The 56,650-nt window shown below is 68.5% G+C and carries 56 protein-coding genes, 1 tRNA gene and 1 pseudogene (1 of these 58 cut by a window edge); 29 read left to right on the forward strand and 29 right to left on the reverse strand.

The annotated features are described in order from the left end of the window. From ABZV58_RS00005 to ABZV58_RS00020, 4 genes and pseudogenes are all read left to right on the forward strand, one after another. Window positions 1–234, forward strand: a pseudogene (locus ABZV58_RS00005) (acetyl-coenzyme A synthetase); the annotation flags it as partial. Window positions 235–478: 244 nt separating this feature from the next. Next, entirely contained in the window at window positions 479–1,699 is a 1,221-nt protein-coding gene (gene nhaA / locus ABZV58_RS00010) for a Na+/H+ antiporter NhaA (protein ID WP_354997972.1), read from the forward strand. Window positions 1,700–1,812: 113 nt separating this feature from the next. Then, a complete protein-coding gene (locus tag ABZV58_RS00015; protein WP_354997973.1) occupies window positions 1,813–2,319 on the forward strand; it encodes a phage holin family protein in 507 nt (168 codons plus the stop codon). Window positions 2,320–2,371: 52 nt separating this feature from the next. Then, complete coding sequence (locus ABZV58_RS00020; protein ID WP_354997974.1) at window positions 2,372–3,307, forward strand: alpha/beta hydrolase; 936 nt, start codon at window positions 2,372–2,374, stop codon at window positions 3,305–3,307. A 300-nt stretch (window positions 3,308–3,607) separates the two neighbouring features. Here ABZV58_RS00020 and ABZV58_RS00025 read toward each other — a convergent pair whose 3' ends face one another. The 4 genes from ABZV58_RS00025 to nth form a co-directional block, all read right to left on the reverse strand. Then, the gene (locus ABZV58_RS00025; RefSeq protein ID WP_354997975.1) at window positions 3,608–4,801 is read right to left on the reverse strand and encodes a MarP family serine protease; all 1,194 of its coding nucleotides are present in this window, start codon (window positions 4,799–4,801) and stop codon (window positions 3,608–3,610) included. Next, window positions 4,798–5,517, reverse strand: coding sequence for a CoA pyrophosphatase (locus ABZV58_RS00030; RefSeq protein ID WP_354997976.1), 720 nt, complete (start codon window positions 5,515–5,517; stop codon window positions 4,798–4,800). The genes ABZV58_RS00025 and ABZV58_RS00030 overlap by 4 nt, the downstream gene beginning before the upstream one ends. Before the next feature lie 133 nt (window positions 5,518–5,650). Then, the gene (locus tag ABZV58_RS00035; protein ID WP_354998975.1) at window positions 5,651–6,265 is read right to left on the reverse strand and encodes a TlpA disulfide reductase family protein; all 615 of its coding nucleotides are present in this window, start codon (window positions 6,263–6,265) and stop codon (window positions 5,651–5,653) included. Between the two features lie 65 nt (window positions 6,266–6,330). Next, window positions 6,331–7,011, reverse strand: a complete 681-nt coding sequence (nth, locus tag ABZV58_RS00040; protein WP_354997977.1) for an endonuclease III — start codon at window positions 7,009–7,011, stop codon at window positions 6,331–6,333. A 259-nt stretch (window positions 7,012–7,270) separates the two neighbouring features. Between nth and ABZV58_RS00045 the strand changes: the two genes are divergently transcribed. Beyond that, a complete protein-coding gene (locus ABZV58_RS00045; RefSeq protein ID WP_084483326.1) occupies window positions 7,271–7,498 on the forward strand; it encodes a hypothetical protein in 228 nt (75 codons plus the stop codon). Between the two features lie 136 nt (window positions 7,499–7,634). Further along, window positions 7,635–8,309 carry a Crp/Fnr family transcriptional regulator gene (locus ABZV58_RS00050; RefSeq protein ID WP_011206875.1) on the forward strand — a complete coding sequence of 225 codons (675 nt, stop codon included), beginning with the start codon at window positions 7,635–7,637 and terminating at the stop codon, window positions 8,307–8,309. A gap of 216 nt (window positions 8,310–8,525) precedes the next feature. Here ABZV58_RS00050 and ABZV58_RS00055 read toward each other — a convergent pair whose 3' ends face one another. From ABZV58_RS00055 to ABZV58_RS00065, 3 genes are read right to left on the reverse strand one after another with little or no spacing between them, the layout of a single operon-like run. Further along, window positions 8,526–9,314 (reverse strand): MBL fold metallo-hydrolase, encoded by a 789-nt coding sequence (locus tag ABZV58_RS00055; RefSeq protein ID WP_354997978.1) that lies wholly within the window; start codon window positions 9,312–9,314, stop codon window positions 8,526–8,528. 42 nt (window positions 9,315–9,356) lie between these two features. Further along, window positions 9,357–9,830, reverse strand: coding sequence for a RidA family protein (locus ABZV58_RS00060; protein ID WP_068063110.1), 474 nt, complete (start codon window positions 9,828–9,830; stop codon window positions 9,357–9,359). Between the two features lie 3 nt (window positions 9,831–9,833). Continuing rightward, window positions 9,834–9,998, reverse strand: a complete 165-nt coding sequence (locus ABZV58_RS00065) for a DUF4177 domain-containing protein (protein ID WP_085999251.1) — start codon at window positions 9,996–9,998, stop codon at window positions 9,834–9,836. 199 nt (window positions 9,999–10,197) lie between these two features. On the opposite strand from ABZV58_RS00065, the gene ABZV58_RS00070 reads away from it, so the two are divergent. Next, complete coding sequence (locus ABZV58_RS00070) at window positions 10,198–11,217, forward strand: ArsA-related P-loop ATPase (protein WP_354998976.1); 1,020 nt, start codon at window positions 10,198–10,200, stop codon at window positions 11,215–11,217. After that, entirely contained in the window at window positions 11,214–12,326 is a 1,113-nt protein-coding gene (locus tag ABZV58_RS00075) for an ArsA family ATPase (RefSeq protein WP_354997979.1), read from the forward strand. Before ABZV58_RS00070 ends, ABZV58_RS00075 begins: the two co-directional genes overlap by 4 nt. Window positions 12,327–12,413: 87 nt before the next feature. Here ABZV58_RS00075 and ABZV58_RS00080 read toward each other — a convergent pair whose 3' ends face one another. Then, on the reverse strand, window positions 12,414–12,737 hold the full coding sequence (locus tag ABZV58_RS00080; RefSeq protein ID WP_011206869.1) for a WhiB family transcriptional regulator: 324 nt from the start codon (window positions 12,735–12,737) through the stop codon (window positions 12,414–12,416). Between the two features lie 377 nt (window positions 12,738–13,114). On the opposite strand from ABZV58_RS00080, the gene ABZV58_RS00085 reads away from it, so the two are divergent. After that, on the forward strand, window positions 13,115–15,469 hold the full coding sequence (locus tag ABZV58_RS00085; RefSeq protein ID WP_354997980.1) for a penicillin-binding protein: 2,355 nt from the start codon (window positions 13,115–13,117) through the stop codon (window positions 15,467–15,469). Window positions 15,470–15,536: 67 nt separating this feature from the next. Here ABZV58_RS00085 and ABZV58_RS00090 read toward each other — a convergent pair whose 3' ends face one another. Then, window positions 15,537–16,001: a GatB/YqeY domain-containing protein gene (locus ABZV58_RS00090; RefSeq protein WP_354997981.1), complete on the reverse strand. Its 465-nt coding sequence runs from the start codon at window positions 15,999–16,001 to the stop codon at window positions 15,537–15,539. 177 nt (window positions 16,002–16,178) lie between these two features. Between ABZV58_RS00090 and ABZV58_RS00095 the strand changes: the two genes are divergently transcribed. The 3 genes from ABZV58_RS00095 to ABZV58_RS00105 all read left to right on the forward strand — a co-directional run bounded on the left by ABZV58_RS00095 (window position 16,179) and on the right by ABZV58_RS00105 (window position 19,250). Next, window positions 16,179–17,141: a metallophosphoesterase gene (locus tag ABZV58_RS00095; protein WP_354997982.1), complete on the forward strand. Its 963-nt coding sequence runs from the start codon at window positions 16,179–16,181 to the stop codon at window positions 17,139–17,141. Window positions 17,142–18,144: 1,003 nt separating this feature from the next. Further along, the gene (locus ABZV58_RS00100; protein ID WP_354997983.1) at window positions 18,145–19,116 is read left to right on the forward strand and encodes a hypothetical protein; all 972 of its coding nucleotides are present in this window, start codon (window positions 18,145–18,147) and stop codon (window positions 19,114–19,116) included. A gap of 60 nt (window positions 19,117–19,176) precedes the next feature. Continuing rightward, window positions 19,177–19,250: transfer RNA gene (locus tag ABZV58_RS00105), tRNA-Pro, on the forward strand. 89 nt (window positions 19,251–19,339) lie between these two features. Here the strand turns inward: ABZV58_RS00105 and ABZV58_RS00110 are convergent. Beyond that, window positions 19,340–20,740 carry an FAD-dependent oxidoreductase gene (locus ABZV58_RS00110; protein ID WP_354997984.1) on the reverse strand — a complete coding sequence of 467 codons (1,401 nt, stop codon included), beginning with the start codon at window positions 20,738–20,740 and terminating at the stop codon, window positions 19,340–19,342. A gap of 61 nt (window positions 20,741–20,801) precedes the next feature. Between ABZV58_RS00110 and ABZV58_RS00115 the strand changes: the two genes are divergently transcribed. From ABZV58_RS00115 to ABZV58_RS00140, 6 genes are all read left to right on the forward strand, one after another. After that, complete coding sequence (locus tag ABZV58_RS00115) at window positions 20,802–21,386, forward strand: TetR/AcrR family transcriptional regulator (protein ID WP_354997985.1); 585 nt, start codon at window positions 20,802–20,804, stop codon at window positions 21,384–21,386. Window positions 21,387–21,803: 417 nt separating this feature from the next. After that, window positions 21,804–22,046, forward strand: coding sequence for a hypothetical protein (locus ABZV58_RS00120; protein ID WP_354997986.1), 243 nt, complete (start codon window positions 21,804–21,806; stop codon window positions 22,044–22,046). Window positions 22,047–22,656: 610 nt separating this feature from the next. Then, window positions 22,657–23,364, forward strand: a complete 708-nt coding sequence (locus ABZV58_RS00125; RefSeq protein WP_354997987.1) for a GntR family transcriptional regulator — start codon at window positions 22,657–22,659, stop codon at window positions 23,362–23,364. 10 nt (window positions 23,365–23,374) lie between these two features. Then, on the forward strand, window positions 23,375–26,977 hold the full coding sequence (uca, locus tag ABZV58_RS00130; RefSeq protein WP_354997988.1) for an urea carboxylase: 3,603 nt from the start codon (window positions 23,375–23,377) through the stop codon (window positions 26,975–26,977). Next, on the forward strand, window positions 26,974–28,701 hold the full coding sequence (atzF, locus tag ABZV58_RS00135; RefSeq protein ID WP_354997989.1) for an allophanate hydrolase: 1,728 nt from the start codon (window positions 26,974–26,976) through the stop codon (window positions 28,699–28,701). The genes uca and atzF overlap by 4 nt, the downstream gene beginning before the upstream one ends. Window positions 28,702–28,848: 147 nt before the next feature. Further along, window positions 28,849–30,093 (forward strand): FAD-dependent monooxygenase, encoded by a 1,245-nt coding sequence (locus ABZV58_RS00140; protein WP_354997990.1) that lies wholly within the window; start codon window positions 28,849–28,851, stop codon window positions 30,091–30,093. A gap of 91 nt (window positions 30,094–30,184) precedes the next feature. Here the strand turns inward: ABZV58_RS00140 and ABZV58_RS00145 are convergent, their stop codons facing one another. From ABZV58_RS00145 to ABZV58_RS00160, 4 genes are all read right to left on the reverse strand, one after another. After that, window positions 30,185–30,793 carry an arsenate reductase ArsC gene (locus tag ABZV58_RS00145; RefSeq protein ID WP_354998977.1) on the reverse strand — a complete coding sequence of 203 codons (609 nt, stop codon included), beginning with the start codon at window positions 30,791–30,793 and terminating at the stop codon, window positions 30,185–30,187. 422 nt (window positions 30,794–31,215) lie between these two features. After that, on the reverse strand, window positions 31,216–31,707 hold the full coding sequence (locus ABZV58_RS00150; RefSeq protein WP_354997991.1) for a hypothetical protein: 492 nt from the start codon (window positions 31,705–31,707) through the stop codon (window positions 31,216–31,218). A gap of 412 nt (window positions 31,708–32,119) precedes the next feature. Next, window positions 32,120–32,338, reverse strand: coding sequence for a hypothetical protein (locus ABZV58_RS00155; RefSeq protein WP_354997992.1), 219 nt, complete (start codon window positions 32,336–32,338; stop codon window positions 32,120–32,122). A 37-nt stretch (window positions 32,339–32,375) separates the two neighbouring features. Further along, window positions 32,376–32,855: a DNA-directed RNA polymerase subunit beta gene (locus ABZV58_RS00160; RefSeq protein WP_354997993.1), complete on the reverse strand. Its 480-nt coding sequence runs from the start codon at window positions 32,853–32,855 to the stop codon at window positions 32,376–32,378. A gap of 271 nt (window positions 32,856–33,126) precedes the next feature. Here ABZV58_RS00160 and ABZV58_RS00165 point away from each other — a divergent pair, with 271 nt between their 5' ends. Together ABZV58_RS00165 and ABZV58_RS00170 are read left to right on the forward strand one after the other, a co-directional pair. Continuing rightward, window positions 33,127–34,017, forward strand: coding sequence for a helix-turn-helix transcriptional regulator (locus tag ABZV58_RS00165; protein WP_354997994.1), 891 nt, complete (start codon window positions 33,127–33,129; stop codon window positions 34,015–34,017). Next, window positions 34,007–34,210, forward strand: a complete 204-nt coding sequence (locus tag ABZV58_RS00170) for a DUF397 domain-containing protein (protein ID WP_354997995.1) — start codon at window positions 34,007–34,009, stop codon at window positions 34,208–34,210. The genes ABZV58_RS00165 and ABZV58_RS00170 overlap by 11 nt, the downstream gene beginning before the upstream one ends. 149 nt (window positions 34,211–34,359) lie before the next feature. Here the strand turns inward: ABZV58_RS00170 and ABZV58_RS00175 are convergent, their stop codons facing one another. Beyond that, window positions 34,360–35,913, reverse strand: a complete 1,554-nt coding sequence (locus ABZV58_RS00175) for an MFS transporter (protein ID WP_354997996.1) — start codon at window positions 35,911–35,913, stop codon at window positions 34,360–34,362. Window positions 35,914–36,068: 155 nt separating this feature from the next. Between ABZV58_RS00175 and ABZV58_RS00180 the strand changes: the two genes are divergently transcribed. After that, window positions 36,069–36,806, forward strand: a complete 738-nt coding sequence (locus ABZV58_RS00180; RefSeq protein WP_354997997.1) for a TetR/AcrR family transcriptional regulator — start codon at window positions 36,069–36,071, stop codon at window positions 36,804–36,806. A gap of 75 nt (window positions 36,807–36,881) precedes the next feature. On the opposite strand, the gene ABZV58_RS00185 is transcribed toward ABZV58_RS00180, so the two are convergent. From ABZV58_RS00185 to ABZV58_RS00210, 6 genes are all read right to left on the reverse strand, one after another. Further along, window positions 36,882–38,372: a catalase gene (locus ABZV58_RS00185; protein WP_354997998.1), complete on the reverse strand. Its 1,491-nt coding sequence runs from the start codon at window positions 38,370–38,372 to the stop codon at window positions 36,882–36,884. A 71-nt stretch (window positions 38,373–38,443) separates the two neighbouring features. Beyond that, window positions 38,444–38,893, reverse strand: coding sequence for a Fur family transcriptional regulator (locus ABZV58_RS00190; protein ID WP_354997999.1), 450 nt, complete (start codon window positions 38,891–38,893; stop codon window positions 38,444–38,446). Window positions 38,894–38,959: 66 nt separating this feature from the next. Beyond that, a complete protein-coding gene (locus ABZV58_RS00195; RefSeq protein WP_354998000.1) occupies window positions 38,960–40,189 on the reverse strand; it encodes an FAD-dependent oxidoreductase in 1,230 nt (409 codons plus the stop codon). Continuing rightward, complete coding sequence (locus ABZV58_RS00200; protein ID WP_097247683.1) at window positions 40,186–40,371, reverse strand: rubredoxin; 186 nt, start codon at window positions 40,369–40,371, stop codon at window positions 40,186–40,188. Before ABZV58_RS00200 ends, ABZV58_RS00195 begins: the two co-directional genes overlap by 4 nt. Continuing rightward, window positions 40,368–40,553 (reverse strand): rubredoxin, encoded by a 186-nt coding sequence (locus tag ABZV58_RS00205; RefSeq protein WP_354998001.1) that lies wholly within the window; start codon window positions 40,551–40,553, stop codon window positions 40,368–40,370. The genes ABZV58_RS00200 and ABZV58_RS00205 overlap by 4 nt, the downstream gene beginning before the upstream one ends. Then, entirely contained in the window at window positions 40,553–41,770 is a 1,218-nt protein-coding gene (locus ABZV58_RS00210; protein WP_354998002.1) for an alkane 1-monooxygenase, read from the reverse strand. Before ABZV58_RS00210 ends, ABZV58_RS00205 begins: the two co-directional genes overlap by 1 nt. 171 nt (window positions 41,771–41,941) lie before the next feature. On the opposite strand from ABZV58_RS00210, the gene ABZV58_RS00215 reads away from it, so the two are divergent. Continuing rightward, a complete protein-coding gene (locus ABZV58_RS00215) occupies window positions 41,942–42,559 on the forward strand; it encodes a TetR family transcriptional regulator (RefSeq protein ID WP_354998003.1) in 618 nt (205 codons plus the stop codon). 19 nt (window positions 42,560–42,578) lie between these two features. Here the strand turns inward: ABZV58_RS00215 and ABZV58_RS00220 are convergent, their stop codons facing one another. Further along, window positions 42,579–43,667, reverse strand: a complete 1,089-nt coding sequence (locus ABZV58_RS00220) for a tetratricopeptide repeat protein (protein WP_354998004.1) — start codon at window positions 43,665–43,667, stop codon at window positions 42,579–42,581. 13 nt (window positions 43,668–43,680) lie between these two features. After that, window positions 43,681–45,057 (reverse strand): ATP-binding protein, encoded by a 1,377-nt coding sequence (locus tag ABZV58_RS00225; protein ID WP_354998005.1) that lies wholly within the window; start codon window positions 45,055–45,057, stop codon window positions 43,681–43,683. Window positions 45,058–45,472: 415 nt separating this feature from the next. On the opposite strand from ABZV58_RS00225, the gene ABZV58_RS00230 reads away from it, so the two are divergent. Next, a complete protein-coding gene (locus ABZV58_RS00230) occupies window positions 45,473–46,711 on the forward strand; it encodes an APC family permease (RefSeq protein ID WP_354998006.1) in 1,239 nt (412 codons plus the stop codon). 76 nt (window positions 46,712–46,787) lie between these two features. Beyond that, complete coding sequence (locus tag ABZV58_RS00235) at window positions 46,788–48,146, forward strand: serine hydrolase (protein WP_354998007.1); 1,359 nt, start codon at window positions 46,788–46,790, stop codon at window positions 48,144–48,146. Window positions 48,147–48,187: 41 nt separating this feature from the next. Here the strand turns inward: ABZV58_RS00235 and ABZV58_RS00240 are convergent, their stop codons facing one another. The 3 genes from ABZV58_RS00240 to ABZV58_RS00250 form a co-directional block, all read right to left on the reverse strand. Continuing rightward, on the reverse strand, window positions 48,188–48,799 hold the full coding sequence (locus ABZV58_RS00240; protein WP_354998008.1) for a hypothetical protein: 612 nt from the start codon (window positions 48,797–48,799) through the stop codon (window positions 48,188–48,190). Between the two features lie 117 nt (window positions 48,800–48,916). Then, a complete protein-coding gene (locus tag ABZV58_RS00245; RefSeq protein ID WP_354998009.1) occupies window positions 48,917–49,951 on the reverse strand; it encodes an aspartate-semialdehyde dehydrogenase in 1,035 nt (344 codons plus the stop codon). Window positions 49,952–50,029: 78 nt separating this feature from the next. Then, a complete protein-coding gene (locus ABZV58_RS00250) occupies window positions 50,030–51,295 on the reverse strand; it encodes an aspartate kinase (RefSeq protein ID WP_354998010.1) in 1,266 nt (421 codons plus the stop codon). Window positions 51,296–51,460: 165 nt separating this feature from the next. Between ABZV58_RS00250 and ABZV58_RS00255 the strand changes: the two genes are divergently transcribed. Beyond that, window positions 51,461–51,871, forward strand: a complete 411-nt coding sequence (locus ABZV58_RS00255) for a YjbQ family protein (protein ID WP_354998011.1) — start codon at window positions 51,461–51,463, stop codon at window positions 51,869–51,871. A gap of 3 nt (window positions 51,872–51,874) precedes the next feature. Here ABZV58_RS00255 and ABZV58_RS00260 read toward each other — a convergent pair whose 3' ends face one another. Further along, a complete protein-coding gene (locus tag ABZV58_RS00260) occupies window positions 51,875–52,450 on the reverse strand; it encodes a dihydrofolate reductase family protein (protein ID WP_354998012.1) in 576 nt (191 codons plus the stop codon). Window positions 52,451–52,488: 38 nt separating this feature from the next. After that, the gene (locus ABZV58_RS00265) at window positions 52,489–53,055 is read right to left on the reverse strand and encodes a dihydrofolate reductase family protein (RefSeq protein ID WP_354998013.1); all 567 of its coding nucleotides are present in this window, start codon (window positions 53,053–53,055) and stop codon (window positions 52,489–52,491) included. 72 nt (window positions 53,056–53,127) lie between these two features. On the opposite strand from ABZV58_RS00265, the gene ABZV58_RS00270 reads away from it, so the two are divergent. From ABZV58_RS00270 to ABZV58_RS00285, 4 genes are all read left to right on the forward strand, one after another. Continuing rightward, on the forward strand, window positions 53,128–53,700 hold the full coding sequence (locus ABZV58_RS00270) for a TetR family transcriptional regulator (protein WP_354998014.1): 573 nt from the start codon (window positions 53,128–53,130) through the stop codon (window positions 53,698–53,700). Between the two features lie 59 nt (window positions 53,701–53,759). Beyond that, the gene (locus ABZV58_RS00275) at window positions 53,760–53,945 is read left to right on the forward strand and encodes a DUF1918 domain-containing protein (RefSeq protein WP_354998015.1); all 186 of its coding nucleotides are present in this window, start codon (window positions 53,760–53,762) and stop codon (window positions 53,943–53,945) included. 257 nt (window positions 53,946–54,202) lie between these two features. Next, window positions 54,203–54,658, forward strand: coding sequence for an SRPBCC family protein (locus ABZV58_RS00280; protein ID WP_354998016.1), 456 nt, complete (start codon window positions 54,203–54,205; stop codon window positions 54,656–54,658). Window positions 54,659–54,865: 207 nt separating this feature from the next. Then, window positions 54,866–56,080 (forward strand): low temperature requirement protein A, encoded by a 1,215-nt coding sequence (locus ABZV58_RS00285; RefSeq protein ID WP_354998017.1) that lies wholly within the window; start codon window positions 54,866–54,868, stop codon window positions 56,078–56,080. A 132-nt stretch (window positions 56,081–56,212) separates the two neighbouring features. On the opposite strand, the gene ABZV58_RS00290 is transcribed toward ABZV58_RS00285, so the two are convergent. Continuing rightward, window positions 56,213–56,650, reverse strand: the 3' portion of a protein-coding gene (locus tag ABZV58_RS00290) for an ion transporter (RefSeq protein ID WP_354998018.1). The gene runs 411 nt beyond the window's last position; the window shows 438 of its 849 coding nt (coding positions 412–849); its start codon lies beyond the right edge, outside the window; it ends in the stop codon at window positions 56,213–56,215.

Here is a 56,650-nt window from a genome sequence, read left to right on the forward strand (position 1 = left end):
GCCAAAGACACCGGCCAAGCACTCGTCGACGAACTCAAAGCCGAAGTCGCCCGCGAGATCAGCCCCATCGCCAAACCACGCGAAATCCACGTCGTGCCCGAACTCCCCAAAACCCGCAGCGGCAAGATCATGCGCCGCCTGCTGCGCGACGTCGCCGAAGGCCGCGAACTCGGCGACACCTCCACCCTCGTCGACCCCAACGTCTTCGAGGCGATCCGCGCCAGCCGCGCCTGAGCTTCCTCGCAGACGGTTCGCGCGCTTCGCAGCGGGTGTATCCCCTGCGAAGCGTGGGCGGCTCTGCGAAGTGCACACCGGGAGGGCGCAGGATACGGCCGGTGGCTGATCTTGTCACCGGGCGTACCCGTTAGAATTGCGTCAGGTGTGCCGGGAAGTCTGGTCGGCGTGCGGGCAGGTGGTGTGAGCCGGAACAGCTCGATCGCGGGTCCGTGGTTTTACACGCCCGGACGAAAGGTTTTCCGTGATCAACCAGGTGCGCTCCGAGCTGGCTCGCTATCTGCGAACCGAAACCGTCGGTGGCGCCCTGCTTCTCGTCGCGGCGGCGATCGCGTTGCTCTGGGTGAACTCCCCGTGGGGCGACAGCTACGTCACGATGACCCAGACGGTGCTGCCGATCGAGCGGCTGCACCTGGAACTCACGCTTGCCGATTGGGCCAAGGACGGTCTGCTCGCCGTATTCTTCTTCGTCGCGGGGCTCGAGCTCAAACGCGAGCTCGTGGTCGGTGAACTGGCCGATCGCAAACGCGCCGCGTTACCCATCATCGCCGCGGTCGGCGGCGTGGTCACGCCCGCGCTGATCGCGGCGATCGTCGGATCCGGGGTCGAAGGCATGGACCGCGGCTGGGCCATCCCGGTCGCCACCGACATCGCCTTCGCGCTGGCCGTGCTCGCCATGACCGGTTCGCGCATTCCGGCGGGCGCGCGGGTGTTCCTGCTCAGTCTGGCCGTGGTGGACGATCTGCTGGCCATCATTCTGATCGCGGTGCTGTTCACCACCGCGCTCTCGCTGCTGTGGCTGCTCGCCGCCGCGGCCTGCTTCGCGGCGTGGGCGCTTGCCCAGCACCGGCGGATCACCTCGCCGGTGGTGTACGTGCCGCTGGCGCTGGTCTCCTGGTACGCGCTGCACGAGGCGGGCATCCATCCGACGCTGGCGGGTGTCGCGCTCGGCCTGCTGACCAGGGTGCGCACGGACCCCGACGAAGACGAGGCGCCCGCGACCAGGTGGGAGCATCGGTTCCAGCCGGTCTCGGCCGGGCTGTGCGTGCCGCTGTTCGCGTTGTTCGCTTCCGGAGTCCCGTTGAACGGCAAGGTCTTCGGCGAGCTGTTCACCGACCGGCTCGCGCTCGCCATCATTCTCGGGCTGCTGCTCGGCAAGTCCATCGGCATCTTCGGGATCAGCTGGGTGGCAATCCGGTTCGGCATCGCGAAGAAGCCGGCCAATCTCGAATACCGTGACATGTTCGCCCTGTCGGTCCTCGGCGCGATCGGCTTCACGGTTAGCCTTCTCGTGGCGGAACTCGCGCTGTCCGACGTCGGCGACGGCTCGGCCGTCGAACTGGCGAAGGCCGCGGTGCTGGTGACCTCCATGGCGGCATCGCTCGCCGGTTCGGCGCTACTGTTGCGGCGTGGGCGTGTCCACCAGGCGCGGCGCGCGGCTCGTGCGCTAGAACCGGAAGAGTGAACGCGAGCGCGAGCACGCCGCAGCAGGAACACCACGCGAGCGACGGGCCGACAGGCGGTAGCCTGCGTGACGGAGCTGAAAGCAGTGCCGGGACAGGGAGAAGGGTCGACCAAGTGAGTTTCACCCAGGGCGGTAACGGGAACGACGCGCAGAGCGGGCGCACGGTCACCTCCATTCCGCTGACCGATGCCAACCCGATCGGCTCCGCCAGCTTCGGCACCCTGGTCCGCGACGCGGCCGAGCAGATGTCGACCCTGGTGCGCGCCGAGGTCGAGCTGGCCAAGGCCGAGGTCACGGGCGAGATCAAGAAGGGCCTGCAGGGCAGCGTCTACTTCATCCTCGCGCTGACCGTGCTGCTGTTCAGCACCTTCTTCTTTTTCTTCTTCCTCGGCGAGCTGCTCGACGTGTGGCTGGCCAGGTGGGCCGCGTTCCTGATCGTGTTCCTGCTGATGGTCGTCGCGACCGCGGCGCTCGCGTTCCTCGGCTATCGGCGGGTGAAGAAGCTGCGCGCGCCGGAGAAGACGATCGATTCGCTGAAGCAGGCGCGCTCCGTGCTGCCGAGCGGATTCGGCGCCGCCGCGCACGACGAGCACCTGGCGCTGGAAAAGCGCACCAACTGACCGTGCGGGTCGTCGTCGCGGCGCCGCGCGCCGACCACTAGGCTCGGTCGGCGTGTCGTCGAACTTCCTTCCGGATCCGTCCAGCGTCCGTTACGACGGTCCGTGGACCCACCGGGACGTTCATGCCAACGGCATTCGATTTCACGTCGTGGAGGCCGCGCCCGAGCGCACCGACGCACCGCTGGTGGTGCTGCTGCACGGGTTCGCCGATTTCTGGTGGTCCTGGCGGCACCAGCTGACCGGGCTCACCGAGCTGGGTTTCCGCGCGGTCGCGGTGGACCTGCGCGGCTACGGCGACAGCGACAAACCCCCGCGCGGCTACGACGGCTGGACCCTCGCCGGTGACATCGCCGGACTCATCCGCGCGCTCGGGCACACCGAGGCCGCGCTGGTCGGCCATGCGGAAGGCGGGTTGGTCTGCTGGGCCACCGCGGTTCTGCATCCCAGGCTGGTGCGCGCCATCGCGCTGGTGAGTTCGCCGCACCCTGGCGCGCTGAAGAGCGCCGTGCTGCGCGATCGGCGGCAGCGCAGGACGTGGCTGCCGAACTTCCTGCGCTACCAGCTGCCCCGCTATCCGGAACACCGGCTGACCACCCGCGACGGGTTCGAGGTGGAGCGCCTGCTGCGGCAGCGCGTCACCGGATCCTGGTCGGGGACCGCCGAATTCGTGGACGCGGCCCGGCGCATGCGCTCGGCCATCCAGATCCCGGGCGCCGCGCACTGCGCGCTGGAATATCAGCGCTGGGCCTTCCGCAGTCAGTGGCGCCCCGACGGCCGCCGCTTCATGGCCACTGTCCGCGTCCCCATCGGCATCCCGGTGCTCGCCATGCGCGGCGAATCCGACAACTACTTGCTGCGCTCCACCTTCCACCGCGGCCTGCGCTGGTCACCGCACCGCCGCATGGTCACCGTGCCGAACGCCGCCCACTTCGCGCACCAAGAGAACCCGGACGTGGTCACCGCGGAACTGGCCAAGTTCCTCGGCTGAGGGTCAACACACCGACCCGACCCGTGTGGCAGCCGACCATGCGCTTCGAAGCCGACGCGCGGATGTTTCGCGCGACAGCCGAGACCAGTCACACAGCGGCGCCCGTAGGCGACCGACGTGAGTGCCGCACCTGCCGCTGGCCGAGTTGCCGCGCGGATGTCGGCACGCTGCGCCCGCACCCGGGCGCTCTCCTCGAACCATGCGGCGGCACTGACGCGGGAGGGCGGCTGATATCGCTCGTTCGACGCGGCACGGCCGCCGACCGGTACGCGGTCGACGGCCGTTGCGCGGGAACCGCACTCAGCTGAGTACGCAGGCTCCCGTGTCGACGGGAAGGTTCGCGCCGGTGGCCGCGTCGAGGTCGGAGCGGACCTCGTCGAGGGTCAGCACGTAGCCCGTGTCGTCGTCGGTGACCGCGGCGCCGAAGACGACGCCGAGCACCTGGCCTTCGGTGTCCACCAGCGGGCCGCCGGAGTTGCCCGCTCGCACCAGGCCGCGGACGGTGTAGACCTCGCGCTCGACGGTGCCGTTGCGGTAGATCGTCGGGCCGGTGAGGTCGAGCGTCTCGCGGACGCGGGCCGCGCTGGCCGTGTACGGTCCGCCGCCCGGGTAGCCCAGCACGATCGCGCTGTCGCCGGAGCGCGCGGGCGCCGGGGCCTGCGGCACGACCGGTGAGGTCAGGCCGGGCACCGAGAGCACCGCGATGTCCTTGGACGGGTCGAACAGCACGACGTGAGCGTCCAGCGGTCCGCGCGGGGTGTCCACCGCGACGCTGGTGGTGCCCGCGACGACGTGCGCGTTGGTCATCACCCGCTCCGGCGCGATGACGAAGCCCGAACCCTCCAGCGCGCGCTGGCAGCTCGGCGCGACGCCGCGAATGCGCAACACGCTCTGTTGCAGCGAGGCCGCGACGGGGCTGGCGAGCACGCTCGGATCCGGCGGCTCGACCGCGGCGATGGGCGCGCGACCGAACGGACCGATCACGTCCGGCAGGCCGGAAGTGTTGAGCAGCTTGGAGAATTCGTTGGGGACCTTGCGCAGCCAGTTCGGCGCGACCTGGTTGACGTCGGCGAGCACCCGGGAACCGTTGATCGCGGTGGCGATCGCGGGCTGCGACGAGGTGGCCAGCGGCAGCGCCAGCAGCCACGCGGTGACCAGCACCGCCACCGCCTGCAGCATCGCGCCGACGACGCTGTCCACGCTGCGGGTGAACGGATGTCGCATCCCGCTGCGCGCGGCGCGCCCCAGCACCATGCCCGCGACCTCGCCGACGATCACCAACAGCACGATGAGCAGCACACCGGTGAGCACCCTGGTCCGCCCCTCGTCGACGTGCACCAGGATGTGCGGCGCGATGAGGATGCCCGCGACGGCGCCGAGCACGACGCCGAGGAAGGCCAGCGCCGAGGCCACGGCGCCCTGCCGCCAGCCGGACGCGGCCGCGGCCAGGGCGAGCAGCACCACGATGATGTCGAGCCAGGCCGAGGAGCTCATAAGGTCATCCCCACTGCGGCGAGCGCCGATTCGAGGTCGCGCACATCGTCGCGGTCCCATTCCAGTTCCCAGCCCGCGGACTGGAAGATGCCCGCGAGTATCCCGCCGGTCAGTCCCCAGACCAGCATGCCGTCGACCTGGAAGGCCGGGCTCTGGTAGCCGAGGCTGCCGCGGACGAGGAAGCGATTGGCCGGGTCGAGCATTTCGGAGAGCGGCACCCGCACCACCCGCTCGGTCTCGCTCTGGTTCACCACCCGCACCTCACCGGGCGTGCGCCAGTAGGCCACGACCGGTGTCACGTCGAACCGCGACGGCGGCACGAAGAGTTTCGGCAGCACCGCTAGCGGCTGCACGTGCTCGCGCAGGACGCCGGTCTCCTCGCACGCCTCGCGCAACGCGGTGTCGATCGGTCCCTCGTCTTCGGGATCGACAGCGCCACCGGGGAAGGCGACCTGTCCCCGGTGCTGGCGCAGGGTCGACGCGCGCTGGGTCAGCAGCACATCGGCGTCGGCGGGCAACCCGCCGGGAGCGGTGGGATCGTCCTCGGTCGAACCGCTGAACAGCACGAGCACGGCGGCTTGGCGCGCCTCGCCGGTGATCGTCATGGCTCGGCGCAGGGCGCGCGCGATCCGCAACGTGTCACTCGCGTCGGCGTGCGCGGGCTCGACGGCCCGGCGCAGCCAGTGCGGAATGTCGGTCGGCAGCGGAATCGTCATGCCGCTCCCCCGGTGAACCTGCGCACCACCACCTCCACAACCGTTCTGTCCGCCCGCAACAGACGCTGCGAGATGTCTTGCGGTGTAGACCTTCTCACGGCATCGCAAACCTTTTGTTCGACCACGCGCGCCGTCACGCTCGCACTCCGAGCGCCGCTGCCACCGTATCGGCAATGTCGTCGACGCCGGTAAACGTTCGCACGACAACCTGTGCAAGGGAACCATCCGGGCGAACCAGCAGCGAAATCGGCAGCACGGCAGGGGCGCCCGCGGCGGCGCGCACCTTCGCGGCGCCGTCGAGCACACCGGGCAGACGCACGTCCAATCCCGTGAGGCGCAACAGCGCCTTGGCCTCTTCGGGATCGCTGTGCACGGTGAGCACGGTCAGTGCCGAACCCACCCGCTCCGCGTACTGGCGGAGGTACGGCAACTCCTCGGCACACGGTCCGCACCAGTAGGCCCAGAGGTTGAGCAGCGCGGGTTTGCCCGCGAGCGCCGCGGCGAGGTCGAGGGGCGCGCCGTCGGCCAGGCAGGTCAGGGTGATCCCGGCCAGCGGGCCCGCTCCCGTCGCGCTCGGCGCGGGCCGCGGGCAGGGTGCGAGCGCGGCATCGGCGCGCAGTTGCGCGGGGACCTGCTGCGTGCCGGGGACGGGTCGCGGATCCGACGCCGTGTCCTCGCCACCGCCGCGCGGCCACAGCGCGATCACGGCGGCGACGACCACGATCAGGCCGACCAGCGCCCAGCGCACCGCGGAGGAGAATCTCGCCGTACCGGAATCTTCTTCCCGCGGCGTTTCGTCCGCGGCCCGCGATCTCACAGGCCGACCATCCCGAGCAGGTGTTCGCGCTCCGGACCCTTCACCAGCTTCGCCGCGAGCTCCGGCTCGGTCGGCCCGGCGCCGAAGGACGGGCAGTCGGCGGCGAGCACGCACGCGCCGCACGCCGGCTTCCTGGCATGGCACACCCGCCGACCGTGAAAGATCACGCGATGGGACAACATTGTCCATTCCTTGCGCTCGACGAGTTCGCCGACCGCGTGCTCGACCTTGACCGGATCTTCCTCGGTGGTCCAGCCCCACCGGCGAACCAGCCTGCCGAAATGCGTGTCGACCGTGATGCCCGGCACGTCGAAGGCGTTGCCGAGGATGACGTTGGCAGTCTTGCGGCCGATGCCCGGCAATTTCACCAGTTCGGCGAGGGTGTGAGGTAATTCACCATCGTGTTCGGTCACCAGGGCTTGCCCGAGGCCGATCAGCGAGCTCGTCTTGTTCCGGTAGAACCCCGTCGGCCGGATGTATTCCTCCAGCTCCGCGCGGTTCGCTTCGGCGTAATCGCGCGCGCTGCGGTACTTGGCGAAGACGGCGGGAGTGGTGAGATTCACGCGCTCGTCGGTGCACTGCGCGGAAAGGATTGTCGCGACCGCCAATTCGAGCGGAGTGGTGAAATCCAGTTCGCAGTGCGCGCCCGGAAACGCGGCCGCGAGGGTGCGGTTCATCCGGCGCGCCCTTCGCACGAGTCCCAGCTTCGTTTCCGCCTGTCGCGCGCGAGATTTCCGTTTCGGAACGGCCGCCCCCGTGGGTTGCGCATCGGTCGCCCCGGCGGCAGCCGAAGACCCGTTCACATCGGTCACAGACGGGGAGGCACGCACGCGTCCACCTTACGGAACCGCTCCGACAAGGTGGCCGGCCAGATCTGCTGCCGTGTTCCATCTGAGACCTTCAGCGTGTTTACTACGCGATATGCAAGGACTCGCTGTGGTGCTCTTCCCAGTGGTGTTGATGCTGTTCGCACTGCTGATGGAGCGGGTCGAGAATCGGCTCCGCAAACTTCTCGAACCCGACCCCGAGGTTCAGCAGTACCTGGACAGGGCCAGCAACGCCGAGGTCAAGGAGTTGACGAAGGCCGGACTGCCCGCCGCGGTGGCCCGGATGCGCAAGCGCCGTTCCCGTAACGACGACCTGGACGTCGCTCGAGCGAGCTGAATCCACTACCTGGACGCCGCGCAATCCACTCGTTACGTGGTGTCTGTCACTACGCGGCCACAATGCCGCGTAGACTGCGCTGTTGGCCGATTCGCTTCGGTCCAGCCCAGAGCCATTTCCCATAAGGAGCACATTCGTGGACGAGGCCCTCGCCAGAGCAGGCATCTTCCAAGGCGTAGAGCCCACCGCGGTGGCGGCACTCGCCAAACAACTGCAGCCGGTTGATTTCCCGCGCGGCCATGTCATTTTCAACGAGGGCGAACCCGGCGATCGGCTGTACATCATCACCTCGGGCAAGGTGAAGATCGGCCGACGTTCCCCGGACGGCCGGGAGAACCTGCTCACCATCATGGGCCCGTCGGACATGTTCGGCGAGCTGTCGATCTTCGACCCGGGCCCGCGCACCTCGACCGCCACCACGGTCACCGAGGTCCGCGCCGTCACGATGGATCGCGATGCCCTCAAGTCCTGGATCGACCAGCGGCCCGAGATCGCCGAGCAGTTGCTCCGCGTGCTCGCCCGCCGTCTGCGGCGCACCAACAACAACCTCGCCGACCTGATCTTCACCGACGTTCCCGGTCGCGTCGCCAAGGCGCTGTTGCAGCTCGCGCAGCGGTTCGGCACCCAGGAAGCGGGCGCCCTGCGGGTCACCCACGACCTGACCCAGGAGGAGATCGCCCAGCTCGTCGGCGCGTCTCGCGAGACCGTCAACAAGGCGCTCGCCGACTTCGCGCACCGCGGCTGGCTGCGGCTGGAGGGCAAGAGCGTGCTCATCTCCGATTCCGAGCGACTCGCGCGGCGCGCCCGCTGACCCGCTCCTGAATACGACACGGCCCGCCGGATCCAGCGCTCCACTGGATCCGGCGGGCCGTCGTGTTTCGGGCGAATGTCCCTGCGCCTTCGCTCCCGCCGTGCGCGGGGTTGTCGGCGGACTCCGTCCGGTCGCGTCTGATAGGCGTACCTTCGCCTTCGCTCCGGCTATGCGCGAGGCTGTCGGCGGACTTTGGTCGGCTGCGTCGAAATTGGGCTATCGCTCGGCGCGCAGATACTCCAGCTGAGCCTGCACCGAGCTGCGCGCGGCCAACCAGAGCCGCTTGTCCACATCCGCGTACACCTTGCGCACCACCGCCATGGCGCCCGCGTCCGGACCGAGTTCGGCGAGCGCGGCGCGCACCTGGTCGAGCCGCTCCCTGCGGTGCTGGATGTAGTACCGCGCGACCGGTTCCAGATCCGGGTGGTCCGGGCCGTGCGCGGGCAGCAGCGCCTTGCCCGCGCCCGCCTCGATCAGCCGGTCCAGCGAGGTGAGGTAATCGGCGAGGGTGCCGTCGGTGGAGTCCAGCACGGTGGTGCCGCTGCCGAGGATGGTGTCGCCGGTGAGCACCGCGTCGTCGAGTACGAAGCTCAGCGAGTCGGCGGTGTGCCCCGGCGTCGCGAGCACACCGATCCGCAGTCCGGCGGCCTCGATCACCTCGCCGTCGGTCAGCGGCGCGGCACCGCGCAGGAATTCGGGATCCTTCGCGCGCACCGGCGTGCCGGTCAGCTTCACCAGTCGCTCGATGCCGCCGGTGTGATCGTGGTGACGGTGCGTGATCAGGGTCAACGCGATCTTGCCGTCGGTGACCCTGGCGATGGCCTCGCTGTGCTTCTTGTCCTTCGGCCCCGGATCGACCACGACGTACTCCGCCGCATCCGGCGCGCGCAGGATCCAGGTGTTGGTGCCGTCCAGTGTCATCTGGCCGGGATTGTCCGCGAGCAGCACCGCCGCCGTCGGCGTCACCTGGCGTAATTGCCCGTACGCGGGATGAGTAGGCGTCATCGCATTACCTCGGTCGTTCGGAATCGTTGTCCGACAACCTGTCTAACGCACCTCGGCGATCAGTTCGACTTCGACCGGGGTGTTCTTCGGAAGTTCGGAGACGCCGACGGCCGAACGCGCGTGCACGCCCGCGTCGCCGAAGACCTCACCGAGGAACTCCGAGGCGCCGTTGATCACCAGCGGCTGATCGGTGAATCCCGGCGCGGACGCGACGAAACCGACCACCTTGACGATCCGCACCACCTCGTCGAGCCCGACCAGGTCGTGCACCGCGGCCAGCGCGTTGAGCGCGCACAGCCGCGCCGCCTCGGCCGCCGCCTCCAGCGAGACCTCGGCGCCGACCTTGCCGGTCGCCGACAGCTCACCGTTCACGAAAGGCAGCTGGCCGGAGGTGTAGACGAGCGAGCCGGTGCGCACCGCCGGGATGTAGGCCGCGACGGGCGCGGCCACCGCAGGCACGGTCAGTCCGAGCCGCTCCAGGTTCTTACGCCACGGGGTGGCCGCGTCGACAGCCACGGCCTACTGCCTCGGACGCTTCAGGTACGCGACATGCTGCTCACCGGTCGGGCCGGGCAGCACCGTCACCAGCTCCCAGCCGTCGGCGCCCCACTGATCGAGGATCTGCTTGGTCGCGTGCGTAAGCAGCGGAACGGTCGCGTACTCCCACAGGGTCACATCACTCATGCGGTGAGTTTATGGGCGGGCTCGCGGGGCCGCGCGTCCCGGGCTGGCTTGTCGGGATATGCCTCGTGAGTCGGCGGGATGATAGCCCCCGACGAGACTGTCTGGTACAGAAGGTGCCGAAAACGGCAGTGTGACCGTATCCCTAGGGCGTGATCGCAGAACGGGCTATAGGCTCGCGAGCGTGGGAGTACCAACAGCAGTGCCTATTTCGGCGGAGCCGGGGCTGGAGACGGGTTGGCCGAAGCGCGCGGAAAAGGCCCGCTTGCACTACGTCTCCGGCAAAGGGGGAACGGGCAAGTCGACGGTGGCCGCCGCGCTCGCGCTGGCACTCGCCGCGGGCGGACGCCGGGTGCTGCTGGTCGAAGTCGAGAGCAGACAGTCCATCGCGCAGCTGTTCGACCTGCCGCCGCTGCCACCGACCGAGACGAGAATCGCCACCGCGGACGGCGGCGGCGAGGTGGTCGCGCTGGCGCTCGACATCGAGCACGCCTTCCTCGAATACCTCGACATGTTCTACAACCTGGGCTTCGCGGGACGGGCGATGCGCCGGATGGGCGCCGTCGAGTTCGTCACCACGATCGCGCCCGGTCTGCGCGACGTCATCTTGACCGGCAAGATCAAGGAGTGCGCGGTCCGCGTGGACAACACGGGCAAGCGGGTCTACGACGAAATCGTCGTGGACGCACCGCCTACCGGCCGGATCGCCAGCTTCCTCGACGTCACCACCGCGATGGTCGAGATCGCCAAGGGCGGACCGATCGCCTCGCAGGCCGAGGGCGTATCCCGGCTGCTGCATTCGGATCAGACGATGATCCACCTGGTCACGCTGCTCGAGGCGCTGCCGGTGCAGGAGACCGCCGACGCCGTCGCCGAACTCACCGCCAACGATTTGCGCATCGGCACGGTGATCGTGAACCGCGCGGGCGAGAGCTTCCTGCCCACCGACGTGCGCAACCGCGCCGCCGAGGGCGACATCGACCGCGCCGCCATCCGCGCCGGACTGGAGCAAGCCGGAATCACCTTGTCGGAGGACAGTTTCGAGGGCTTGATCGCCGAGACCTACGAGCACTCCGCCCGGTTGCAGGCCCAGGACGCGAGCGCGGCTGAACTGAACAAGGTCGACGTGTCGCAGCTGCACCTGCCCGCACTAGCCGACGGCATGGACCTCGGCGGACTCTACGAGCTGGCCGAACATCTGAGCGCGCAGGGAGTGCGATGACCACCCTGGACATCTCGAAGATCATCACCGATCCCACCGCGCGGGTCGTGGTGTGCTGCGGCTCCGGCGGCGTCGGCAAGACCACCACCGCCGCCGCGATCGCGCTGCGCGCCGCCGAGATGGGGCGCAAGGTCGTGGTGCTGACGATCGACCCGGCGCGCCGACTGGCCCAGTCACTCGGCGTCGCCGACCTGGACAACAGCCCGCAGCGGGTGGCGCTCGGCCCGGAGGCCAAGGGCGAGCTGTACGCGATGATGCTGAACATGCGTCGCACGTTCGACGACATGGTGCTCGAGCACACCACACCGGAGAAGGCCGAGCAGATCTTCGCCAACCCGATCTATCAGACCCTCGCGTCGTCCTTCGGCGGCACGCAGGAATACATGGCCATGGAGAAGCTCGGGCAGCTCGCGAACAAGCGGGAATGGGACCTGATCGTGGTCGACACCCCGCCGTCGCGCAACGCGCTCGACTTCCTCGACGCGCCGAAGCGTCTCGGAAACTTCCTGAACGGCAAGATGATCCGGCTCATCATGGCGCCGGGACGCGGCGTCGGCCGGTTCGTCACCGGCGCGATGAGCCTGGCCATGCGCGGCGTGTCCACCGTCGTCGGCGGGCAGCTGCTCAAGGACGCGTCGGTCTTCCTGCAGTCGCTGGAGTCGCTGTTCGGCGGTTTCCAGGACCGGGCCGACCGCACCTACGCGTTGCTGTCGAAGCCGGGCACGCACTTCCTTGTGGTGGCCGCCGCGGAACCGGACGCGCTGCGCGAGGCGTCGTTCTTCGTCGATCGGCTCTCCACCGAACAGATGCCGCTCGCGGGACTGGTGCTCAACCGGACCCATCCGGCGCTGAGCGACCTACCCGCCGATCACGCGCTCACCGCCGCCGACCAGCTTGCCGAATCCGATCCGCTGACCAGCTCGGTGCTGCGCATCCACGCCGAACGGGTCGCCACGGCCAAGCGCGAGCAGCATCTGTTGCACCGATTCACCGGCGCGCATCCGCGCGTGCCGATGGTCCCGGTGACCGCGCTGCCGTTCGAGGTCTGCGATCTCGAGGCGCTGCGCGCAGTGGGCGATCAGCTGACCGGAGCCCGCATCTCCGCTTAACCATAACGTTCGGTATTGAATCGGAATCGCTATAGGCGCAAACGAAAACGAGCCCGCAAACGCGGGCTCGTTTTCTCGTTCTGTCGACTACATCGCCACTTGGTGCTGGCGCTGGGCCTGGAAGAAATCGGCCCAAGAGGTCACCTCGGGATGCTGTTTCAGCAGCGCCCTCCGCTGCCGTTCGGTCATCCCACCCCACACGCCGAACTCGACGCGATTGTCGAGGGCATCGGCTCCACACTGCATCAGCACCGGACAGTGCCTGCAGATCGTCGCCGCTTTGCGCTGCGCCGCGCCGCGGACGAACAACTGATCGGGATCTACTTCCTTGCATCGGGCCTGGGATACCCAGGCGATTCGCGCTTCGGCCTGCTCTACGTCCAATCGAGCGATGGGGGTTGTCATATGCATTTGGTGTGCCCCTTTGCAGTCCGAACACCGGGTCAACGGCGCTCCAGAATCGCGTGCCAGATCGCAGCAACCCGAACCCCGCTGCGCTCTGAACCACATTCCACTTTGAGTGTTAGCTCCATCACACTGGGTTCTCAATCTAGGTAAAGGTATGGCCCGAGCGCAAGACCGTCTCGAGATTTTTTGGTACGCCCGTCCATGCAAACGTGATAAAGAACCGATCAGTCGGGCCGATTCGCGACACGCCGGTGCTTGACACGCCTGACACGCCTGAGCGACACGCCCAACAGGCCTGGACGAACGCCGGATCTCGCCTTCGGACAAGCACACCCGAGAGGGCGAGAAGCGCACCCCGTACCCTTGGGAACGTGTCGAATGTGCCGATCACACATACGCTCGCGAAGCTGGCGGGCAGCTGCGCGCTGGCCGCGGTGCTCGTCGCCGGGCTCTTGTTCCCCCTCGCCGGTGGATTCGGGTTCGTTTCCAACCGGGCCGCCGACGCCGTGGACAACGTCTCCGCGGAACTGGTCGAGGGCACCGTCCCCGCGGTCTCGACCATGGTGGACAAGAACGGGTCTCCCATCGCCTGGCTCTACGAGCAGCGCAGGTTCGAGGTGCCCAGCGAGCGCATCTCCAACGACATGAAGCTGGCGATCATCTCCATCGAGGACCGCCGCTTCGCCGACCACGACGGCGTGGACTGGCAGGGCACGATGCGCGCGTTCCTCACCAACACCACCAGCGGCGAGGTGCAGCAGGGCGCGTCCACCCTCGACCAGCAGTACGTGAAGAACTTCCAGCTGCTCGTCGTCGCCAAGACCGACGCCGAACGCCGCGCGGCGATCGAGACCACCCCGGCGCGCAAGATCCGCGAGATCCGCATGGCGCTGACCCTGGACAAGGAACTCACCAAGGACGAGATCCTCACCAGGTATCTGAATCTCGTGCCGTTCGGCAATTCGTCCTACGGCATCCAGGACGCCGCGCAGACCTACTTCGGCATCGACGCGGCCCAGCTGAACGTCCCGCAGTCGGCGATGCTCGCGGGCATGGTGCAGTCCAGCTCCAAGCTGAACCCCTACACCAACCAGCAGGGCGTGCTGGCTCGCCGGAACACCGTGCTGGACACGATGATCCAGAACATTCCGGCGCGCGCCGAGGAGTTCCGCAAGGCCAAGTCGGAGCCGCTCGGCGTGCTGCCCGAGCCCAAGGGTCTGCCGCGTGGCTGCATCGCCGCCCAGGACCGCGGCTTCTTCTGCGACTACGCGCTGCAATACCTGGCCAATTCGGGCATCAGCCGCGAACAGATCGACAAGGGCGGCTACCTGATCAAGACCACCCTCGATCCGGCCGTGCAGGACTCGGTCAAGCGCGCGGTCACCGAGGCGGCCAACCCGAACCTCGATGACATCGCCGAGGTGATGTCGGTGATCGCGCCCGGCCAGGACTCGCACGACGTCGTCGCCATGGCCAGCAGCCGCACCTACGGCCTCAACCGCGACGCCAACGAGACGGTGCAACCGCAGCCGTTCTCGATGGTCGGCGACGGCGCGGGCTCGGTCTTCAAGGTCTTCACCACGGCGGCCGCCATGGAGAAGGGCCTCGGCATCAACTCCCAGCTCGACGTGCCCGGCCGCTTCGACGCGCGCGGCATGGGTAACGGCGGCGCGCGCGGCTGCCCGCCCGCCACCTACTGCGTCGAGAACGCGGGCCGCTACAAGTCGCCGATGTCGGTGACCGAGGCGCTGGCCACCTCGCCGAACACCGCGTTCGTCAAGCTGATCCAGGCCGTCGGCGTCACCCCGACCGTCGACATGGCGGTGCGGCTCGGCATGCGCTCGTTCACCAACCCGGGCAGCTCCGGGCACGGCAACCAGAGCCTGGCGGACATGATCAAGGGCCAGAACCTCGGCTCGTTCACCCTCGGCCCGGTCGCGATCAACCCGCTCGAACTCTCCAACGTCGCCGCGACGCTGGCCTCCGGCGGCCGCTGGTGCCCGCCCTCGCCGATCAAGGAGGTCGTCGACCGCAGCGGCAAGCAGGTTCCGCTCACCCAGCAGGCCTGCGAGCAGGTGGTCGAGCCCGGCCTGGCCAACACGCTCGCCAACGCGATGAGCAAGGACGACACCGCGGGCACCGCCGCGGCCGCGGCCCAGGCCACCGGCTGGAACCTGCCGATGGCGGGCAAGACGGGAACCACGGAAAGCCACCGCTCCTCGGCCTTCTTCGGCTTCACCAACTCGCTGGCCGCCGCGGTCTACGTCTACGGCGACAGCCCGACGCCCGGCGAGATCTGCTCTTTCCCGCTGCGCAACTGCGGTGACGGCAACCTGTTCGGTGGTAACGAACCCGCGCGTACCTGGTTCAACGCGATCAAGCCGGTGATCAGCAATTTCCCGCCGCCCGCGCTGCCGCCGCTGGACGACAAGTACGTCCGCGGCGCGAACAACTCGCAGGTGCCCGACGTGGTCGGCATGTCGCAGGGCGAGGCGACCACCGCGCTGATCGCCGCGGGCTTCCAGGTGTCGGCCGTCAACGGCGCGGGCCCGCCGCCCAAGGGCAGCGTGATGAGCACCGCACCGAACGGTTCGGCCATCCCGGGATCGGTCATCACGATCTACATCAGTGACGGCACCGAGCGCCAGGCCCCGCCGCCGCCCGCTCAGGGTCCGCTGCCGCCGCCTCCGGCGCTGCCGCCGGGCTTCCCGCTGCCGCCCTGGTGGCCCAGGTAATCGATAGACGAAGAACCGCCGACCGGCGTTGCTGCCGGTCGGCGGTTCTGGTTTTCGGGGCGCTGTGTCAGAGGCGGGCTTTGACGGCCGCGGAGATGCGCGAGCCGTCGGCCTTGCCCGCGGCGAGCGCGGTCGCGATCTTCATGACCTGACCCATCTGGCGCATGCCGGGTCGTTCGCCGATTTCCTCGGCGACCTGGGCGATCGCGGTGTCGGCCAGGTCGGCGATCTCGGCCTCGGTCAGCTGGGTCGGCAGGTACTCGTCGATGATCCTGGCCTCGGCGTGTTCGTTGGCGGCGAGCTCGCCGCGACCGGCCTGGGTGTAGACCTCGGCCGACTCGTTGCGCTTCTTCGCCTCCTTCTGCAGCACCGCGATCACCTCGGCGTCGGAGAGTTCACGCGCCTCCGTGCCCGCGACCTCGGCGGTCTGGATCGCGGCAAGCAGCATGCGCAACGTCGCGAGGCGCAGCGTGTCCTTGGCTTTCATCGCGGCGGTCATGTCCGTCCGCAGCCGATCTTTGAGTTCCGACATGAGGCACACGGTAGCCGGTCGCCGTCGCCCGGCCCATTACATTTCGCGGCGGCGGCGCCGCGGTGGTTCCAGGCTCGAACCGGAAACACCGCTGCTCGCGGACCCGCTCCGCCGATTCGGCGGAGCTGTGCGGAAACACACTCGGCGTTCTGAGGCACCCTCACCTATGCTGGGCAAATGCCCGTGATCTCGACCGCCGCCGTCCGCCGAACCGCGCTTGGAGCCACCGGGGCCGCGGTAGCCGGAATCGGCTACGCCTCGCTGATCGAACGCAACGCGTTCGTCCTGCGCGAGGCGACCATGCCGGTGCTGCCGCCCGGTTCGTCGAGCCTACGGGTGCTGCACATCAGCGATCTGCACATGATGCCCGGTCAGAAGCTCAAGCAGCAGTGGCTGCGTGAACTGGATCGGCTGGAGCCGGACCTGGTCGTCAACACCGGCGACAACCTCTCGCACCAGAAGTCGGTGCCCGCGGTGGTTCAGGCCCTCGGCGGATTGCTCTCCCGCCCGGGCCTTTTCGTTTTCGGCAGCAACGACTACTTCGCGCCGGTGCCGAAGAACCCGCTGAAGTACTTCAAGAAGGACCACCGCCGCGTCTTCGGCGCGCCGCTGCCGTGGAAGGACCTGCGGGCGGCGTTCACCGAACGCGGTTGGCTCGACCTCACCCACGTGCGCCGCGACCTCGAGGTGGCGGGCGTCCGGATCGCCACCGCGGGCGTCGACGACCCGCACCTGCAGCGCGACCGGTACGACACGGTCGCGGGCCCCCCGAACCCTCTCGCCGATCTGCGCATCGGCCTCACCCACTCGCCCGAACCGCGGGTGCTGGACCGCTTCGCCGACGACGGCTACGACCTGGTGCTGGCCGGCCACACCCACGGCGGCCAACTGGTGCTGCCCGGTTACGGCGCGCTGGTCACCAACTGCGGCATCGACAAGTCGCGCGTGAAGGGTCCGTCGAAGTGGGGCGAGCACACTCAGCTGCACGTCTCCGCGGGCATCGGCACCTCGCCGTGGGCGCCCTACCGCTTCTGCTGCCGCCCCGAAGCCACTCTGCTCACCCTCGTCGCCGCACCGCCGAAGCGTCCGACCGCCGAGAGCAATCACGGGCTGTCGACTTCGGAGACCGTGTCCCGCTGACGCTTCCGTAGGCGGCCCACAGGCGGACGAAGGTCCGTCGACAGCCTGTGCATGGCAGAGCACTAGTTCGTCCACAGCCCGCGCGGCCGAAGCGCAGGGTCGCCCTCGGCTCGCGCGCGGCCGGAGCAACGCTCGTCCACTGCCTGCGCATTGGCCGGAGCGCGGCGGTTCGTCGGGGCGCCACCGTCGGACGGAGTCCACTCACAGGCCGCGCATGGCCGAACACAGGTCGTCCTCAGGCGGCGGAGCCTAGGTTTGTCTACAGACCGCGCGGCCGAAGCGCAGGGTCGCCCTTGGGTTCCGCATGGCCGTAGCGCAGGCGGGGGGCGCATATCTCGAGCAGCGCAGGGGTTATCCGCGCTTACCGGGCGTGAGCCGTCTGGTGCCGACCCGGTAGGGTCGCGTGCCGAAACTTGAATCAGTCGACTAGGGGACGACTTTGAGCAGAGGATTCGACGACCCGCGCACCGAATCCGCCGTCATCGGCATGCCCGGCGCACCTGACCACGCTTCGGCGACGGAGCATGGCCGACCGGAGTTCGGCGGTGCGACCACGCCGAATCCTCCAACAAGCCAGCCGTCTTTGCCCCTTCAGACGGCGGCGGCGCAGGACCGACCCGAGTTCCGCGGTACAACGGCGCCGAGTCCTTCAGCGGCCCAGTCGTCTTCGCCCGTTCAGACGGCGGCGGCGCAGGGCCACCCCGAGTTCCACGGTGCAACAGCACCGAATCCTCCGACGGGCCAGCCAACTTTGCCCGTTCAGACGGCGGCGGCGCAGGGCCACCCCGACTTCCGCGGTGCAACAGCACCGAATCCTGCAACGGGCCAGCCAGCCTTGCCCCTTCAGACGGCGGCGCAGGGTTGCCCCGACTTCCGCGGTGCAACAGCGCCGAATCCTGAAGCGGACCAGCCATCTTCGCCCGTCGAACCCGCAGCGCCGGGCGAGCCCGTTTTCGCGGCGGGGCCGCAGGTTCCGCACGCTCCCGGCGACATCACCCCGAGCATGCGGTCCACCGCGGGATCACCGGAAGCCCGGCGCGGGATCGAGCCGCACATCAATCCCACCGGACGGGCGCACGACCGGATCGGTGGGCTCAATCTGCCCACTCCGGGTATCGCGCCGCAGCAGAACCTCGGCGGTTGGTCGCCTGCGCCGGGTGCGGCGCCGCACATGCCCGCGGACGGTTCGACTCCGCAGTGGACCACCGCGGGCGGGTCGGTTCCGCAGTGGGTGACCGAATCCCCTCGGTCCGGGGCGGGAGGCGCGCGGGCCTGGGTCGGGATCGGCGTCGCTGCGACGGTGTTGGCGGCGGGCGCGGCTGCCGTGGTCGTCGCGGGCGGGCCGGAGGAGGCCAGCGCGGACGGGACGCCGTCGATGGTGAGCGCGCTGACCACCTCGTCCGGCACGCGAGCTCCGGCGCGGCGGCAGGAGACGAACGCGGGGCCGCCGGTGGTGGCGGGTTACCAGGTCGTCGTAGCGCCCGAGAGCGGCGCCGCGTACGACGTGCCCGCCGACTGGACCGTCGGCGACTCCGGGGGCTTCGGCAAGCCGCCCAATGCTGTCGGCGGGAAGGGTTACGCGACCGAGGGCAAGGACTACTGCCCCGGTTCGACGCGCACCGTGGCGTTCGTCACCGGCTCGGACAACACCGATACCGTCGGCGCCGCGACCGAACTCGGCACGAAGACGGCGAAGATCGCCTACCCCAACGCGCCCGGCGGCGGTGTCCCCGGCGTCCCGCAGCCACTGGACTCTCTCGACGGCGCTCAGCACGGCACGTTCGTCGAGACCCGGGGCGCCATCACCGACGCGAAGCCCGGCTGCGCCACCGAGTACTCGGTGTACACCTTCGCCACCGGCGCCGACATCGGCAGCTTCGTCATGGTGATCGCGGCCGACACCGGCGTCCCGAACGCCGTCGACGCCGAGGCCGCGAAGCGGATCTTCCGCAGCGTTCGCTCCTACGAAAGCTGATTGACCTGCCGGTTTAACGTCTGGACCTTCCCTGTTGTAAGCTACTCCAGGTTCGCTTCACGGGGTGTGGCGCAGCTTGGTAGCGCGCTTCGTTCGGGACGAAGAGGTCGCAGGTTCAAATCCTGTCACCCCGACTCGTGTGGTTGAGACACGACAGAGGCCCTGACCGTTTCGACGGTCAGGGCCTCTATCTTTTCCGGTCGACATGCCTCCCAGTCGGGTCTCAGCCCTTCTCGGCTGCTGCCGCCGGTCGTCGAGTCGATTCACCGCTGCGTTCCAGCGCGGCGAGCACTTCGCCCGCGGCCCGCTCCCCCGACTCCACCGCGCCATCGATGTATCCGGGCCAGCGGGTGGCGGTCTCGGTGCCCGCCCAGTGCAGCGGTCCGATGGGGGTGCGCAGCGCGGGGCCGAAGCGGGTGAGGGTGGACGGTGTCGCGAAAGCTCCGTAGCAGCCGCGGCTGTACTCCTCCTCGGCCCAGTCGCGTTCCAGGTACGCGATCGGGTCGGCCGCCGCGGGGCCGAAGTAGCCGACGAGATCTTTCAGCACCTGAGCTCGGCGCGCTTCGGGAGACAACCGGGACGCGACGTCGGCGTGCTTGCCTTCGAAGAACCCGACCAGCACGCCGGGCGCGCCGTCCGGCGGGGTGTTGTCGAAGACCGTGCCCACCGGCCGCGTATCGCTGTTGGCCTGGCCGCTGAAACCCTGCGCCCGCCAGAACGGGTCCCGATACGCGACATTGAATTTGATGACCCGCCCCATCGGCATGCGCTGAACCAGCTGATCGCGCCCGCCGGGAAGCCCGGGCAGGTAGCGGATCCGCGCGGCGAGCGGCGGCGGCACCGCGATCACCGCCCGCCGGGCCCGCACAGCCGTGTGCCCGGCCGAGATCCGCAACTCGTCGTCGCTCCAGGTCACCTCCGTCACCGGAGCGTCGAGAACGACCCGCTCGCCGAGTGCCGCGGCCAGCTCGAGGGCGATCCGCTGACTTCCGCCGACCACGCGGTCCTGTTGCGCGCCGCCATCGGTATTGATCAGCGCGTCGAGCCCGCCCGCCGCTCCCACGTAGAACGCCGCCCACAGCGCGGACATGTCCTCCGGTTCGGCGGAGAACACCGCCTCGGTGACCAGCCGCAGGAAAGCGCGTCCCGTTGGTGTGTAGGCGTGCCTGTTCACCCAGGTCGCGAAGGTCTGCCCGTCCAGCTTGTCGGCCTGGTCGGCGAGCCACGGGTCGCGTGCGGCGACCGCGCGCGCCACCCGATCCAGCCGCAGCTGCGCCTGCCCGATGTCGGCCAGCGCCACCGGGTTCAACTTGGGAATCCGGCCGCTGAAGACCGCACGCTTTCCGCCGAACTCGCCGATGTTCTGTCCGGCGACATGGGTCGGGAACGTGGACAGGCCGAGTTCGGCGATCAAACCGAGCACCCGCTCCTGCCCCGGACCGACCCATTGCCCGCCCATCTCGATCGGGACGCCGTCGAGCAGGTCTTCGTTGCGCAGCCGTCCGCCGACTCGGTCCCGCGCCTCCAGGACCAGCACCTCCTTCCCGGCGCGGACCAGCTCGCGAGCGGCCACCAACCCGGCCACACCCGCCCCGACGACTACGACGTCCGTCGATTGCACCATCCCGACCTGCTTTCATACACCGTGTATTCGAGATTCATTGCGTATGTGATATCCCTTATGTATGGAGCCTGTCAAGACCATGCGGGACAAATACGCCGAGAACACCCGCCAGACGTTGCTCGACACCGGGCGGCGGCTGTTCGTCGAGCGCGACTACGCCAAGCTCTCGGCCGAAGAGCTGGTCCGGACCGCCGGGCTCACCCGAGGCGCGCTCTACCATCACTTCGACGGCAAGCGCGGCCTCTTCGAGGCGGTCTTCGACGAATTGGAAAGCCAAGCGGCGCAACGGATACGCGAGGCGACGGCGTCGGGCTCGGATCCGCTCGAACAGGCCGAGCGCGGCATCGGCGCGTTTCTCGACGTCTGCGCCGACCCCGACTACCGCAAGATCGTGCTGATGGACGGGCCCATCGCGCTCGGCTGGCAGCGCTGGCGCGAACTCGATCGGCAGCATCTCGGCGGCTTGGTGCTCGATGCCGTCCGAACCCTCCTGGCCGACCAGCTGATCAAGCCCTACCCCGCCGAGTTGCTCGCCAGCGCGTTCTACGGCGCCCTCACCGAACTCTCACTGACCCTCACCGAGGTGGACGACGGACGTCCCCAAGCCGCGAAACTTATGCGTGACCTGCTCGAAGGACTTCGCTGACGCGCTGATTCCGCCGAGATCGCTTTCGAGACAGGGGCTACGGCGAGACGGTATAGTTCGTGGCGTCACTTCGGTGATGCCGAGAGGGTGGAGCGCCGCGGGTTACGACGCCCCACCCGGGTGGGTTACCTAGCCCGCACTCGGCGGACCAGAGAGAGCGCCCCCGGCGGTCACGACAGCTGCTACCAACAGGATGCCGTAATCGACCGGGGCCTTGCTCTTCTTCCGGCGATGCTTCGCCATTCCCCCACCACCTCCCTTCTGGGCGCGGTGTCTGGACCAGAGTCCACCGCCCCTCGACGGGAGGTGTGCACACACTATGCGATGCGGTCGGTCAAATACCCTGTCGCGCAGCATGTCCCGAAGAATGTCCGGATTCGTCGGCGCGTCGCTCCGGCGAGTCTCGGACTCGACCGATTGCGCATTCCGTCGCGCGGGCGCGGGCTCGATCGCCGTTCGCGCCGCGCTCGCGGTGTCGCGGCGTGGTGGCTATGCCATCCGACGTATTGCCCGCGGTTCGGCTTCGACCGGGCCTCGCGGTACGGCATCGCCCCGAGTATCGAGGCGCCCGACGAGGCGCTGATGACGCGGGCGATCGACCCGGCCCACCCACTGCCGAGCGGAATCGCCCGCTACGCCACGCCGTTCGGCATCGACTAGCGGCAGCTCGTCGTCGGATGGCTGGGCCGGCACCGGCCACCAGATGGTCGCGGCGATCACCGCGAGCAACCCACACACCAGCGCGAGCAATCCGAAGAACACGGAGGCGTCCATAGCTTCCTCCCAGCGACAGGGGCCTACACCCCGGCGCCGGGGCGCCACCCGAAGGCGCGGCCGGTGGCGTGCCGATGAGGGAACGGCATCGTCCCCGGTACCGGGGCTACACCCAGCTTCGCTGTCCGATATGACGCCGACGACATCCCCGTGTAGCCCGCTGTTGCAGTCTGCTCCCAGCCGATCCGCGCCTCCGGTGAACATTTGCCTGCGATGCGCCATCGACAAATGACCGAGTGACGCGGAGCTCGATGCGACCGGCACCGAGGTGCTGGCCAACATCTACCCGCGCCCCGAGTGCCGACCCTGGCTGCTCCGGCGCATCCGCATGATATGCGCGATCCGCGGATCATCGATCCGTATCCCGGGCTGCGGGCCGAGCCGGCGCGCTCCTGAGCGGCAGTAGGGTGGTGGCCGGCGGGCGGTGAGGAGACGCTTACCGCTTGATAACTTGCGGACACATGGGGGAAACGCGAGATCCATAGCGTATACACGCATGTCGACAAGGGTGGCCACGGCGGCTGATGCGGCGGGACGGCCGTTGCGGGACATGGTTTACGCGGCGTTGCGCGATGAGCTGATGAACGGGGACATCAAGTTCGGGGAGCGGCTCACCGAGCCGAAATTGTCCGCGCGCTTCGGCATTTCGCGTACGCCGATCCGCGAGGCGCTCACCGTACTCTGCTCGGACGGTTTGTTGCGCCGCGAGGAGTACGGGTTCAGCCCGGTGCGGCCGAGCATCCCGCTCATTCGCGATCTGTACGAGTTGCGAATCACTTTGGAACTAGGTGGTATTCAGCGCGCCATCGGCAATCCGGCGGTGCGCCACGACCATGCCCTGCTGGAGGCCGAGCGGGCGAGCTGGCTCGAGCTCCAGGCCGCTCCGCCGGAACAGGAACCGGGTTTCGTGGTGCGCGACGAGGAATTCCACGTCACCCTGCTCACCGCGGCGGGCAACGCCGAATTGGTGCGCGCGCTGCAATCGGTGAACTCCCGCATCCGGCACGTGCGCATGTACGACTTCATGGTCAACAACCGGATCGAGACCACGATCACCGAGCATCTCGCGATCCTCGACGCGGTGCTCGCCGACGACCTGCCGCTGGCGTATCGCCTGCTGCACACCCATATCGGGGAATCACTGGATGTCGTTTTGGAGCGGGTCACCCGCGCCATCGCGGCGATGTCGATGGCAACTGAATAGGGAGTGCACGGTGGAGTTCGATACTGTGCTCGTCGCGAATCGCGGCGAGATCGCGGGCCGGGTGCTGCGCACCGCGAAGGCGCTTGGCCTGAAGACCGTCGCCGTCTACTCCGACGCCGACGCCGCCGCGCCGCATGTGGCGGCCGCCGACGCCGCGGTCCGGCTCGGCCCGGCGCAGGCCGCCGAGTCGTATCTGCGCGCCGACCTGGTGATCGAGGCGGCGCTCGCGACCGGTGCGGGCGCGATCCACCCGGGATACGGATTCCTTTCGGAGAATGCGGATTTCGCCGCCGCGGTAGCCGATGCTGGCATCGCGTTCGTCGGCCCGACGCCGGAGCAGCTGCGGATCTTCGGCGACAAGCACACCGCGCGCGAGGCCGCGAAACGCGTCGGCGTGCCGTTGATTCCCGGTAGCGGCCTGCTGGATTCGGCCGATCACGCGGTGGCCGAGGCCGAGCGGATCGGTTTTCCGGTCATGCTCAAGGCAGTCGGCGGCGGTGGCGGTATCGGTATGCAGAGCTGTCTCACCGCGGAGGAACTCCGCGCGGCATACCTGCGCGTCCAGCGCCTCGCCGCGACGAACTTCTCCTCGACAGGCGTCTTTCTGGAGCGTTTCGTCGCCCGCGCGAGGCACGTCGAGGTGCAACTCTTCGGCGACGGGCACGGCAGAGTGGTCAGCCTCGGCACCAGGGACTGCTCCCTGCAACGCCGCAATCAGAAGGTGATCGAGGAAGCGCCCGCACCCGGCCTCAGCGCGGAGCTGACCGACCAATTGCTCTCCGCATCGAGAGCATTGGCCGAGTCGGTCGGCTACCGCTCGGCGGGCACGGTGGAATTCGTCTACGACGCCGAACGCGGCGAAGCCTCGTTCCTGGAGATGAACACCAGGCTCCAGGTGGAACACCCGGTGACCGAGGCGATCACCGGCGTCGACCTGGTCGAATGGATGCTGCGGCTCGCGGGCGGTGATGCCACGATGCTCGACGGTCTGCCGGAAGCCGGTCCGGCACAGTCGGGTTGGGCCGTCGAGGCCCGCGTCTACGCCGAGGATCCCGGTCAGGACTACCGGCCGAGCGCCGGACTGATCACGGCGGCCGAATTCCCCGCCGACGTGCGCGTCGACACTTGGGTGGACACCGGCACCGAGGTGAGCCCGTACTACGACCCCCTGCTGGCCAAGGTGATCGCCGCCGGTCCCACTCGCGACGCGGCCTTCACCGAACTGGCCGACGCCCTCGCCGAGACCCGAATCCACGGTGTCCAGACGAATATCGCCCAATTGCACGCCGCGGCAACGGGTTCGCTCGTCCGCTCGGCGTCCCACGTCACGGGCACGCTCGCCGACATCCAACCCATCGCACCACGCATCGACGTGCTGCGCGGCGGCACCATGACCACCATCCAGGATCACCCCGGCCGCCTCGGTTTGTGGGAGGTCGGAATCCCGCCGTCCGGCCCGATGGACGACCTCTCGTTCGCCCTGGCCAACGCCGCCGTCGGCAACCCGCCGGGCGTGCCAGCCCTGGAGTGCACGCTGCAAGGCCCGAGACTGCGCTTCGCCACCACCACCGTGGTCTGCGTAACCGGCGCGGACGCACCGATCACCGTCGACGACGAGGCCGCACCGATGTGGGAACCGATCACGCTCCCCGCCGGTTCGGTGCTGGACATCGGCGCACCGAACGACGCGGGCCTACGCACCTATCTCGCCGTGCGCGGCGGCCTCGACGCCCCGCTCTACCACGGCAGCGCGTCCACGTTCACCCTCGGCGGATTCGGCGGCACCACGGGCAAAGCCGTTGCGACGGGGGAGGTTCTGCACATCGTCGCCGACCGCGCGGGACTCACCGAACCGGCTCCCGCTCCGACCCGCCCCGAGTTCACCCACGAGTGGCAGCTGGCCGTCGGCATCGGCCCGCAGACCGCCCCCGCCTACTTCACCGACGCGGACATGGAGCAGTTCGCGGCGCACCCGTGGCGGGTCGGCAGCCACGCCAATCGCACCGGCATCCGCCTCGAGGGCCCCAAGCCGAGCTGGTCGCGGGCCGACGGCGGCGATGCCGGCCTGCACCCGTCGAACCTGCACGACAACCCCTACAGCGTCGGCGCGCTCAACGTCTCGGGCGACACCCCTATCCTGCTGGGCCCGGACGGACCGAGCCTCGGCGGTTTCGCCTGCCCGATCACCGTGATCTCGGCGCACCGGTGGAAACTCGGCCAGCTCCGTCCCGGCGACACGGTCCGGTTCGTGCCGGTCGACGACGCCGAGGCCACCGCGCTGCGCCGTTCCGACAACCGGCGCGCGACGGCGACGGTCGCCGCCACCAGCGACGCACTCGGCGATCGCGGCGTCCTCGGCTCGGCAGCCGGGGACGACGAGCGACCGCCGGTGGCGTATCTGCGCGGCGGCGACGACAACATCCTCGTCGAATACGGCGAGATGGTGCTGGATCTCGGTCTGCGCATGCGGGTGCACGCACTCGCCGAGGCGTTGGCCGCGGCCGGTCTGCCCGGCATCGTGGACGTGACCCCGGGCGTCCGTTCGCTGCACATCCACTTCGACCCCGACGTGCTTGCTCAGCACCGGTTGCTGGGCACGCTGGTCGAGCTGGAATCGGAGCTGCCCGCCACGCACGATCTCGCGGTGCCGAGCCGCACCATCCGGCTGCCGCTCTCCTTCGACGACCCCTCCATCGCCGAAGCGATCGACCGCTACCGCAGCGGCGTCCGCGACACCGCGCCGTGGCTTCCGTCGAACGTCGAATTCATCAGGCGCATCAACGGTCTCGACAGCGTCGAGCAAGTGCGCGACACCGTGTTCGACGCCGAGTACCTGGTGCTCGGCCTCGGCGACGTGTATCTGGGTGCGCCGCTCGCGGTTCCGCTCGATCCGCGACACCGCCTGGTGACCACCAAGTACAACCCGGCGCGCACCTGGACCCCCTCCGACGCGGTCGGCATCGGCGGCAAGTACCTGTGCGTGTACGGCATGGCATCCCCCGGCGGCTACCAGCTGATCGGCCGGACCGTGCCGATCTGGTCCAGCTATCGGCAGTCCGCGCCCTTCGAGCCGGGGACCCCGTGGCTGTTCCGGTTCTTCGACCGCATCGTCTGGGAGCCGGTGAGTCCCGAGGAGCTGCTCGAGCATCGCGCGGCGGCGGCCGCGGGCCGGTTCGACGCCGAGGTGAGCGAAGGAACCTTCGCGCTTGCCGATCATCTGCGATTGCTCGCCGAGAACGCGGAATCCATCGCGGAATTCGAGGCCAAGCAGACGGCAGCGTTCGAAGCCGAGAAGCGGGCGTGGCACGCGGCGGGCGAGTTCGAGCGTACGACAACGGAACCGGAGGAGCCCGAATCCGTGACGGACCCGTTGGCCGGGCTGCCCGCCGACGCGGCCATCGTGACAGCGCCGATGATCGGCAATGTGTGGCGGGTCGAGGTCGAGGAAGGGCAGCGGCTCGACGCAGGCGCGCCGGTCGCCATCCTGGAAGCCATGAAGCTGGAGCTGCCCGTGCACAGCCCGGGCGCTGGCACGGTGCTCAGGGTGCTGACCGCGCCCGGCGCCAAGGTGGCCCCGGGTACCCCGCTAGCAGTGATCGGAGTGGACGAATGACCGCAGGCGTCGTTGGCATCCAGCAGGATTCGCCCACCGCGCGGGTCGCGGCCGCGTATCGGCGCATCGCCGAGGTGGACCGCCCCGAAGTGTGGATCACGCTGCGCCCCGAGCACGAGACCGCCGCCGACGCCGCCGAAGTGGAATGTCGGCTGGCGGCAGGCGAGACATTATCGCTGGCCGGGCAGCTCGTGGCGGTCAAGGACAACATCGACGTGGCGGGACTGCCCACCACCGCAGCCTGTCCCGAATTCGCTTATGCCGCAACGCTTACCGCGGTATCCGTAGCCCGACTCCAAGCGGCCGGCGCCATCGTGCTCGGCAAGACGAACCTGGACCAGTTCGCCACCGGCCTGGTCGGCACCAGGAGCCCGTACGGCGCGGTGCGGCATGCCGAGCATCCCGAGCTGATCTCCGGCGGCTCGTCCTCGGGTTCGGCGGTCGCGGTCGCGCTCGGCCTCGTCGACATCGGCGTCGGCACCGACACGGCCGGGTCGGGCCGGGTGCCCGCCGCGCTGCACGGCATCGTCGGCATCAAGGCCACCCTGGGAATCATCCCGGCGCACGGCGTAGTCCCGGCCTGCGCGGACTACGACGCCGTCACGGTGTTCGCCGCGGATCTCGACCGGGCGGTCGCCGCGGCGGCCGTGATGGCGGGTCCCGAAGCGGACGATCCGCGCAGCCGCGACTGGCCCGCGGATGTGCGGCTCGCCGCGCCGCAGACCCCGCGTGTCGCGGTGCCGCGAGCCGCCGACCTTGCCGCCCTGAGCGACGAATACCGCGACGCCTTCGCCAGAACCGTTGCCGCCGTGGCTGGTTCCGGCATCGAGACGGTCGAACTGGACATCTCGCCGCTGCTCGAGGCGGCGCTGCTGCTGTACGACGGCGCGATCGTCGCGGAACGCTATGCCGCCGTGGGGCAATTCCTGGCGACCGGTCCGGCGGGCGCGGATCCCACGGTGGCGGCCATCATCGGCGCGGCCGAGTCCACCACCGGCCCCGCTTTCGCCGCCGATCTCGACGCGCTGACGCGCACGCGAGCGAGAGCCGCGCTACTGCTTCGCGACTGCGACGCACTGCTGCTCCCGACCACCACCGAACACCCGAGTATCGCTGCGGTGCAGGCGGATCCGATCGGCATCAACCGCCGCTTGGGGACCTACACCAACTTCTGCAACCTGCTGGACATGGCGGCCGTCGCCGTTCCCGGCCAACCGACCGCCGCGGGCACTCCCTTCGGGGTGATGGTGGTGACGCCGGCCTTCGGCGATCAGGTCGCGATCGACATCGCCGCCCGCCTCGGCGGACTCGCGCACGCACCGCTGCTGGTCGAGGGCGGGGTGCAGCTCGCCGTGTTCGGCGCGCACCTGCGCGGGCAACCGCTGCACTGGCAGCTCGAGCGGATCGGCGCCCGGTTCGCCGGAGAGATCCACACCACCGATGCCTATCGGCTGACCGCACTCGACACCGTCCCCGCCAAGCCGGGACTGGTCCGGCACGGCGCGGGCCTCGGCGCGCCGATCCTCGGCGAGTTGTTCACCGTCTCGCGCGCCGGGCTCGGCGGCTTCCTGGCGGAACTGCCCCCGCCCATGGCGTTGACCAGCATCGAACTCGCCGACGGACGGTCCGTGGTCGGTTTCGCGTGCACCTACGACGCGGCACTGACCGCCACCGACATCACCGAGTTCGGCGGCTGGAAGGCGTATCTGAACGCCGCGAACTGATCGCGCGCTCCTCCCGATGGCCCGGCAGCAGACCCGCTGCCGGGCCATCGGCGTCTTCGCTTTCGGGCGTTCAGACATTTGTACTAGACAAATGTGCAACTTCTCTGTTAGACATTTGTCTAAGACATTCGAACCAGGAGCGCCGACATGAGCATCACCCCCACCACCAACTCCCTCCGCGTGCTGATCAGCGGCGGCGGCATCGGCGGCAATGCCGTTGCGCTGCAACTGCTCCGCGCGGGCATTCGCGCCACCGTCGTCGAGCGGGCGGACGCGCCGCGCCCCGGCGGGCAGGCGGTCGACCTGCGCGGACCGAGCCGCGAGGTCGCCGAGCGAATGGGACTGCTGCCGGGCATTCAGGCCCGCCAGCTGGATGAACGCGGCATGCTCTACCTCGACCACACGGGCCGCGAGGAACTGCGCGTGCCCGCCGAGTTGTTCGACGGCAAGGGCGGTGTCGCCGAAATCGAGATCACCAGGGGCGATCTCAATCAGGTCCTGCTCGACGCGCTGGCGGAGGCGGGCGGTGTCGACTACCGCTACGGCGAGTGGATCACCGAGATCGTGCAGGACGCGGCGGGAGTCGACGTCACCTTCGCCTCGGGCGCCGTCGAGCGCTTCGACATCCTGATCGGCGCCGACGGATTGCATTCCGCGACAAGGCGGTTGGTGTTCGGGCCGGAGCAGGACTTCGCGACCTACCTGGGCGGGTACATGTCGTTCTTCACCATGCCGACGCCGGAAAACACCGAGCCGCACTGGTTCTCGATGCATTCACTGGTCGGCGCGACCGGCATCGGACTGCGACCGGACGCCGACCCCGCGACCTGCAAGGCGATCGTCATACTGCGCGGCGCCGCCGATCCGGCGCTGCGCCGAGATGGTGCGGCGCAACAGCGACTGATCAGGGAGCGACTCGCGGGCGGCGGTTGGCATTCGGCCGCCATCTGCGCCGCGATGGCCGAGGCCGAGGACTTCTACTTCGACGAACTGGCCCGCATCGACATGCCGAGCTGGATCCGCGGCCGCGTCGCCCTGCTCGGTGACGCCGGCTACTGCGGCTCACCGCTGACCGGGCAGGGCACCGCCATGGCGCTGGTGGGCGCGTACGTGCTCGCCGGTGAAATCGCCTCGCGCGCAGACGATCCGGAGCGCGCACTGGTCCGCTACGAGGAGGTGCTGCGCCCCTTCGTCGCCAAGGCACAGGAGCTGCCGCCCGGTGGTCTGCGTGCGATGACTCCGAAGACCCGGCTCGGCATCCGCGCGGGGCGCGCGGTGGCGCGGTTGATGACCGCCAAGGTGATGAAGCCGCTGATGATGCGGATGCTCACCGCCACCGAGTCCTACGATCTGCCCGATTACGCTGCGCAGCCGGACGCAGTCCGTCCGTAGCGGCCCATGGCCGAAGCGAAGGCGGAGGTACGCACGAACGACGCAGTCCGTCGATCGCCCGCGCACGGCCGGAGCGAAGGTGGAGGTAGGCCTAGCGGACCGGCACACCGAGTTCCGCGAGCAGACCCTCGACCCGCTGCCCCACGTCGTCCCGGATGGGCCGCACCTCCTCGAGCTCCAATCCGGCCGGGTCCTCGATGATCCATTCCACGTAGCGCGGGCCCGGCACCAGCGGGCAGGTGTCCCCACAGCCCATCGTCACGATGACGTCGGCGGCGCGAACGATCTCCTCGGTCCACGGTTTCGGATACTCCCCCGAGATGTCGATGCCGACCTCGGCCATCGCGGCGACAGCGGCCGGATTGAGCCGGGAACTCGGCTCCGAGCCGCCCGACCAAGCCACCGCGCGGCCGCGAGCGAGATGGGTGAAGAAGCCGAGGGCGATCTGGGAACGGCCCGCGTTGTGGGTGCACAAGAACAAGACGGTCGGACGGGCTTGCGCCACTTTGCCTTCCAGCTTCGCCCTGGCTTCCAGTTGCTGGCGGGCGAACTTCTCCGCGAGGGTCGGCAGGTACAGCGTCACCGTGGCCCGCGCGCTGAACGCCTCGTACGACGAAAACAAGTAGCCCACAACGGTTTCGGGCTCGAAGATGGTGACGAACTCGTCGAGCAGCCGCTTTTCGGCGGCGCTCAACTGCATCTCGTGATCGAGGGCCAGCAGGCGATAGGCAGGCCCGGTCGGGGTGACCGATCGTTCCATCCATCCAGACTGACAGCCGCGCGTTCGACGCCGCAAACGAACTTACCGTGAACGCGATTCACCGAAGTGACAACGATGGGGCGGGCCGGTTACCCCTCGTGAACCGGCCCGCCCATACCTTCGGGTGGGACTCCAGGCCTGCGACCGGACGGTTACCTTCGGCAGGGGGCGATCCTCCTTCGCCCACCAGCTCCAGGAAGAGCCGTCGATGGCGCCGCCGGAGGAGATCCGGCCGGGTCGGTCACCCCTCGTGGACCGACCCGGCCGGGTTGTATCCGGGGCCCGACCTGTCCACCCCTCGTTGGACAGGTCGCGCCCGGTTCCCCACCCCCGGTGGTGGCGTGTTCCCCCCTTCCCCCTGGTTACTGGCAGTACTCGAACGTGCCGAGTTCGGTACGGCCGTCCTTGATCAGGTATCCGGTGGCGGCGAGGTCGGCGCTGGCGACCGGGTTCTCCCCGTCCGGCGCCAGCCACTCGATCTGCTGCACCACCTGGTAGGCGTTCGGGTCGTTGCGCAGCACCTTGACCTTGGTGTCGTCCATCTCGGCGGGCTTGGTGTCGGTGGCCTTGCCCTTCTCCCACTCCCCCGCGCTGGCCAGCGTGTGCTGGGCGGTGTCGTAGACGACGGTGCGGTACCGGATCTGCTGGTGCTCGCCGGGACGGTAGCCGGGCTGCGCGTAGACGATCGGGGCGGCGATCTCGATCTCGATCCGGTCGTCCTTGTGCGTGCAGGTCGCCTGACCGGTGAGCGCGACGCCGGGGACGCCGGTGTCGGCCGAGGCGGCGCCCGCGCCGAACACGAGCGCGGCGCTGGTGGCGGAGAGAGCGAGGGCGGTGGTCAGCTTGCCGATCATCGTCTGTGCGTCCTTCGTGAGGTCCGGGGTTCCGGTCGAACCGGTGTTGACACAAACAATGCGGCCCGCGTCTTGCCGCGCACTTAAGAACACCTTGTATGGGAGAAATGCCTGGTAGATCCGGATTTGCTAACACTTCCCCGCCGCGCGAGCGATGATGGAATCGTTGCGATCGATGATTGGAGCGACGATGGAAACCGTGGTGGTCTGGATCCTTGCCGCAGTGCTGTACTGGTGGGGTCTCCTGTAGTGAAACGCAACCTGGCCGTCTACCCGGCCAGGTCTACCTCGGAGTCGATCCGCCGCCCGTCGGCGAACCGGAGCCCCGCTCCGGGCACACCGCTCGCGGCGCCCGATGCCCAGAACGCTCGCGCCCTCGGGCCGGACCTCCGTTCGGCACGACGGTTCGGGCTCACGGCCCCAGATACAGGCGTTCGCACGGCAGGCGCGGTAGGCCGGCGGTATCCGCCAGCCGCACCGTGACCGCGTCCACGTAATGCCGGGCCTGGTGTTCCTGCACGAACAACAACGCGGCCGTGAGACACGCGGCGAACTGGAAGTGCGCACCGTGCAGAAACACGCTCAGCACGACGTCCGGTTCGCTCGGCAGCGGAGAACCGTTGCTACTCAAGGTTTTTCGCCACCCGACGCTGTCCAGCTGCCCACGCTCACGCCATCCGGAACGGCCCAACGCCCGGCCTGTCCCGCGCACGCCGGATCGCATCGACCACGACCAGCCCGGACGGCCGGAACCGCGAGCGCGGAAGCTCGACCCAGCACCGGAACATCGCGCACTCGTCGGCCGGTGAGGGCAATGCGATCGTTCCGCCGGTACGCACCACGGACACGTCCAGCCGGAACATCTCCGCGAACAGGCGTACGTCGTCGGGCAGATCGGGCCGGATCAGGAACGACCAGCGCTTCGAACGCGGATGCGACAGCACCGGACCCACCCCGTTCCCGCGTTGGCGCATCTGGGTTTTCACCGCCTGCCCCAAGCGCGCGGGCACGATCAACGCCCCCACGTACGACGCGGTGACGACGATGCGCCCGAGCGCGGGCGGGTCGAGCACGGCGGGCAGATCGCACACCCGCCGGTAGTACATGCAGCGGGACGCGGGCGTGTCCCCGAAAGCCGTCTGGTCCATGCGTTTAGACCTCTGCTCACGTCGAAGAGTTGGGGTGCGCCCGGCCCGAGCGATTTCACATCCCCGGCTCGGGACGAAGGCCGTGCAGTCGGCCCCCTTCCGGACGCGCACCTATGACACTCGATCGCCGACTGAGCGGTACTCCGAATCGGGTACTCCGAAGCAGGTTTTCCAAAAGCCCTGGTTCATCTCCGTCGCAGGTGAGAGCCTTTACCCGAAACGGGTGGGACTGTTCACCCGCAACGGGCGAACCGCTAAGGGAGGGCTTTCGGTGACCGAGAAGACTGGGTCGACTTTGCCCCGGCGTCAGCTGGGGCGGTACCTGACGGAGTGGCGCACGCGGGCCGGTTTGACACAGGCGAAAGCGGCGGGACTGCTCGAAATGGGGGCGACGAGCCTTCAGCGGTTGGAGAAGGGGCAGAACTCACGAATCAAGACGCGTGACATTCGAGCCGCTTGTGAGTTGTACGGAACACCGGACGACCTCACGGAAGCTCTTGTGGGGCTTGCCCAGCAAGCAGCCGCGAAGAACTGGTGGCACCAGTACGGCGACCTGATCCCAAAGGACTTCGATGTCTACGTGGGCCTGGAAGCCGCTGCTACCAAACTGATCTCCTACCAACCGGATCTCGTGCCCGGGCTGCTTCAGACAGCCGACTACGACCGTGCGTTGGTCAGCCAGATTTGGCCCGATGACACGGCGGCGGAGTGGGATCGACGCGTCCAGATCAAGATGCAACGTCAGCACATCGTCAATCGCCGCACCCAGCCGGTAACGCTCGACGTGGTGGTAGGCGAGGCAGCGTTGCGGCGGGTTGCCGGTGGTCGCGGCGTGATGGCCACCCAGCTCCGCCACTTGGCGGACATGTCGACCCGAGAGAACATCGAGCTGCGGGTATTGCCCTTCGAGGCGGGCTTCCCCAGCGGAGTTTCCATGCCTCCGTTCGTAATTCTCGACTTCGGGACGGCAGTGACGGATGCTGCCACCGAGCCCGCCGTCGTGTTCCTCGAAGGGGTCGTAGGGAACCTGTATGTGGAAAAGGCTGAGGATGTAGCCAGCTTCATCCGGTCGTACGATCGGATCAGTGACGCGGCCCTCGATGCCGTGAGCAGTAGGAACCTCCTGCGGAACATAGCAAGGGAGCACGATCGTGAACGTTGACCTGTCCAGGGCGCGCTGGTTCAAGAGCAGCCACAGCCAAGGGGGCGGGGAATGCGTCGAGGTCGCGTTCGTCGATGACGCGGTTGGTGTGCGCGATAGCAAGAACCCGACTGGCCCGGCACTGGTTTTCACTCCCGGCGAGTGGGATGCCTTCACCGCGGGCGTGCGGGAGGGTGAATTCGAGCGCCCCTGACAGTCGGGCATCGGCGCGGTGTTGCAAAACTGCACTGCGAGAACGCGAAAGGTGCGCACCGTACGGGTGCGCACCTTTCTGCGGTTCTGCTGAGCCGACTTTCGTCGGTGGCGTGGCTGCTCGGCGTTGTTCCGCGGTTCTGCCGTCGCTCAGCGTGATTCGGCGAGAACCTCGGCGGACTCGTCCGAGTCCAGGACATCCGCGTCGGTGTCCGGCTTGCGTTCGCGCAGCAGGATCAGGGACAGGGCGGCGGCGCAGAGGACCGAGCAGGCGGCGACGATGAAGGTGGTCGACATGCCGGAGGTGAAGGCGTCTCGGGCGGCGGCGGCCAGGCCGGTGTCGCCGGTGGCGGTGCTGATGGCCAACGCGTCGGAGATGGACTCGCGGCCGGATTCCGGTGCGTCGGCGGGCATCGCGTCGGAGTAGGTGGTCGACAGCACCGCGCCGAGCACCGCGACGCCGAGAGCCGCGCCTGCCTGCTGGATGGTGTCGTTGAGCGCGGAGCCGACGCCCGCGTGCTCGCCGGGCACCGCGCCCATCAGCGCGCCGATCGTGGCGGGCATCGCCAGACCGAAGCCGCTGCCCATGACGGCCATCGCGAGCGCGGGCAGCCAGAAGCTCGAGGTGGGCTCCAGCAGGGTGAGCAGTCCGAAGCCCGCGGCGGTCACGGTGAGGCCGACGGCGGTGATGCTGCGGTTGCCGACCTTGCTCGCCAAGGTGGCACCGAGTCCGTTGAACGCCAGCACGGCCACGGCCATCGGGGTGAACGCGAAGGCGGTCTCGGTCGGCGTGTAGTCGAGCACGAATTGCAAGTACTGGGTGAGCGCGAGCAGCAGGCCGCCGTTGGCGAAGGTGAGCAGCACCAGCGAGAAGCTCGATCCGGTGAAGTCCCGGTTGCCGAACAGCCCGAGCGGCACCATCGGCGAATCGGTGGTCAGTTCGCGAATCACGAAGCCCGCCAAGCAGATCACAGCGACGGCACCCGCGGTAAGGGTGCCGCTGTCGGTGAAGCCGTGCGTCGGAACCATGATGATCGTCCAGACCAGCGCGGTCATGCCGACGATGGACAGCACCATGCCCGGCAGATCCGGCTTGCGCCACGGGCCCTTCGACTCCGGCATCAGCACCATCGCGGCCACGATCGCCAGCACCACGACCGGCACGTTCAGCACGAACACCGAACCCCACCAGAAGTGATCGAGCAGCAGCCCGCCGGTCACCGGTCCGCCGACCATGCCGACCACCGCGACCGCGCTCCACGCCGCGATCGCCTTGGGCCGCTCGTCCTCGTCGAAGACGGTGATCAGGATCGACAGAGTGCTCGGCATGATGAGCGCGCCGCCGATGCCCATCACCACCCGGCCCGCGATCAGCAGTTCGGGCGTCGTCGCGAAGGCCGCGAGGACCGAGGCCGCGCCGAACAATGCGAGGCCGATGATCATCACCAGCCTGCGGCCGAACTTGTCGGACAGGCTGCCCGAGGTGAGCAGCAGCCCGGCGAACACCAGGATGTAGGAGTCGATGATCCACTGGATGTCCTGGGCGCTCGCGCCGAGGTCGGTGGCGATCTGCGGGATGGCCACGTTCAACACCATGTTGTCGATGACCAGCACCAGGGTGCTCAGGCACAACACGATCAGGATCAGCCAGCGCCGCGGGTCGCGGCTGGTCGCGGTCGCCTCCGCGAGGTCGGTCGTTTTCATCGGAAGCCCTTTCGAATAGCCGTTCCGTACGGCGTGCGTTCTTCCGAACACTGTACGGTCACCGAACAGTGTTCGCAAGAACTGAACGGCGTCCATACACGCGAACGCCGTGCGAGCACGGGATAGGCTGACCGGACGACCGAGGAGGAACGCAGGTGGAAGCCGACGACGGGGACATCCAGTCCGTATGGACACGACCGCAGCGGCGCAAGCGCGAGCAGCCCGCGCTGACCCGCGCGCAGATAGTCGACGCGGCGATCGAGCTGCTGGCCAGCGAGGGCACCGAGGCGCTGAGCATGCGCAAGCTCGGCGCGAAACTGAACGCGGGGGCCACCTCGCTCTACACACACGTCGCCAACAAGGACGAGATCGTCGAGCTGGCCGCCGACAAGGTCATCGGCGAGCTGACCGTTCCCGATCCGGCGCACCCCGGCGGCTGGCGCGCGGCCATGCGGGAGTTCGCGACGGAATTGCGTGGGCTGATCCTGCGCCAGCCGTGGCTGGCGACGGTCTTCGGCGAGATCGGCACCCTGTACCTAGGGCCGAACATGATGCGCTCCAACGAGGGCATGCTCACGGTGCTCGAGTCCGCCGGGTTCGACGAGGAGCAAGCCGACGACGCGATGGACGTGCTGTTCGGCTACGTCATCGGGGTCACCGCCGCGGAAGCCGCTTCACTGGCGGTGATTCGGCGCAGCGGGCTCGACACCGCGGACTGGCTGGAGAAGATGCTGGCGGCGGGCGAGGCCGCGTCCCGGCCCTACCCGAGGATGCACAAACGCTACGCGTCTCGGCTGGACGCCGCCGAGGTGCGGATGCCCGCCGATACTTTCGTCAAGCAGATCGAGATGATTCTCGACGGCCTGGATCCCGCGCTCCGCGAACGAGCGTGATCGGCCCGAGAATCGCTGCGGTAGAACGAGAAAGGTGCGCACCGGTAGCCGGCGCGCACCTTTGCCGCTTGCGAGTCAGCCCTGCGCGGGCGGCGGGGTGGAGCCGTTGCCGTTCAGACCGGCGCGCACGCCCTCCTCGACGCGCTTGCCGAGATCCGCGTCGACGTTCCTCCAGTACTCGAACACCCGGGAAAGCACGGGCTCGCGGACACCGCCGAGAACGTGACCAACGATGTTGTCCACCAATCGATCACGCTGCTCGTCGTTGTACACCTCGCGGACGAGGGTGCCCGCCTGGGTGAAATCGCCGTCCTCCGCGTGCTGGACGTATCCGGCGCGCACGATGGCCGGATCGAAGTCCCAGATACCGGCGTCTCCCGCCCGTTCCGGATCGGCGTGCGGGCCGCCGAACGAATTCGGCGCGTACACCGGCACACTCGCGTCGTCGTAGTCGTAGCGCATGGCGCCCTCCTTGGAGTAGGAGTTCACCTCCGCCGCGCGCGCCCGGTTCGGCGGCAGCTGCGCGTAGTTGGTTCCGATGCGGTAGCGGTGCGCGTCCGCGTAGGCGAACACCCGGCCGAGCAGCATCTTGTCCGGCGAGAAGCCGATGCCGGGAACGACATTCGACGGCTCGAACGCGGCCTGCTCGATGTCGACGAAGTAGTTGCCCGGGTTCCGGTTCAACGTCCACTTGCCGACCTCGATCAGCGGGTAGTCCTTGTGCGACCACACCTTGGTCAGGTCGAACGGGTTGAAGCGGTAGCCCTCGGCCTCGGCCACCGGCATGACCTGCACGTACACGGTCCAGCTCGGGAATTCGCCGCGCTCGATCGCCTCCCACAGATCCTTGCGGTGGTAATCGGCGTCCGCGCCCGCGAGCCGGTCGGCCTCGGCCTGGGTCAGGAATTCGATGCCCTGATCGGTCTTGAAGTGGTACTTCACCCAGAAGCGTTCACCGGCGGCGTTGATCCACTGGTAGGTGTGCGAACCGTAGCCGTTCATGTGCCGGTAGGTCTTCGGGATGCCGCGGTCACCCATCAGCCAGGTGACCTGGTGCCCGGTCTCCGGACGCAGGGTCCAGAAGTCCCACTGCATATTGTGATCGCGAAGTCCGTTGCCCGGCAAACGCTTCTGCGAGCGGATGAAGTCCGGGAACTTTATCGGGTCCTTGATGAAGAAGATCGGGGTGTTGTTGCCGACGAGGTCGTAGTTGCCGTCCTCGGTGTAGAACTTCACCGCGAAACCGCGCGGGTCGCGCCAGGTGTCGGGACTGCCCTGCTCGCCCGCGACGGTGGAGAACCGGGCCAGCGACTCGGTGCGCGCGCCGGGCTGGAACAGCTTGGCCTTGGTGTAGGCGCTGACGTCGTTGGTGACGACCAGCTCGCCGTAGGCGCCCGAGCCCTTGGCGTGCACGATCCGCTCCGGCACCCGTTCCCTGTTGAACTGGGCGAGCTTCTCGATCAGGTAGTGGTCGTGCAGCAGGATCGGTCCCTGCGCGCCGGCGGTGAGCGATTCGTTGTCGCTCTCCACCGGGATTCCGGTGTTCGTGGTTGTCGGCTTGGTCATTCGAAGCCTCCTTCGCAGATGAGCATCGTCCCGGGGGATGGGCGGGCCCGGGCTGACATGGTGGGCGGAGCTCAGTCCGCCGCGTCGGGCTGCCGCTCCCGCGAGCCGCAGGTCGGGCACAAGCCCCAGAACACGACCTCGGCCTCGTCGACGACGAAACCGTGATCGTTCAGCGGTCGCAGGCACGGGGCACTGCCAACGGCGCAGTCGACGTCGACGACGGTGCCGCAGCTCCGGCACACCAGGTGATGGTGGTTGTCGCCGATCCGGGTCTCGTACCGCGCGGGCGAGCCCGCCGGTTCGATCCGCCGCAGGATTCCGGCGCGCACACAGGCGTTCAGCACGTCGTAGACGGCCTGTGTGGACACCGAGCCCAGGGCCTCCCGGACCGTGGCAGCCACCCGGTCGGCGTCCGAATGCGGCCGGGCCGCGACCGCGTCCAGCACCGCGACCCGCGGGGCGGTTACCCGCAGGCCTGCCGCTCGCAGCAAGGCGCGAGGGTCGGTGTGGTTGGTGTGCATGAACCCATCATGGACGCTTTTCTGGAATGAGTCAAGAAAATGATCTGTTCCAATTTTATCGAAGGATCAGCGCCGCTCCGCGCGGTGCCGGGCGAGGAGTTCGGTGAGGTCCACCGATACGTCGGAGCACTCGACCGGGTCGAGGACCGCACCGTGGCCGATCAGCTCGCGGGCGGCACGGATGTCCGAGGGACGGGCGATGGCGACCGCGCCGACCAGGCGGCGATGGCGCAGCGCGAGGACGGTGAAGTTCGGCTCGGCGAGCGTGCCGCGCAGCACGAAGTCGTCGTCGTGCCGCAGACGTCCGGCGAACTGAAGGTTCAGACCGTACTGGGTGGACCAGCCCCACGAGACATCTTGGCGGACAGCGGGTTTGCCGAGCATTGCTCTCGCGGCGGCCGCGCCCTGCGCCAGCGCGCTGTTCCAGTGTTCGGTGCGTTCGTGAGCACCGAGTTCTGGGTCGAAGCGCCTGGCCGCGTCACCCGCGGCGTAGATTCCCGGCGCGGAGGTGCGGTAGTGCTCGTCGACGAGGATGCCGTCGTCGACCGACAGCCCCGCCACCTCCGCGAGAGCCGTGTCGGGGACCGAGCCGATGGCGACGAGCGCCACACCCGCCGTCCACTCGCGGCCGTCGTGCGCTGTCGCCGTCACGCCGCTCTCGTGACCCTCGACGCGGGTCAGCCGCACGTCGTCCAGGATCGCGACGCCGTTGTCCGCGTGCAGTTTTCGATAGAACGAGCCCACCGAGGGCGGGGCGACGCGGTCGAGCGGGGCCGAACCGGCGTGCACCACGGTCACCTCGGCGCCGAGCGAACGCGCCGTCGCCGCGACCTCGCAGCCGATCAGACCGCCGCCGACGATCAACAGCGATCTACCCGCGTCGATCGCCGCGCGCAGCGGTTCGATGTCGGCGGCGCCGCGCAAGGTGTGCACGTTGCGCTGCGGTGCGGGCAGGGTGCGGGCGCGGGCGCCGGTCGCCAGCAGCAAGCGGTCGTAGCCGAGCGTTTCGCCGCCGGACAATGCCACCCGTCCGTGCTCGGTGTCGATGGTTTCGACCGTGACGCCGGTGCGCAGCTCGATGTCCTTGTCCCGCCAGGATTCCGGCGACTCGAGCAACATCCTCCGCTCGACCGCGGTGCCCGCGAGCAGTTCCTTCGAGACCATGGGACGCCGGTACGGCAGGCCGTCCTCGGCGCCGACCAGGACGATGCGACCCGAAAACCCTTCGGCGCGCAGGGTCTTGGCCGCCGTTGCTCCGGCGACGCCCGCGCCGACGATCACGATCTGTTCGGTCATGCGCGACTGACCTCGACCATCTCGAAATCCGCTTTGGCCGCGCCGCAGTCGGGGCAGGACCAGTCGTCGGGAATGTCGTCCCAGCGGGTACCGGGCTCGATGCCGTCTTCGGGCCAGCCGAGCGCCTCGTCGTATTCGAAGCCGCACTGGACGCACTGGAAGAGTTTGTAATCGGTGTTCATCGCAAGTCTCCGGTTGTGAGGGACAGGTTTTCGAAGTCGGGCTTTTCCCGGACGCCGCAGTCGGGGCAGCACCAGTCCTCCGGCACCGCGGACCACGACGTTCCCGGCGGAAAGCCCTCGCGGGGCGCGCCCGCGCTCTCGTCGTAGGCGTACTCGCAGATCGGGCAGCGGTAGACGGCCATCACCGCACCCCGTACTTCGCCAGCACGCGGTCGCGCTTGCTCGGCTGGATGTTCACCCGGGTGATGTCGCCGCCGTAGTGCGCGAGCACCCGGTCGTCCATCACCTTGCGCCACAGCGGCGGCAGATAGGCCAGGGTGATCATGCTGGCGTAGCCGCTCGGCAGGTTCGGGGCGCCGTCCATGCTGCGCAGGGTCTGGTAGCGCCGGGTCGGGTTGGCGTGGTGGTCGCTGTGGCGCTGGAGGTGGTACAGGAAGATGTTGGTGACGATGTGGTCGGAGTTCCAGCTGTGCTCCGGGGTGCAGCGCTCGTAGCGACCGCCCGGCGTCCGCCGCCGCAGCAGGCCGTAGTGCTCCAGGTAGTTCACGGTCTCCAGCAGCGAGAAGCCGTAGACGGCCTGAATGATCAGGAACGGCAGCACGATCGGGCCGAACACCGCGACCAGCGCGCCCCACAGCACCGCCGACATCAGCCAGGCGTTGAGCACGTCGTTGTGAATCGTCCACGGGCTCTTGCCCATTCGCGCCAGGCGCGTCTTCTCCAACTCCCAAGACGAGCGCAGGCTGCCCCACACGCTGCGCGGCAGGAAGGCCCAGAACGTCTCGCCGAAACGGGCGCTGGCCGGGTCCTCGGGGGTCGCGACGCGCACGTGATGGCCGCGGTTGTGCTCGATGTAGAAGTGGCCGTACCAGGTCTGGGCCAGGGTGATCTTGGACAGCCAGCGCTCGAGCTCGTCCTTCTTGTGGCCCAGTTCGTGCGCGGTGTTGATGCCGACGCCGCCCATCGTGCCGATGCTCAGCGCGAGGCCGATCTTGGAGATCAGGCCGAGTCCACCGTCGATGCCGAGCCAGGACAGGTCGGTCGCCGTCCACAGGTAGCAGGCGAATACCAGGCTCAGCAGTTGCAGCGGGATGTAGGCGTAGGTGCAGTACCGGTAGTACTTGTCGTTCTCCAGCTGCTCCATCACCTCGTCGGGCGGGTTCTGCCCGTCGGGACCGAAGAAGCGGTCCAGGAGCGGCAGCAGCACATAGACGAGCAGCGGGCCGATCCACCACCACACCGGCGCCACCGGCTGCAACCCGAATTGGTTGAACATCCAGACCAGCCAGGCCGCGAGAAACACGGCGGTGGGCGCGACCAGGCCGAACAGCCACAGATATCGCTTGCGATCCTGCCATTCCAGCGCCGGTGCCTGCGCTTCCGATCGCGATGTCGTCATTCTTCGTCTCCTCGTAGAACTCGCGCTTGCCCGGAAAGCCGGAGTCGGCGCGGGCGAACTTGTGTGGTGTGGAGCATTTTACATATAGCGCCTCTGTGTCCAATTGGAATACACTTTGCCGTCAAGTGTCAATAGCACGGACAAATAAGGGTGCTGTGTACGATGGACTGCGTGCCCGAAGCGCCGAGATTTCAGTCCCAGATGCGGTTACTGCTGCGCGAACGGGTCATCGAGACCGCGCGCGAGCTGGTCTGCACCGAGGGGTGGGGCGCGGTGAACATGTCGCGGGTGGCCAAGGAGGTCGGCGTCAGCCGCCCGGTGCTCTACAAGGAGATCGGCACCAAGCAGGACCTCGCCGACCTCGTCCTCCAGCAGGAGCTGGAGACCTTCCTGGTCGGTATCGCCGACAGCCTCGCCGAGCACCCGACGGACGTGACCGCGGGGCTGACCGCCGCGGTCGACTTCACGCTGCGCACCGGTTCCGACAACGCACTGCTGAAGGCGGTGCTTTCCGGGCGTTCCACCGCCAACACCGAGCTGCTGCCGACGCTGATGACCGACCCCGAGCCGATTCTCGGCCGGGCGCTCGACGCGGTCGGCGCGGCAGTGCGGGCGCGATACGACCTGGCCGACCTGTCCGAGGACGAACTCACGACGCGCACGGAGATCGTCATCCGGCTCACCCTCAGCCACCTCTTCCAGCCGCTGGGCCCGGTCGAGCGCGCGGTCGCCCAGGTCGCCGCGGTGCTCAGGGCGTTGTTCGCGCCGGTCGGAGCTCCGGCTTCCTGACCAAGCGCGATCCGTCGGCTCAGGGCACGCGGGGCGGGACCGTCCTCGGCGGCGGCTGAACAGGCGGTCGTGGCGGCGTGAGACCGGGCCGGGGGAAGCCCGATGGCCACGGATGCAGGGTCGGCGGGAAGCCCGACGGCCACGGTCGCGGGGTAGGCGGAAAGTAAGGCGTGGGAATGTGTCCCGGGAAACGGTCTGTCGGCACCTGATGCGTCGGCGACCGGCGCGCGGGTTCCGTCTCGGGGTTGGAGCCCGCCGCGGCGAAGATCAGCCGCAGCACCAGGAAGGCGCCGAACACCAGCGACACCCAGATCCGCCAGTTCGAACGCGGCGTCTCCGGCAGGTACCGCACCTCGGGCGGCGCGGGCATGTACGGGGACGCAGACTCCGGCCGAACCAGCGATTCGACCTGTTCGTCCACCGCAGCGAGGGTGGCGCGCACGAAATCGGCGCGGCTCGGATCCCACTGGGCGACAAGGCGCAGACCCCGCTCCCCTGCTTCCCGATCGCCGCGGTCCAGGTCGAGCAGCGCGAGTTCCTGGGTGGCGTCGACGTGCTCGGGTTGCAGCCGAAGCGCTTCGCGCAGCGCCGCTTCCGCGTCGGCGGAGGAGCCGCCGCGCCGCAGGATGGAACCGCGGACGCGGTGCAGGTCGGCGTGGTCGGGGTCGATCTGGATCGCGCGGTCGATGGTCGCCAGCGCCGCGGCCGGGTCCGTCACCGACTGGACCCCCGCGAGCAGGCGCAGGTTCTCGACGTACTCCGGGTCGAGTTCCGCGCTGCGGGTGGCCGCGGCGAGCGCGCGATCGTAGTGCCGCTGCCGTTCCGCCGGGTCGTGCTCGGTCAGGTGCGCCAGTTCCTGTTCGGCCAGCGCCAGCACCCGCAGCGCGGACTGGTAGTCGGGGAACGCGGCCAGCGCGGCGGCGCTGTAGCCGATGGACTTCTCGTACTCGCCGGTGCGGAACCAGGCGTAGCCCATCAACATCAGCGCGTCGGCGTTGTCGGGTTCGCCCGCCAGCACCGCGCCGAGCTTCGCCTGCGCCGCCTCGATCCGGCCGAGGTCGATGAGCACCTTGGCCCGCGCGACCTCCTCGTGGGCGAAACCAGTCATGCCGCAGGGCTTTTCAGCGCATCTTCATCCGCTTCATGTACATCGCGAGCTCGTCGTAGCTGCCGTCGCCGTTGGCGAATTCCACCACGTTGCGCGCCGATTCGAACCACGCGCCCGCACTCGGCTTGATCTGGGCCATCGCGGCCTCCAGGTCGGCCATGCCGATCGGGCGGACGGCGCCAGTGCGGATCGATTCCGCCATCGCCAGCTGGGTGGCCGAGGTGCACACGTGCGCGAGGTCGGCGCCGGAGAACCCTTCGGTGCGCGCGGCGATCGCGCCGAGATCGATGCCCGCCACCGGACGCTCGCGCAGGTGGTAGTGCAGAATCGCCTTGCGCGCGGCGGGATCCGGCAGCGCGACCAGGATCATCCGGTCGAAGCGGCCCGGCCTGCGCAGCGCGACGTCGATGTCCCACGGGTGGTTGGTCGCGCCGAGGATGTAGACGCCCTCGTTGTCGACGGTGGCCGAATCCATCTCGTTCAGCAGCTGATTCACCACGGTGCGCATGGCCGAGTTGCCCGACATCTGGCTGCGCTTGTGGCCGAGCGCGTCCACCTCGTCCAGGAAGAGCACGCACGGCGCGTTGCGCCGCGCCACCTCGAAGACGCTGTGCAGGTTCCGTTCGCTGGAACCGGTGTAGATGTCGAGGATGTCGGCGATCTCGATCGGATAGAAGTTCGCGCCGAGCTCGCCCGCCACCGCCGAGGCGATGAAAGTCTTGCCGCAGCCGGGCGGGCCGTACAGCAGCAGGCCGCCGCGCGCGGACGTGCCGAATGTCTTGGCCAGCTCCGGGTTTCGCAGCGGGCCGAGCAGGGTGAGGTCGAGCTGGCGCTTGACCTCGTCCATGCCGCCGACGTCGGCGAGCGTCACCCGGCTGCGGGAGAACAACCCGGCGTCGGTGGACGCGGCGTATTCCGCTGGCCCCGGATCGATGAAGGCTGGGGCGATGATGTCGGAAACCTGGTCCTCGGCGGCGTCCCAGTCGTAGTCCGCGACCGATTCGGGGTTCGACGGCGCGGCGGGTTCGACGTCCGGCACTTGCCCATCGCGTGACGAGTCGGCGAGCGCATTCGGAACTCCATCGGGCGCAGCGGCATTGAAACCAGCCGACGCTGCCGTGCTCGACGCCGTGACATCGGAACCAGGCGCGCTGGGTGCGTGCGGCGTGGCAGCCGCGCCACCCGCGAGCGCCGCGGTGCACTGTTGCATCAGCTCCACGGCCCGTGCGTTGCCTGGCTCCTGGGTCAGCGCGGCGCCGCACTGCGCGAGCGCCTCGGCGTGGCGGCCGCGCTCGGCGAGCAGTTCGATGACCCGCAATCGCAGCGCGAGCACATCGGGGCTTCGGTCCAGCGCGGCAAGCATTTCGACCAGCACCGGATCATCGGTCACGGCGGTTCCCCCGTTCGAGCACATGAATACCCCGCTGATCCTAATCGGTCACCGCCCGGAAACCTCGCGTCCTCCGGTCGCGTCCCGCCGCGCACCGAGCGTGACGCACAACACATTTGGGCACTGGAATAGTTGCCGTCGGGCGCCGGTTGTAGCTCACCGTCGGCGTCCGGACAGCCCCGGGCCGCACCCTTCGTCGCTTCGAGCGACCACTCGCCGAGAGGCGCTTGTGGGACGTCGACACCCGAGTCGGGATGCTGGCGTGGCGTCCCGCTACTCGCCGCGGCGCCGCCAGGTTACCCCCCGACCTGGCGGCGTTTCGCATATCGGCGCTGCCCGGCACAGTCCATCGATGAACCGCTCGCCGCCGCGAAGTCGGTGAGACGCGTTCACCGAAATGGTCCAAGATGCTGCCATGACCTCAGGCGACGCGGCACTGCACCGACGGCTGGGATTGGCCGACTCGGTGCTGATCGGTCTCGGCGCGATGATCGGCGCCGGGATCTTCGCCGCGCTCGCACCCGCCGCGGCGGCCGCGGGCTCCTGGCTGCTGCTCGCGCTGGCCATCGCCGCGTTGCTCGCGTACTGCAACGCGACGTCCTCGGCGCGGCTCGCGGCGCGCTACCCGGTATCCGGCGGCACGTACGTCTACGGCCGGGAACGGCTCGGCCCGTTCTGGGGATACCTGGCCGGGTGGGCATTCGTTGCGGGCAAGACGGCCTCGTGCGCCGCGATGGCGCTCACCGTCGGCCACTATGCGTGGCCCGAGCAGGCCAAGGCGGTCGCCGTCGCGGCGGTGCTCGCCATCACCGCGATCAACTACACCGGCGTGCAGAAGTCCGCGCTGGCCACCCGCGTCATCGTCGCGATCGTGCTCGCGGTGCTCGCGATAGTGGCGGTGATCGGACTGGCGGGCACGCACACCGCCGCCACGGCGCTGCCGGACCGGATCGGTCCGCGCGGCGTGCTGGAGGCGGCCGGGCTGCTCTTCTTCGCGTTCGCCGGTTACGCCCGAATCGCCACCCTCGGCGAGGAGGTGCGCGAGCCGCGCCGCACCATTCCGCGCGCCATCGTGATCGCGCTGGTCATCGCGCTCGCGGTCTACGCCGTTGTCGCGGCCGCCGCACTCGCGGTGCTCGGCTCGTCCGGCTTGGCGGACGCGACCGACCCCTTGGCGCGAGTGGTTTCGGAAGCGGGCGCCCCCGCGCTGGCGCCGGTGGTGCGGATCGGCGCGGTGGTCGCGGCGGCGGGCTCACTGCTCGCGCTGATTCTCGGCGTCTCGCGCACGACGCTCGCCATGGCGCGCGACCGCCATCTTCCGCACGCCCTCGCCGCGGTGCATCCCCGCTTCGGGGTGCCACACCGGGCCGAGCTGGTCGTCGGCGCGGTGGTCGCCGTTGTCGCGGCGGGCTTCGATCTGCGTGCGGCCATTGGGTTCTCGTCGTTCACCGTGCTGGTCTACTACCTCGTCGCCAATGTCTCGGCGGGGACGCTGACCGCGGCGGAGGACCGCCCCGCGCGGTGGATTCCGGTGGTGGGAGCGCTCGGCTGCGTGGTCGTCGCGGCCGCGCTGCCGACGGCGTCGGTGCTCGTCGGACTCGCCGTCTTGGCACTCGGCGCGGCGCTCTACGCGGTGCCGCGCCGGGCACGCTGAGCCGCCGCGATTTTCGTGCCGCGCGCCGCCGCCTGTTGGCCCGTATGCGAAGGTCCGGCGCGCTAGCCTCTTGCCCATGGGGCGTTTCTGTGGATTCCTCGCCGGAATCGCGGCGGTTTCGCTGGTCGCGGGATGCCTTGCGGGCGCGACGGCCCAGGCGGCTCCGGCCGCTACCACGAAACAGGTTCGCTGCGAGGTCAGCTCCGGTCGGGAGCCGCAACGCGCGACTCCGGAGCAAGCCGGGTTCGACGCCGAACTGCTCGACGCCGCATTGGAGTTCGCCAGTGGCCGAAACCGCTTCAACATCCAGGTCTTTCGACACAACTGCCTGGTCGGCGAAGGGCTGAAGAACGCGAAGTCCGACAACGTGGCGTGGAACGTCTGGAGTGTGACCAAGAGTGTGGTCTCGCTGCTCGCGGGCATCGCGTGGGATCGTGGCCTGCTCGACCTGAACGCCCCGGTCGACAGGTACCTGCCCCCGGGGCTCGGCGATCCCGCGCACCGCGCCATCCGGGTCGAGGACCTGCTCACCGAGACGTCGGGCATGACGGTGGGCGTGCTCACCGAGGGCATCACCGGAGTCGTCCCCATCGATCCACACAGCGCGGTGCAGGCGCTCGCTGTGCCGCTGGACAATCCGCCGGGCACCGTCTTCAGCTACAGCCAGCGCAACGTAGACCTGCTGACGTTCGTCATCGAACTGGCCATCGGCGAGCCGTTCCAGCAGTTCGCGCAGCGCGAGCTGTTCGACCCGCTCGGCATCCTCCGCACCGATTACTACTGGGCCAAGGACCGCGCCGGAAACACCTACGGCTACGCGCATCTGATGATCCCGCCGAACGACCTCGCCAAGCTGGGCCTGCTGGTGAGCAACGAAGGACGTTGGGGCGCAGCACAACTCGTGTCCGAGGAGTATCTCCGGATGGCGCTTACGCCGTCGCAGCCGAACCCGTGCTACGGCTACCTCTTCTGGCTCGGCCCCGACTGCGCGGAATCGCCAGCGTTCATGCCGCCCGACATGTACATGATGGCCGGGCTGGGTTTGCAGAACGTTTTCGTGCTGCCCTCGCTCGATTTGATGGTGATGTGGACCGGCGTCTTCGGCAACGTCAGCAGCAAGGGCGTTTCCGGCGTCTTGCAGAACACCGACGAACTGCCGTACGAGTTCTTTCGCATGCTCTTCGCCGCCATGCCCGAGAATCCCGTCCCCGATCCCGGGCCGTACGTCGAGCCGCCGATCCGCCTGGATCCGCGCCGCCTCGTCGACGCCGACCTGCTGCTCGCGGTCTTCGGCATCGGCCCGGCCGCGTATCCGGGCTGCAATGTCTTCTCCTGCTTGAACTACCAGCTCGCGCCTCCGTTCGCGGATATCCCCCCCGGGTGCTTCATCGTCGTCTGCCTCGGGCACGATCCCCGCACTCCCGGCATCCGCTGACCGACCACAGACCGTCCGTACCTCGCGCGGCACGGGTGGTCTCACCACATGTCGACGAGCATGCCCCAGCGCCGGGTGTCGGCTTCGTGCACCACCTCGCCCCAGTCGCGGAGGATGCGTTCGAAGGTGGCGGGGTTGGTGATGCGGTGGCGGCTGCCGGTTTCGCGTTCCAGGTGGGGCCGTAGGTCGGAGATTCGGGGAGCGATGCGGCCCCAGAGATTGGCGAGGGTGGCCAAGTGCGCCGGAGAGTGCGCGAGCCAGGTGGTGGGCTGGATGGTGTCGCTGTGCGGACGCCACGGGTGGTGGGCGGCGGGTTCGACGGGCAGCTCGGCGCCGTAGAGGCCGCGTAGGAACAGGTCGGTGTCGGCGATCAGCTCGGCCGTTTCGGTCGGCGCGTCCCACGGCACGAAGAGGCGGGCTTCGCGCCAGACGGCTTCGAATTCCGAATGCAGCGCGGCGGAGCTATAAGCGTGGAAACGGTATTCGGCGATCCAGTGCTCGGCGCTGTCCAGCCAGCGCAGGCCGATCGGGTACCGCTGGCGATGGTCTTCGTCGGGCCAGTCCAGGTCGGCGAACCGGCGCGGCGCCCGCTCGGTCACCGTCCGCGCCAGCCGCGGCCAGTCCGCGATGTGCACGGCGACATATGAACCCACCGGCCACACCTCTCCACGCCGAACTCGCCTACCGGAGGGATTGTGCCAGCCCCGGATACGACGACCGGGCCGACCCGACCCTGCGGCGGATCGGACGGCCCGGTTCGACAAGCGAACTCAGCGGTCGCTGAGCAGCACCTCGGCGATCTGGATGGTGTTCAGCGCCGCGCCCTTGCGCAGGTTGTCACCGGAGACGAACAGCGCGAGACCGCGACCATCCGGCGCACCGGGATCCTGGCGGATGCGGCCGACCAGCGACTCGTCGGCGCCCGCGGCCTGCAACGGCGTCGGCACGTCGACCAGCTTCACACCGGGCGCGTCGGCGAGCAGCTCCTTGGCCCGCGCCACCGACAGCGGGTTGGCGAACTCGGCGTTGATGGACAACGAGTGCCCGGTGAAGACCGGAACCCGCACGCAGGTGCCGCTCACCAGCAGCTCGGGGAGGCCGAGGATCTTGCGGCTCTCGTTGCGCAGCTTCTGATCCTCGTCGGTCTCGCCGGACTCGTCGTCGACCAGCGAACCGGCCAGCGGGATCACGTCGAAGGCGATCGGCGCGACGTACTTGTTCGGCGCGGGGAACGCCACGGCGCTGCCGTCGTGCACCAGCTTCTCGGCGTCGTCGATCACCGCGCGCACCTGCGAGGCCAGCTCGTCCACACCGGCCAGGCCGGAACCGGAGACCGCCTGGTAGCTGGAGACGACGAGCCTGGTCAGGCCCGCCTCGTCGTGCAGCGGCTTGAGCACCGGCATCGCGGCCATGGTGGTGCAGTTCGGGTTGGCGATGATGCCCTTGACCAGGTTGCGGGTCGCCTCCGGGTTGACCTCGCTGACCACCAGCGGAACCTCGGGGTCCTTGCGCCATGCCGACGAGTTGTCGATGACGGTGACGCCAGCCGCCGCGAACCGCGGGGCCTGCACGCGGGACATGGTGGCACCCGCGGAGAACAGCGCGATGTCCAGGCCGGACGGGTCGGCGGTCTCGGTGTCCTCGACCACGATCTCGCCGCCGCGCCACGGCAGCTTCTTGCCCGCCGAGCGCGCGGACGCGAAGAACCGCACCTCGTCGGCCGGGAAGTCGCGCTCCTCCAGCAGCTTGCGCATGACGGCGCCGACCTGCCCGGTCGCGCCGACGACTCCTACTCGAATACCCATGTGCAGCGTCCTTTCGACACGATCGGGAGCCCTACGTGGTCACGCTGCGCTGCCGCCTCCGGGCTTGACCCGATCATGTCAGCGCCCCGTTCCGGCGTGCACCACGGCCACCTCGTCGCCGCCGAGATCGAAGGCGCGGTGCAGCACCTTCACGGCGTCGTCCAGCTCGGTGTCCTTGACCAGGACCGAGATCCGGATCTCGGAGGTGGAGATCAGGTCGATGTTGATGCCCGCGTCGGCCAGCGCCTCGCAGAACGTGGCGGTGACGCCCGGGTGGCTCTTCATGCCCGCGCCGACCAGCGACACCTTGCCGATGTGGTCGTCGTAGAGGACCTGGGAGAAGCCGATCTCGCCCTGGCGCTTGGTGAGCATCTCGACGGCGCGCGCGCCCTCGGTCTTGGGCAGCGTGAAAGTGATGTCGGTCTTGCCGGTCTCCACCTTGGAGATGTTCTGCAGGACCATGTCGATGTTGATCTCGGCGTCGGCGATGGCACGGAACACCTTGGCGGCGAATCCCGGTTCGTCCGACAGACCGACCACGGTCACCTTGGCCTCGCTGCGGTCGTGCGCGACGCCAGTGAGGATTGCTTTCTCCAAGGGGATGTCCTCCATCGATCCGTAAACGTAGGTGCCCTGCTTGTCGGTGTAGGACGAGCGCACATGCACGGGCACGTTGTAGCGGCGCGCGTACTCGACGCAGCGCAGCATCAGCACTTTGGAGCCGCAGGCCGCCATCTCCAGCATCTCCTCGTAGGAGACCTGCTCGAGCTTCTGCGCGTCGGAGACGATGCGCGGGTCGGCGGTGAAGACGCCGTCCACATCGGTGTAGATCTCGCAGACGTCGGCTTCCAGCGCCGCGGCCAGCGCGACCGCGGTGGTGTCGGAGCCGCCGCGACCGAGCGTGGTGACGTCCTTGCTGTCCTGGCTCACGCCCTGGAAACCGGCGACCAGCACGATGGTGCCCTCGTCCAGGGCTTCGCGCAGGCGGCTCGGGGTGACGTCGATGATCTTCGCGTTGCCGTGCGCGCCGGTGGTGATCACACCCGCCTGCGAGCCGGTGAACGAACGCGCTTCGGCGCCGAGCGAGTGGATCGCCATGGCGACGAGCGCGTTGGAGATGCGCTCGCCGGAGGTGAGCAGCATGTCCATCTCGCGGGCGGGCGGCGCGGGCGCCACCTGCTGGGCGAGGTCGAGGAGTTCGTCGGTCGTGTCACCCATCGCCGAGCAGACGACCACCACGTCGTGGCCTTGCTTCTTGGTCTCGACGATCCGTTCAGCGACGCGCCGGATACGCTCGGCGGTAGCGACCGAGGATCCTCCGTACTTCTGAACAACGAGAGCCACGACTGGGTCCTCCAAGATCGACAATCAGCTGGTAACAGCCACCAACAGTACCGGCCGCCGTCCACGGGATTCGTGGCTACCTCCCCGAGCTGTGCAAAAGCACACACGTGCGGGAACTCTCGAATGATCATCCGCGCGGCGTCGCGAACCGGGAATGATGGGGCCATGAAGAGCTCACTGATCGCGGTCACCACGGGCCGCCACGAGGTGGTGCACGACATCACGCCGCAGTGCGCCGAGTTCGCCGGAACGGCAGGTGGCGACGGGCTGCTGCACGTCTTCGTGCCGCACGCCACAGCCGGTATCGCCATCATCGAACTGGGCGCGGGCAGCGACGACGACCTGCTCGCCGCGCTGGGCGATCTGCTGCCCGCCGACGACCGGTGGCGGCACGCGCACGGCTCGCGGGGGCACGGGCGTTCGCACGTGATGCCCGCGATGATCGCGCCCTATGCCACGGTGCCGGTCGTCGGCGGGAAGTTGATGCTCGGCACCTGGCAGTCGATCGCCATGGTCGACCTGAACGTGGACAATCCCGACCGCCAGGTGCGCCTGTCCTTCCTCACCGCCGCCTGATCGTCACGCCTTGGTCAACCAGGTGACCTGGGTGCCGTTGCCGAACTCCTGCCGCCGCGTCGGGGCGAACAGCGTCGGCCGGAACGGCCCGTCGAACGCGCGGACGCCCGCACCGGCGGTGACCGGATAGCTCTTGACGACGAGTTCATCGATCTCCTCGACGAGCGCGCCCGCGAGCTTGCCGCCACCGGCCAGCCAGATGTCCATGCCGTCCTCCTGCTTCAACCGGCGGACCAGACCCGCCGGATCGCCGTCGACCAGCTCGACCGTGGGGTCTTCGATCCGGCCGAGCGTGCTGGAAACGACGTACTGCCGCATATGCGAGTACGGGCTGGTGATGCCGACGGCCAAGGCGGGCTCGTAGGTGCCGCGGCCCATCACCAGCGTGTCGAACTTCTTGGATGGCGCGTCGGCCGGGAGACCGAAATGCGGACGGGCGTGCGTCGGCAAGGTCTCCGGATACTCGGCGGCGAGCCATTCGGCGAAGTCCGGCGCTATCGGAAAGAACTCGATGCCGCCGTCCGGACCGGCGATGTAACCGTCGAGGCTCATGCCGACGAAGTAGACGAGCTTTCGCATGGGGATCCTGCTTTCTGGGGAAGGTTCGGTCGGGCGATTCAGGCGCGGCTGTACCAGGTGACCTGGGCGTTGTTGGTGAATTCCAGGCGCCGGGCCGGGGTGAACAGCGTCGGGGTGAACGCACCGGCGAAGGCGGGGATGCCGCTGCCCGCGACGACCGGATAGCTCTTGATGATCATTTCGTCGATCTCGTCGACCAGCTGGGCCGCGAGGTTGCCGCCGCCGCACAGCCAGATGTCGAGGCCCTCCGACCGCTTCAGCTCCCGCACCAAAGCGACCGGGTCGCCCGCCACGACTTCGACAGCCGGATCAGCGCTCGGGCCGAGGCTGCTGGAGATGACGTACTGCTTCAGGTGCGCGTAGGGGTTGGCGATCCCACCGGCTTCGTAGGTGCCGCGCCCCATCAGAACCGTGTCCCAGTTCTTGTTCGGCGTATCCACCGGCATCCCCGTGAGCGCTCGGATCGAAGTCGGCATCGGCTCCGGGTAGTGCGCATCGATCCAGGCGGACATGTCGTCCGCGAGCGGATAGAAGTCGAACTCCCCGCCGGGGCCCGCGATGTATCCGTCCAGCGAGACGGCGACGTAATAGACAAGCTTTCGCATTGGACCACCTGACATGTTGTACTCTGCTTGTAGTGATTTGAACTGTAGTACTACGAATGGAGTGGTGTCAACATGCGGACGAACCCGGAGCGGCGGCAGGCGCTCATCGATGCGGCGATCGAGGTTCTGGCGGACGAGGGCGCGCGCGGCCTCACCTTCCGCGCGGTGGACAAACGAGCCGCGGTCCCGGCGGGCACGGCGTCGAACTACTTCGCCAATCGCGACGACCTGATGACCCAGGTGGGCAGCCGCTTCTACGAGCGGCTGCAACCGAGCGAGGAGACCATGGCCAAGGTGACCGAGGGGCCGCGTACCCGCGCCAACATCACCGAGCTGATGAAAGACATCGTCGCGCGCATCGAGGCGTTCCGCACCGGCTACCTCGCCATGCTGGAACTGCGCCTGGAAGCCACTCGCCGACCGGAGCTGCGCGCGGTGCTCACCGAACGGGTGCGCGAGGATCTCGACTTCAATGTGCGCAACCACCTGGAGTCCGGCCAGCCCGGCGACGCCGACACCGTCCGCCTGCTCTATCTGACGCTGAACTGGCTGATCGTGGACCGCATGACGCTGCCCGACATCTTCACCGAGGAACAGAGCATGCACCTGATCGAGACGGCGGTCGAACGACTCGTCCGCGACTGAACCCGCGCGAATTCGCCGGAACCTTGTGACACGCGTCACGCCCATCCGATAATGGACCGATGATGGCGAACGTTGGAGACCGACTGCACGTGCACGGACACGTGGTGGGGGAAGGTGATCGCCAAGGCGAGATCATCGAGGTCCGCGGATCGGACGGCGGTCCGCCCTACATGGTTCGTTTCACGGACGGACACGAATCCCTGGTGTATCCCGGACCTGACGCGACGATCGAGCACCCCGAGTGATCGCCCGTAAAGGCGCCTGAACCGCGCTGCCCCGCCCAAGGGACGAACAGGCCCGCCGATTCCCGGCGGGTCGCCGACCCGACCACCGCGAATAGCGTCCGAATACATCGCTGCCACGGCCGACGCGAAAGTCGTTCCGGCCCTCGCTGATATCTACTCGCCAGTAGCACCGCGCACCATAGACCTCGTTGTTGACGAATGGGAAGAGCGCTGTGCAGAATCGGCGAGTTGATCCACCGGGGGGCGGAGGTACAGGCATGCGCACGAAAACCGATATCCGCTTCACCGTCGAGGTAAGTCCGGCTCACGTTCTCGACGCTTTGGCGGCGATCGAAATGCTGCCGGAATGGTCGATGTATCAGGACGCGCGCGTGGCCACTCGCGACGAATACGGCAGGCCGCACCGCGTTTACGTCACCGCCGACGTGCTCGGCAGCTCCGATTTGCAGGTGCTCGAATACGAATGGACCGAGAACCGCGCGTCCTGGCAGGTCGTGGACAGCTCGCGCGGGATCGGCGGCGGCGGCTGGTTCGAGGTCTCCGACGGTGCGGACGGCACGAACGTCTGGTACCACTCCGAGTTGCAATCCCGTCTCCCGCTGCCCGGCCTGCTGATGAAACGCACCGTGCAACGCTGGAATGAAACAGTCGTGCAGAACTTCATCGAATTCGCGGAAAGCTACCCGGAAGCCGAGAGTTTTCATTCCGTATAGCGAGTGCGCATAATTCGCGACATAGCGAGCGCGCATAATTCCGGGCGTCGATGACGCCATGAGCGAACGCAGTGAGCGAATCAATGTGCCAGCGCGCATCGCGCATGCCGGAGCCGAGCGCCAGCGAGGCGCAGGCATGAGCGAAAAGCACGGTCGCGCCTTGTTTCCGGGCCGCGCCGAACCGGCGCGGGTGCGACGATGGGCACCATGATCGGTACCAAACGGGTTCGGTTCCAACCGATGGCCGAAGGCGCCTCGGTGACCCAGCTCGAGTTGTTCTTCGACCTCGTCCTAGTTTTCGCGTTCACCATGGTGACCGCCCTCGCGGCCGGGGACACCAGCGCCGAGAACATCGTGCGCGCGCTGCTGGTGCTCGCGGTCATGTGGTGGGTGTGGATCGCCTACGCGTGGGTGGGCAATGTGGTCCGCGCCGACGAAGGCATCACCAGGATCGCGATGTTCTTCGCGATGGGTGGTGCGTTCCTCGCCGCGCTGACCATCCCGGAAGCCTTCGACGACCTGGACGGCGGCTGGTTCGGCCCGCTCGTCTTCGCGATCGCCTACCTGCTCGTTCGACTGGTGCACCTATGGGTCTTCCTGCTGGCCAGCGCCGAGGACGCGCAACTGCGCGGGCAGGTGGTGCGATGGGGGCTCGGCTCGATCGCCATCGGCACCACCCTGCTGGTGATCGCCGCGATGACCGACGGCGCGGTGCAGATCGGGCTGTGGCTCGCGGCGATCGTCGGCGACATGCTGTGGACGATGTTCGCCGGTGAGGATTGGCGGCTCAACTCGGCGACCCACTTCGCCGAACGGCACGGGCTGATCATCATCGTCGCGCTCGGCGAATCGATCGTCTCGATCGGCATCGGCGTGGCCGGACTGCCGATCTCCTGGCCGATCGCGCTCGCCTCGATGCTCGGGCTCGCGGTCTCCGGCCTGCTGTGGTGGGCCTACTTCGACGTCGCCGCGCTCTCGGTGGAACACGAACTGAAGCGCGCCGAGGGCGAACGCCAGATCAAGATCGCCCGCAATTGCTATACGTACTGGCACTTTCCGATGGTCGTCGGCATCATCGCGCTCTCGCTCGGGCTGAAGAAGGTGCTCTATTACGTCGGCGACTCGTCCCATCACACGCTGACGGACGCGCTCTACGGCATCCCGCTCTACGCGCTGTACGGCGGCGTGGTGAGCTACCTGCTCGCACTGGTCGGCTTCAAGCACTACGCGACCCGGATGGTGTCCGTGCAGCGAGTGGTCGCCGCGGTCGTGCTGCTCGCCCTCACCCCGCTGGCGTGCGCGCTGCCCGCGCTGGCCTCGCTGGCCATCCTGTTCGTGGCGCTCGGCGGGCTGATTCTCTGGGAGACCATCCGCTACGCGCGGCCGCGCGACGAGATCCGGCACGGGGCGCACGCCGAGTGAGCCACACAGCCGGAGCGGTCCGCGGATAGTCCGCACGGCCGAAAGGAAGGCGCGGGTACGCAAACGCGCAGAGCCGGAGCGAAGGCGCAGGTACGCAAAACGATCACGGCCGGAACGAAGACTGAGGCACGCCTACGGCAGCGGTTTGTCGTTGGCCAGCAGGTAGCGCACCGTGTGCTCGTGCCGCGTCGGGCCGTAGGCGGACGGCTCGACGCGCACGCCGTCGCGCACCGCCTGCCGTATCTGCTCCACGTTCTCCCTGATCATGTCCGAGACCAGCTCGTCGGTGCGCGGATCGGCGAGGACCTGGAACACGATGCGGAAGCTGGTATCGGCGATCAGCCGGATGATGTCGTCGTGGAACGGGATGTAGCGGACCTTCCCGGCCTGCGGATCCTTTTTGATCAGCTCCAGGATCATCTCGTCCATCTCCACGCGGTTCTCCTCCAGCGCGGCGGCGATGTTGCGGGTGTAGTGCCCGGTGCGCAGCACATGCGCCACCTCGTCGAGCACCGCGATGGTCATCGGCCGCCGGATGACGTCGACGATGGTCTTGACGAACCGGTTGAC

Source organism: Nocardia sp. NPDC004654 (assembly GCF_040609595.1).
In the GTDB taxonomy this organism is placed as follows: Bacteria; Actinomycetota; Actinomycetes; order Mycobacteriales; family Mycobacteriaceae; genus Nocardia.

Coding starts and splice junctions, on each gene's coding strand:
- ABZV58_RS00025 (WP_354997975.1), bottom strand. CDS start 4,801: ATGAGCTCCTCGGCCTGGCTCGACATCATCGTGGTGCTGCTCGCCCTG.
- ABZV58_RS00030 (WP_354997976.1), bottom strand. CDS start 5,517: ATGACGATTCCGCTGCCGACCGACATTCCGCACTGGCTGCGCCGGGCC.
- nth (WP_354997977.1), bottom strand. CDS start 7,011: ATGAACCGCACCCTCGCGGCCGCGTTTCCGGGCGCGCACTGCGAACTG.
- ABZV58_RS00055 (WP_354997978.1), bottom strand. CDS start 9,314: ATGACGCCTACTCATCCCGCGTACGGGCAATTACGCCAGGTGACGCCG.
- ABZV58_RS00065 (WP_085999251.1), bottom strand. CDS start 9,998: ATGAGTGATGTGACCCTGTGGGAGTACGCGACCGTTCCGCTGCTTACG.
- ABZV58_RS00075 (WP_354997979.1), top strand. CDS start 11,214: ATGACCACCCTGGACATCTCGAAGATCATCACCGATCCCACCGCGCGG.
- ABZV58_RS00080 (WP_011206869.1), bottom strand. CDS start 12,737: ATGCATATGACAACCCCCATCGCTCGATTGGACGTAGAGCAGGCCGAA.
- ABZV58_RS00090 (WP_354997981.1), bottom strand. CDS start 16,001: ATGTCGGAACTCAAAGATCGGCTGCGGACGGACATGACCGCCGCGATG.
- ABZV58_RS00095 (WP_354997982.1), top strand. CDS start 16,179: ATGCCCGTGATCTCGACCGCCGCCGTCCGCCGAACCGCGCTTGGAGCC.
- ABZV58_RS00100 (WP_354997983.1), top strand. CDS start 18,145: ATGCGGTCCACCGCGGGATCACCGGAAGCCCGGCGCGGGATCGAGCCG.
- ABZV58_RS00110 (WP_354997984.1), bottom strand. CDS start 20,740: ATGGTGCAATCGACGGACGTCGTAGTCGTCGGGGCGGGTGTGGCCGGG.
- ABZV58_RS00115 (WP_354997985.1), top strand. CDS start 20,802: ATGGAGCCTGTCAAGACCATGCGGGACAAATACGCCGAGAACACCCGC.
- ABZV58_RS00125 (WP_354997987.1), top strand. CDS start 22,657: ATGTCGACAAGGGTGGCCACGGCGGCTGATGCGGCGGGACGGCCGTTG.
- atzF (WP_354997989.1), top strand. CDS start 26,974: ATGACCGCAGGCGTCGTTGGCATCCAGCAGGATTCGCCCACCGCGCGG.
- ABZV58_RS00140 (WP_354997990.1), top strand. CDS start 28,849: ATGAGCATCACCCCCACCACCAACTCCCTCCGCGTGCTGATCAGCGGC.
- ABZV58_RS00145 (WP_354998977.1), bottom strand. CDS start 30,793: ATGCAGTTGAGCGCCGCCGAAAAGCGGCTGCTCGACGAGTTCGTCACC.
- ABZV58_RS00150 (WP_354997991.1), bottom strand. CDS start 31,707: ATGATCGGCAAGCTGACCACCGCCCTCGCTCTCTCCGCCACCAGCGCC.
- ABZV58_RS00160 (WP_354997993.1), bottom strand. CDS start 32,855: ATGGACCAGACGGCTTTCGGGGACACGCCCGCGTCCCGCTGCATGTAC.
- ABZV58_RS00175 (WP_354997996.1), bottom strand. CDS start 35,913: ATGAAAACGACCGACCTCGCGGAGGCGACCGCGACCAGCCGCGACCCG.
- ABZV58_RS00185 (WP_354997998.1), bottom strand. CDS start 38,372: ATGACCAAGCCGACAACCACGAACACCGGAATCCCGGTGGAGAGCGAC.
- ABZV58_RS00190 (WP_354997999.1), bottom strand. CDS start 38,893: ATGCACACCAACCACACCGACCCTCGCGCCTTGCTGCGAGCGGCAGGC.
- ABZV58_RS00195 (WP_354998000.1), bottom strand. CDS start 40,189: ATGACCGAACAGATCGTGATCGTCGGCGCGGGCGTCGCCGGAGCAACG.
- ABZV58_RS00200 (WP_097247683.1), bottom strand. CDS start 40,371: ATGAACACCGATTACAAACTCTTCCAGTGCGTCCAGTGCGGCTTCGAA.
- ABZV58_RS00205 (WP_354998001.1), bottom strand. CDS start 40,553: ATGGCCGTCTACCGCTGCCCGATCTGCGAGTACGCCTACGACGAGAGC.
- ABZV58_RS00210 (WP_354998002.1), bottom strand. CDS start 41,770: ATGACGACATCGCGATCGGAAGCGCAGGCACCGGCGCTGGAATGGCAG.
- ABZV58_RS00220 (WP_354998004.1), bottom strand. CDS start 43,667: ATGACTGGTTTCGCCCACGAGGAGGTCGCGCGGGCCAAGGTGCTCATC.
- ABZV58_RS00230 (WP_354998006.1), top strand. CDS start 45,473: ATGACCTCAGGCGACGCGGCACTGCACCGACGGCTGGGATTGGCCGAC.
- ABZV58_RS00235 (WP_354998007.1), top strand. CDS start 46,788: ATGGGGCGTTTCTGTGGATTCCTCGCCGGAATCGCGGCGGTTTCGCTG.
- ABZV58_RS00245 (WP_354998009.1), bottom strand. CDS start 49,951: ATGGGTATTCGAGTAGGAGTCGTCGGCGCGACCGGGCAGGTCGGCGCC.
- ABZV58_RS00255 (WP_354998011.1), top strand. CDS start 51,461: ATGAAGAGCTCACTGATCGCGGTCACCACGGGCCGCCACGAGGTGGTG.
- ABZV58_RS00260 (WP_354998012.1), bottom strand. CDS start 52,450: ATGCGAAAGCTCGTCTACTTCGTCGGCATGAGCCTCGACGGTTACATC.
- ABZV58_RS00265 (WP_354998013.1), bottom strand. CDS start 53,055: ATGCGAAAGCTTGTCTATTACGTCGCCGTCTCGCTGGACGGATACATC.
- ABZV58_RS00270 (WP_354998014.1), top strand. CDS start 53,128: ATGCGGACGAACCCGGAGCGGCGGCAGGCGCTCATCGATGCGGCGATC.
- ABZV58_RS00275 (WP_354998015.1), top strand. CDS start 53,760: ATGATGGCGAACGTTGGAGACCGACTGCACGTGCACGGACACGTGGTG.
- ABZV58_RS00280 (WP_354998016.1), top strand. CDS start 54,203: ATGCGCACGAAAACCGATATCCGCTTCACCGTCGAGGTAAGTCCGGCT.
- ABZV58_RS00285 (WP_354998017.1), top strand. CDS start 54,866: ATGATCGGTACCAAACGGGTTCGGTTCCAACCGATGGCCGAAGGCGCC.